We start from the raw sequence: 57,671 nt of genomic DNA on the forward strand, positions 1-57,671 counted from the left end.
ATGTCTCCCGTGGTCATTCCTTTTGCATACATAGATATGATCTTTTCTTCCATGTCCTGAGTGACCGTATTCTGATATTTTGGTATCAGCTGCGGTTCATACTTCCCTTTGCGGTCCCTTGGGATTGCAATGTCCATATCCCCATAACTGGTACGCATTGTTTTCTTGGAATGTCCATTCCGGCTGTTATCGGTCTCTTTGTTGCGGTAATCATATTTGGAATACCCAAGTTCCTCATTAAGCTCTTCGTCAAGAGCCCCTTCCAATAAAACAGACATCATGTCCCGCATGATGGAATTAACATCGTTTCCGCTTTTGATACTGATATCATTCTCCTTGAGATATCCTTGCATCATTTCGCGCATTGCTGCTTTTTGTGGTGAATCACTTTTTCTTCTTGCCATAATAAAAACCTCCAAACTGAGTAATGTTATCTTACATCAGTTTGAAGGTTTACACAAACTTTGGGACACTCCCGTTACGAATTTGTGGGTCAAATGAAAAAGTAAATTCCATCCGTCTGATGCAAAATTGCTATGGTTTTAAATAGTGTGGTTATCTGTCTGCTCTTTTGTTTTAGGTTTGTTGGCTCTTACAGTAAGCCATCTGGAGCAGATAAATTTACGAATAACAGTTAGCCTTCTACTCGATTCATTTACAATACTTTCATGCTTCAAAACGAATAACGTAATTTCAACTTGACAGACAGAATATGTGTTTTAATATAGACTATATATAGTCAATAGTATTTTTTTGCTGTATGATGCTCGAGGAGAAAAATTGAAATGGAGGTTTGAAGGTATGAAAAAGAAGCGATTATTATGTATGTTGATGGCACCGGTTATGGTTGTCGCTTCTCTTCCGTTATCGTATGTGGCGGCAGATAGCTGCAGCGGCAGGTGCATATATCTTAAATTTTGTATATGATGATAAAGAGAGTGCGTATCATTCCATGCCGGTTACCTGGCAGAAAACATACGGGTATAACAAATTATTTGACAAGGTGTTTCGGGTGGGGTCGAATATGTCGGTGGAGGATATTCCGTACTCTTATAATAATAAAAAGTATGTTTTATGGATGTGGAAGGGTGATTATTGGAATCTTGGCACAGGTTCAGAGATTGGCTTATATCAGCAGTCAGCAGAGAGCAGAACTCATTATGATGCTGTGGATTTTCTATGTTCTATGCAGTTGAGTACATACAAATATTCAGATGGACAGGTTTATGGAAGTTATTACAATTGGAATCCGGTTCATAACAAGCAGTGGTGGATCACTGCGTTTGACTGGAGACATCCGAAGCCGGATCCGAAAAAACTGGTCACGCTTGGAAAGGTTGATTTTGGTGATAAAACCGGTATGGCACAAACAATCAAGGATAAAATTAAGGATAAATCTAAGGACAAAAAAATCTTTCAAGATACCATATTAAGTGAAAATAGTAATACCATCTGGATTATGTGGGGAGGTAATGAATAATGATAAAATATGCTAAAAGATTTCTATGTCTCCTGCTTGTGGCGGGTCTGTTGTGCGGGTGCGGCAGATCCCATATAAAAAGCTCATATATAAAGGAAGGGATTGAACTTCTGGCAGGTCTGGGCGAAGGCTTAGTGGAAGGTCTCGTGAATGCATGGACAAGTGATGAGGAAGACGACGATTATATCGATGTGAATTTCAGTCGTGCCGACAATGAATTAACGGAACAGGCAAATCAAGTGTACGAGGCGTTAAAAGAAAAGGACATTGAAAGCATAAAAAAAGTGTTTGCTCCATGCACAGCAAAGAAATATGATCTGGACAAAGAAATTAAAAAGTTATTTAAAAAAATAGAAGGAAATGTGATCAGTATCGGAGAAGCCAGCGGGTGGACAACGGGATATGCACATGATGCGGAAAAAGGTTATCTTTATGTAGATTCAGAGGAAAAATTGAAAAATATTACAACGGACGAAGGAAAATCATACTGTATGACATTATTCGGATATTATTCGAATTCTCAGTCAAAAGATAAGGTGGGAATTAGTTTTTTATATGTTTCGGAGGGAAAGACAGAAAATGTTAATCATGAAGTTTATGAAATAGGTGGTAGTGAGCAATGAGACATTACCTATGGTGTGAAAAGGAGTCATTAATAAGTAATACCATCCCGACCATTGATGACATGGATGCGCAGGTGATTGATATGTTGACATTACAGGAAACAATAAGACCATCGGCTGATTTGCGAAATCATTATTCCGAAATATCAAAGCTGTGTAAGGAAAACAAAGAAGCAGTGATTATTACAGTAAATGGCAGAGTTGCTCCGATAACGGAAACATTTGACGATTTGAGGAAAATAAGCAAGTGATTGTATATGCTGTCATAGATCAACGTCAGGATTATTTGAATATTATTCGTGGTTTGTAGAAAAGTTCATCATTAAAAAAGAGTCATACCATTGTGGCTCTTATCTGTGAAGCCTGTAAAATTAAGGCTTCACAATTTTTTTAAAAATTTTAGCACTCGACCCTTGACGTGGCTAACAAAAGGTGCTATATTGTAGTCAATCTGAGAGAGATGGTCTGATGGGATAGGATCCGAAGTATCTGGAAAACCTAAGGATCAGGGGCTTTCAGAGGGAGAAAAGAGTAGAGATAGAGTGAGTAGAACCTGCGGCGAAATCCGCAGGTTTTTGAGAAAGGCAAGGTGATTTCAATGAACATCAGTAAATTTACGACGAAGTCACAGGAAGTAGTACAGGAATGTGAGAAGGTTGCCATGGATTATGGTCATCAGGAGATGGGCGAGGATCATCTCCTGGCGGCAATGCTTAGGGTAGAGGGAAGCCTGATCCCGAAGCTCATCGAAAAGATGGGAATAGATGCGGATGTATTCCAGGCACAGGTAGATGGTGTGCTGGCAAAACGACCTAAGGTAAGCGGTGGGGATCTGCGGATCGACCGTTATCTGAACGAGGCATTGATCTATGCTGAGGACGAGGCGAAGCGGATGGGAGATGAATATGTATCCGTGGAGCATCTGTTTTTAAGTATGCTGGAGCATCCAAGCCGCGAGATCAAGGCATTGATGAAACAGAGCCAGATCACCAGAGAGCGTTTTTTGCAGGCGTTATCCCAGGTTAGGGGCAACCAGCGTGTGACCAGTGATAATCCGGAGGCTACTTATGATGCTCTGGAAAAGTACGGCTATGATCTGGTAGAGAGAGCCAGAGAGGGCAAGATTGATCCGGTCATTGGCAGAGACAATGAGATCCGTCACATTATCCGGATCCTTTCCAGAAAGTCAAAGAATAATCCGGTGCTGATCGGTGAGCCGGGTGTTGGTAAGACGGCAGCAGTAGAGGGACTGGCACAGCGTATTGTGAAGGGTGATGTGCCGGAGGGCTTAAAGGACAAAAAGATCTTTGCGCTGGACATGGGTTCTCTGGTTGCCGGTGCGAAGTACCGTGGTGAGTTCGAGGAGCGTCTGAAGGCATTGCTGGAGGAGGTCAAGAAGAGTGAAGGACAGATCATTCTTTTCATTGATGAGCTGCACACTATTGTAGGAGCAGGCAAAACAGAGGGTTCCATGGATGCGGGCAACATGCTCAAGCCAATGCTTGCCAGAGGCGAGCTTCATTGTATTGGAGCAACCACACTGGATGAGTACCGGCAGTATATTGAGAAGGATGCGGCACTGGAACGTCGTTTCCAGCCGGTTATGGTGTCAGAGCCAACGGTGGAGGATACCATTTCTATTCTCCGTGGTATCAAGGAGCGTTATGAGGTGTTCCATGGCGTGAAGATCACAGACAGCTCCCTGGTAGCGGCGGCAACACTTTCCAACCGTTATATTTCCGACCGTTTCCTGCCGGACAAGGCAATCGATCTGGTGGATGAGGCATGCGCCATGATCAAGACAGAGCTTGACAGTATGCCGGCAGAGTTAGATGAACTGAACCGTCAGATCATGCAGCTTCGTATTGAGGAGCAGGCATTGAAGAAAGAGACAGATCACCTTTCCCAGGAGCGTCTGGAGGCACTGCAGAAGGAGCTGGCAGAGCTTCAGGAGAAGTTTGAGCACCAGAAGGCACAGTGGGAGAGTGAAAAGGCTGAGGTGGATAAGGTAAGCAAGATCAAGGAGGAGAGAGATTCTCTTCGCAATGAGATGGAGCAGGCGCAGGCAAGGGGCGATTACACCAAGGCGGCGGAGATTCAGTATGGCAGGCTGCCGGAGCTGGAAAGACAGCTTGAGGAGGCAGAAGAGAAGGCGAAACAGCGCGGAGATTCCATGGTGCAGGAGGCTGTGACCGAGGAAGAAATTGCCAAGATCATTTCCCGCTGGACCGGTATTCCGATTGCAAAGCTGACCGAGGGCGAGCGTGAGAAGACACTTCATCTGGCCGATGAGCTTCACAAGAGAGTCGTTGGACAGGATGAGGGTGTAGAACTGGTATCCGAGGCAATCCTTCGTTCCAAGGCAGGGATCAAGGATCCAACGAAGCCGATCGGTTCCTTCCTGTTCTTAGGTCCTACCGGAGTCGGTAAGACGGAGCTGGCCAAGACGCTGGCGCAGGCATTGTTTGATGATGAAAATGCAATGGTCCGTATTGATATGAGTGAATATATGGAGAAGTATTCTGTGGCCCGTCTGATCGGAGCGCCTCCGGGATATGTCGGTTATGAGGAGGGCGGCCAGCTGACCGAGGCAGTCCGCAGAAAACCATATTCTGTGGTACTTTTCGATGAGATCGAGAAGGCACATCCGGATGTATTCAATGTGCTGCTGCAGGTACTGGATGATGGACGTATCACGGATTCCCAGGGCAGAACCGTTGATTTCAAAAACACGATCCTGATCCTGACTTCTAATATTGGCTCCACTTATCTGTTGGAGGGCATTGAGGAAGACGGAACCATCAGTGAGGAGGCAAGAAACCAGACGATGGCAGATCTGAGGGCTTCTTTCCGTCCGGAATTTTTGAATCGTCTGGATGAGATTATTCTCTTTAAGCCGCTGACGAAGGACAATATCCACGGTATTATAGACATTCTGATGGATGAGTTAAATGGCAGACTTCGTGAGAAGGAGCTTACTGTGGAGCTGACTCCGGCAGCCATGGATCTGATCGTGGAACAGGCATATGAGCCGGCGTTTGGTGCGCGTCCGTTGAAGCGTTATCTGCAAAAGCATGTGGAAACTCTGCTGGCACGTCGGATTCTGGAGGATACGGTTCACGCCGGGGATACCATTGTGATCGACAGTCAGGATGGGGTACTTGTCACCAGATAACATTTTATAAAAACAGGCAATCCTGTTAACATTTCAGAAATTGTCCTGCAAGAATAAAAAAGGGCAAAACCAGCGTTTTGCCCTCCAAGAATTGCTTCGCAATTCTCGTTGGCTTCCCTCTACGCTACGAGCATTTTCCTATACACTAAAAGAAGAGCCATGAATATTCATAGCAATTATGTTTCGATTTCTATGAAATTCATGGCTCTTTTAGTTTATAGGAAATTTTCTCCTTTTTATTTGTCAGATCTATTGCTGTGAAATTATTTCCGATGTTTTACTGTGGTGTTACTATACGGTTTATTTTGCATTAGCGGCATCAAATTCTTTAACGATATCTTCTTCCGGAGCCTTAGTGAGAAGGCTTACGATCACGATGACTACGCAGGATACCAGAAATGCCGGAAGCAGCTCGTAGATATCAAAGGCACCACCCAGTGGACGTACACAGTATTTCCAGATAAAGACTACGACACCGCCGGCAATCATACCGGACAGAGCACCTGCCAGATTACAGCGTTTCCAGAACAGGGCAAAGAGCATTACGGCACCGAAGGCACCGCCAAAGCCCGCCCAGGCAAAGGATACGATACCAAATACGCTGGAGTTTGGATCTCTTGCCATCAGTACACCAACAATGGCAATGGCAATGATGGTGATCCTTGCAAGGAGAAGTTCTTTTTTTTCGGAAATCTTGATGCCGAGGAAATCCTTTACCACGTTCTGGGAAATACCGGAGGCTGCGGCCAGAAGCTGGCTGTCAGAGGTAGACATGGTTGCGGCAAGCACACCGGCAAGGATCACACCGGCGAGAAGTGCCGGGAGAATACCATGTTTACTCAGAAGGTCGGTGATCGCCATGATAATGGTTTCCGGATCGTCCAGAGCTTTGATGGAACCGTACTTTGTCATACCGAGACCGACAACACCGATAAATACACCGACTGTCATGGCAATGACCACCCAGATCGTGGCAATACGGCGGGAAAGTACAAGCTTCTTTTCGTCCTCGATAGACATAAAACGTACTAAGATATGAGGCATACCAAAATAACCGATACCCCAGGCAAGGGTAGAGATGATCGGAATGATTCCGCCGTAGGAAACGGCATTTCCAGTGGTGGCATCATAAAGCTCTGTCAGGGAAAAATATCCCGGCAGAGAGTGGGCATTGTCCATAACGGCACCAAGTCCACCGGCTTTGCTGATACCAAATACCATAACGGTGACGAGTGCAATACTCATAACAATACTCTGAACGAGGTCTGTAGTACATACGGCGCTGAAACCGCCCATTAATGTGTAGCATACAATAACAAGAGCGGAGAGGATCATGGCTGTCATATAATCAGCTCCGAAAAGACTGTGGAACAGCTTACCGCATGCGGCAAAGCCGGATGCCGTATATGGAATGAAAAAGATCACAATGACCAGAGCGGCAACGGCAGTAATAATATTTTTCTTATCATGAAAACGCTTTGCAAGGAAATCCGGAACGGTGATCGCCTTGATATTGCTGGAATAACGGCGGAGACGTCTGGCAACAAAGAACCAGTTCAGCCACGTACCGATTGCAAGACCGGCTGCAGTCCAGAATGCGCTGCAGACACCGGAGAGATAAGCAACACCGGGCAGTCCCATCAGCAGCCAGCTTGACATATCACTGGCTTCTGCACTCATGGCGACAACGAGAGGTCCCATTTTACGTCCTCCCAGATAGAAGTCCTCCGAAGTTTTGTTCTGGTTACTAAACCGGATACCGATACAGATCATTCCTATCAGATATGCGGCAATTGCGATGATAATACACACATCAGTCATTCTGAATTTCCTCCTTTAGTGTTTGTGTTACTGACAAAAAAATGATGTCCCATGATATCCATAGGACATTCAACTCTTTCAACTATACAATAAAGAAGGGGATAGTGTCAAATTTTGACATATTTTCGTTAAAATTTCTTTATTTTATATGCGTATGCTGCGGAATTGTCACAGATAGCATCGGATGCATTTTCGCAGTTCCTGTTCGATGGAGATCAGACGTTGACAGAGATCCTTTGCGGTATGATCGGCATCGTCATATTGATTTAAATACTTATAGAGAGATTTAATTCCCATATTACAGCCGTCTGTCATGAGATCTGCGGCTGTTTCATCACTTTCGTTAATGCCCATCTGCATATTCGTTTTTAACCATGCCATACTTTTTGCCATAGGATTTGGATCCTTTTCCTGACTGTGATGTTTTAGGAGCTCTTCGTGAATCTCATTTCCAAGTATTGCGTGATGCTCCTTTGTTTCCTTTAAAAGAGCTTTAAAATCGGGACAATGAACCTTATCCATAATTTCATCAATAGCTGAAACAGCCATTTTGCTGCCGGAATCACATTCCTGTAATAAGTTGATCGTATCCTGCTCGCTCATTTCGATACCTCCATTTTTTATTGTTGTTTTTATTGTGGACGGATTGCAGTATTCTATACATTTTATGAAAGAATGCCTGTAGCAAAAAGCCCCAAAGGATAGAAAATGATAAAACTTGTAAAATTGCGTAGAAAATGCTAATTTATTATTTGTAATCAGTATTATAATGGCAACAGGCTTTCGAAAGTGAATTGTTGGTGAGCGTAGGGATCATATTTATTTGTTGATTGCTGTTACGCTTTGTTTTTTGGAAAGGAGGAAATCACAATGAGAACTATTATACTAAATCGTGTTTTAAAGCTAAGAGGAAATTTACAGGGTTACTGCGGAGTCTGACTGGAATGTAGTTTTTATGGTTGTAAGTATAATAACCATATATTTAGAAAATTAATTTATCTTTATTAATCAGGCTATGATCAGGATAGCTGTTATTAGAGTTCAGGATTATTCTAAAACTGTATTACATGTAAGACTCTGCCGGGAAGAGATATTTCATGGCATATTAGGGAGTTTTACAGAGATAATAGAGTTTCTTTTTGTCTTGTGGCATATATTTAGACAGGATGAATCGCATCGTTTACATATCTTCAAACAGAACAAATGTTTGCATAAAATGCTAAGAAATACTATTCCCTTTTTGATACAATAAAATATATAAAAGATTTTATAGATAGAGGAATGAGTGAGGGAGAGATGAAAATAGAAGAGAAGACTCCTCAGAAAATGGGAGTATGGAATAGCATGTGTTATACTGTGCGGACGATTTGGAGGGCAGATAAAGGCTGTATTTTGCTGTCTTTTTATAAAAACTGCACCGAAGAAGTATATATGTCTTTTTTCTTTATTTTAATGCTGCAGATGATTTATTCCTATATTGAAAATGGAAAGTCATTTATGGGACTGCTCCGTTTTGTGACGTTATTTTGTATGGGACATATCTGTATTCATCTGGTGTCGGCCTGGCATGCGTACTATATCCGCAAGAAAACACCGAAGGTATATGCGTATATATTTAACCGCGTTATTGACAAGGCTGTGCGTATTGAGCTGACCAAGTATGAGCAGCCGGATTTTTATGATAAGTTTGCCAGAGCATTGGATGAATGCCTGACAAAGGCGATGGATGGATTATTTTCACTGGCATGGGCGACAGGATGCGCTTTATCCGCTGTTGCCGCTGTTTTTCTGATTGCCCGTGTGGACCCGGCGATGCTTGTTTTTTCGCTGCCATCGATTGTGGCATCGTTTCTGTTCAGTTCCCGGATCAATAAGCTGCAGTATGAGCTTCGGCTGGAGGAGACCAGGGATAAGCGTACTGCAGAGTATGTGAAGCGTGTCTTCTATGAGAAAAAATATGCGGGAGAGATACGATTATACAATATCCGCAAGGTGCTGCTTCGTGAGTATAAGGAGAGTTTTGACAGCAGACAGGAGCTTTATGCCCGGATGTACCGTCAGATCAATTTTTATAAGCAGGTGCAGGATCTGGTGATCTTTGGACTGCCAATCCTGTTGACATATATTTATGTGAGTGTTGTTCTTAAGACTACAGGAGAGGCAAAGATCGGCCTGTACGTGGCGACATTGGGAAGTGTGGATTATTTTGCATGGAGAGTAAAGACCGCCATCAAAAATTATATGGAGGCCGGCAAGAACTGTATGTATATGAATAATCTGCAGGAGTTTCTGGAGATGGATGAGGAGACTATGGAGAATGGCAGCAGAGCGGTACAGGGAGAGCTGGGAGACATAGAACTGGATCATGTGAGTTTTCGGTATACAGGCAGTGAAAAACCGGTGATCAGGGATTTGTCACTGCATATCCGAAAGGGCGAGAGGATCGCTCTGGTGGGAGAAAACGGTGCCGGCAAGACTACTTTGGTGAAATTGTTAATGGGATTATATCCGGTTCAGCAGGGAAAGATATCTGTAGGAGGTGTAGACATCCGGGAGTATAACAAAAGAGATTATCAGAAGCATTTTGGAACCGTGTTTCAGGACCTGCAGATATTTTCGCTGCCTCTTTCCCACAATGTATTGATGAAAGAGCCTGAAACGGAGGAGGAGAGGGATTTGGTGACAGAGTCTCTGCGCAAAGCGCAGTTTGGAGATGTATTAGACAAATTACCCGATGGCATAGACAGTATGGTTACAAAAGAGTTTGAAGATAGCGGATTTATCTGTTCCGGCGGCCAGGCACAGAAGATTGCCATTGCCAGAGTTTTTGCCAAGAATCCGGATATTGTCATATTGGATGAGCCATCCAGTGCTCTGGATCCTATTGCTGAGTTTAATATGTACAACAATATGCTGGAGGCATCGGAGGGGCGGACTGTATTTTTTATTTCCCACCGCCTTTCTTCGGCACGGATCGCAGACAGGATCTGTTTTCTGGAGCAGGGAAGCATTGTGGAGAGTGGCACCCATGATGAATTGATGGAGCGGAACGGAAAGTATGCCCGGATGTTCCGGCTTCAGGCAAAGAATTACAAGGAACGAGAGGAGGCGTGTGTCTATGAATAAAGAGAGAGACAAAATATCCATCCGCAGGCTGATCTCTAATGTAGGCTATATTATGAAATTTGCCATGGAAGTGGATAGGAGAGCGGTGATCACGATATTTGCAGGATATCTGATCTGTTCTGTGACATATGCGGTATATAGTACCTTGTTTTTGAAGTATTTCATTCAGATGATGCAGGATCGTCGGGTGGATCTGGTACAGGCTGTTTTATTTGTGTTTGCCGGTATTGTGATTTTAACGGTCAGCGATGCCACGGAGATTGCTTTGGAAAACTGGGTTGAGGTACGTTTTTTGAAGGTGGCGGGCACAGTACAGAGACGTTTTATCCGAAAGGCGGCAGATATTGATCTGATCTGTTATGACAATAAAGATTATTTTGATGATTTTGTGATCGCAGCCTCCCAGTCTGAGGAGATGTTAATGACGGGAGTGATGTCTACCGGTTATATTATAGGACACGTTGCCGGGATTTTTACGCTGGGAGCATTGGTTCTTTCTGTAAATCCTGTGATCGCGGTGTTCCCGATAGCCGGATTTGTGATCAATATTGTGACTCGTTTTAAGATTACAGAGTATGAGTATAACTACGAGATGGAATATAAGAGGATTATGCGTAAGGCTGATTATTCCAAGCGGGTATTTTATCAGCCGGAATATGCCAAGGAGATCAAACTTTCCGATATCCGGGTGCCACTGCAGCTTCAATTCAATGAAGCCGTAGATGAGGTTATGGATCAGGCGCATGCGATTGGGATCAGGATTGCGATACTTTCCCTGATTAATTGGATCGGTACCTTTACGGTGATGTCGGATTTTGCGATTCCGGTGTATCTTGGATATCTTGCATTAGTAAAGAAAAGCATCCGCCTGGGAGATGTGGCAGCCATGAACAATGCAGAGGAGGGCATTCGCAATAATCTGGATGGTTTAAATTATGCCTTCGTGCGTTTTCAAAAGGTTGGGCAGTTCGCAGAACGTTTCCGGCGCTTTGTGGATTATGAGATACAGATTGAAAACAGGGAAGGAATACGCAGGATGCCGGAGGAAAGACAGACATTGGAGATTAAAGATATGTCTTTTCGGTATGCTGGGGCGGATCAGGATACCCTTCATCATATTTCCATGACGATCCATCCGGGAGAAAAAGTGGCGTTTGTCGGAGAAAATGGTGCAGGTAAGACGACCTTTGTTAAGTTGTTGATGCATCTTTATGATGTGTCAGAGGGGAGCATCTGTTATGGCGGTCACGACATCAGAGAATATGGGACAAAGGAATACCGGGATCGCATTGGCGCAGTCTTTCAGGACTATCAGATTTATGGTGCTACACTTGTAGAAAATGTTCTGATGGATGAAGAAAAGGAAGGAGACAGGGAGAGGGTGCTTCAGGCACTTAGATTGGCAGATTTTGAGAAAAAGCTGGAGAGGCTGCCGGATGGTCTTGATTCCAATATGACAAGGGAATTCAGGGAAGACGGGACCATGCTGTCCGGTGGAGAGTCTCAAAAGGTTGCGATTGCCAGAATGTTTGCCAGAACAGGCAGATTGTCACTGGCGATTCTGGATGAACCATCCAGTGCCCTGGATCCTTTGGCGGAGTACAGATTAAATACCAATATGATGAAAAATGCAGGGAATGCCACGGTGATCTTCATATCTCATCGATTATCTACTACAAGAGATGCTGATCGGATCTATATGTTTGAGAACGGTCAGATCATAGAGGAAGGAAATCACCGGGAGTTGATGGAGTTGGGAGGTAAATATGCAGCAATGTTTGAAAAACAGGCATATTACTATCAGGATGAGGTGGACCTGGAAGCAGTATAAAAGCCGATGTGCAATGACCAACATGGAGGGGAGGCAGTACATGAGTAAGGAAGATGATGTTTTTAACAGTGTATTTACATATATAGAAGATAATCTGACGGAGAAATTAACCGTAGAAGAAATAGCGAAGCATGTTTATCTTTCTCCAACATATTTGCAGTCAGTATTTAAGGAACATTTTGGAATACCTCTGGCGGAATATGTCAGGAGTCAGAAGTTGAAAAGAGCCATGGACTTATTATACAATACGGAAAGAAGAATTAGTGACATCGCATATGACAGTGGATTTGAGCACGAATCCTCCTTTATCCGCTCCTTTAAGAGAGAGTTTGGTATGACTCCTGGAGAAGCCAGAAGGAAAAAGTGTCATGATAGTGGAAAAGTCAGTTAAAGTGTTGTCCTATGTACATAAGTGTTGTTCTACGTACATAACAGAAGTCGAGGAATCAGAGTGAAGGAGAAAAAATATGCAGACAAGACAGCAGGCGGGGATTGTGTGTTGTTCTGACGGTTTAACAGAGAACCAGGGCGAGGTAGTACAGAAGCTGCGGGAAACATTATATCAGATGAATGTATCGGTTATTATGAGTCCGTATCTTTATCAGGAAGCCGGAACGGCAAAACAGAAAGCACAGGCTTTAATGGCGTTATATGAGAACGATGAAATTCATGATATTTTTGATATATCAGGAGGAGATCTGGCCAATGAACTGTTGCCGTATCTGGATTATCAGAGGATTGCGGACTCAGGCAAAATTTTCTGGGGATATAGTGATCTGACGTCGATACTCAATGGGATCTATAGCAAAACAGGGAATCCCGGGGTATTGTATCAGCTTCGAAATCTCATAGGAGTTTGCGGGCAGGAACAGCGGAGAGCATTTTATCAGATGCTGGAGCAGGATGGAGACGATCTGTTTCGATTCCCTTACCGTTTTATCCAGGGAACGGAGATGGAAGGGATTGTGATAGGAGGAAATATACGCTGCCTGCTGAAGCTGGCAGGGACGGATTATTTTCCTGACTGCCATGACAGGATCCTTTTATTGGAAAGCTTAAGCGGGGGCATGTCACGGATCACAGCATATTTCAGTCAGCTGCAGCAGATGGGGGTGTTTGAACGATGTGCAGGTATCCTGTTGGGGACATTTACACAGTTAGAGAAGGAGAATGGCATAGATGCAGCTCCGATCTTGTTGCAGCGTTTTGTGAGAAGTGACCTTCCGATTGCGAAAACACAGCAGATTGGTCATGGGGTAGACTCCAAGGCCATAATGATCGGGAGGAGCAAGTGTTTATCTGTTCAAAAATGATATAAATTCGGATGTTGTTATGAAAGAAAAAGCCAGCGGGATAATATCCGCTGGCTTTATAAATTCCTAATAATGTTTTTGTTATTTTTCAACTTCTGTAAAACCGTCTACATAAACGGTAAAACCGGAAGCAATGGTTTTGCTCCATTTTCCAAAGGAAGAAGTTCCATTGGAACGCTTGCTGACAATGGCGTTGTCGATCAATAATCCTTTTGAGGTAGCATGAATACGCCATTTGTTTCCACATCCATTATATTTACGAATGATAGGTTTGCCTTTTTTATTGACGTAACGATCACTGCATTTTCTTAATTCGCCTTTTTTGTAGACGCCAAGTTCTACCAGACGGGAAGCAACCTCTGACATATTGTTGAATTCTCCAAAATAAAGAGCAACATGTCCACCGCCGCGTCCGTATGTCAGGACATCACCAAGAGAAAGGTTTTTCAGGCTTGTCCCTTTGTTGTGACGTTTGATCGTTGTTGTTGTCTTGGAATTGTTCCATTCATATGTATTGGTCTCCTCGTTGAGAATACCGGATGTATAGGAGATCTTCACACGGTATGCAGACCAATCATAGGAGGTAGGAGCATTTTTCTTTCCTTTATGAACACGGATATTTTTGCTGATATTTTTGATTCCTGCAATGGAGTTTTCCTTTGCGGATATTGTTTCCAAAGATTCCAGAGCCTTTTCTACATATGTATTACAAACATACTGGTTCTTTCCAAGACCATAGGATTTCCCCAAAAATCCCTTTGCAATAGAACGCTGATAGCGATCGATAGAAATCTGTTGTTTAAAAGTTGTATTTGATGCGTCTACAGATGTAGAACATATCTGAGATGCGATGATTCCAAATGATAATGCAAATGCTGCACAAGTTTTTAATATGTTATGTTTCATTGTTAAACCCCAAATATTACAGAAAAATTACACTAATTGTTAACTACAGTTCATAATTATACTGTAATTTACAGAAAATTACAAGGAAAAATTACAAAAATGTTAAGAATTTTACAAGATATTTATGATGATATATGAGATTCTGCAAAATAGTGGATTTTTCAAGGGATTTCAAGATGCCTTGAAAAAAGTAGATTCAATAAAATTAGAGGGTTGACTTTTAGAAAATGATATGATAGCATACTAAGTGTATTAAATGAGTTAATACAGAGCAAACACGATTGTGAACAGGGGGTGAGATCGTGATACAACTCAATTACCGTGATTCCAGACCGATTTATGAGCAGGTAAAGGATGGATTTCGTCATTTGATCATTCAGAAAGTGATGACAAAGGATGAAAAGCTTCCCTCTGTGAGGGAGCTTGCAACATCACTGACCATCAATCCCAATACGATACAGCGTGCTTACAGGGAACTGGAGCAGGAGGGATATGTTTATACGATTCCGGGCAAGGGGAGCTTTGCAGCCGGTGTGCCGGAGACGGATGGAAGGAGAAAGAAGGAGCTTTTAGAGTCCTTTGACAAAACAGTAAAGGAACTTAAGTTTCTGGGGATGAGTCCGGAGGAGTTAATGGAGCGGATCAGGAATGTTTCAAAATGAAAGAATGGAGGGGAATTAATTTGATTCAGGGAAAAGATATATGTAAAAGGTTCGGAGATTTTCAGGCCCTTGATCATGCGAGCTTTCATGTACCCAAGGGAGCGGTTTATGGTCTGGTGGGACCGAACGGAGCAGGAAAGTCTACGCTGCTTCGTCATGTGACGGGCATATTCCGACAGGACAGCGGCGAGCTTTTGGTGGATGGACAAAAGGTGTTTGAAAACCCTGCCGCAAAGGCAAAACTCACGTTTATACCAGATGATATTTTTTATTTCCGTCAGGCAAATCTGAAAGAAATGAAAAAGTATTATGAAGGGATCTATCCTACTTTTGATACGGAGCTTTTTGATAAGCTGATGGATTGTTTTCCGGCGGTAGACCGGAAGAGAAATATCCGCCGGATGTCGAAAGGAATGCAGAAGCAGGCAGCCTTTTTGCTGGCAATCAGCTGTAAGCCGCAGCTTCTGGTATTGGATGAGCCGGTGGACGGACTGGATCCGGTGATGCGCCGTCAGATCTGGAATATTCTTCTGAATGCAGTGAGTGAGGAGCAGATGACGGTGCTGGTGTCCTCTCACAATCTGAGAGAGCTGGAGGATGTCTGTGATCATGTGGGGATCATGCATAAGGGACAGGTGATCCTGGAGCGTTCCCTGAGTGAGCTTCAGGGAAGCGTGACAAAGCTGCAGATGGCATTTGAGGGGGATGAGGTGCCGGATATCACAGGACGTTTTGAGGTGATGAACCATACGCAGCTTGGTCGGGTGCATACCCTGATCGTAAAGGGAGATCAGAGAGAACTGGGGGATTATCTCGCGACCTTCCATCCGCTTGTTATGGATATGCTGCCGCTGACACTGGAAGAAATCTTTATTTATGAACTGGGAGGTGAGGATTATGAAGTCAAAGACATCATTCTTTAATAAGATGATATTCCGGAAGGACATTACAAGATTCTGGCCGTTGTGGACGTTACAGCTCGTGATCGGATTTTTTGGAGTGATCATTCCGGCCTTGTCGCAGATGTCATATATTAACAATCTTCAAACACATTCCGCGAAGACGCAGTATAAGATAGATGATCTGATCGGATATATACAAAACAGTTGTCTGTCTCCTTATATCATGGTAATTTGCATTGTGATTGCAGCCAGTGTGTTCCTGTATCTGACCAGAGAGCGGGAGACATATACGATGCATTCTTTTCCGATGAAAAGAGTACATATTTTTACAAGCCACTATCTGGCGGGGATGGTAATGCTGATCGTTCCGGCGTTGATCATTCAGGTTTGCCTGATGCTGATCGGTGTGACCAATGGCGTTGGGGTCATTCTTCCATATGCAGGGATTTATATGCTGGAATGGATCCTTCAGGTGTTTTTTTATTACAATCTGGCTTGTGCTGTTGTGATGGTCACCGGCAATGCATTTATGAGCTTTGTGATCTATGGTGTGCTCAATTGTCTTGTGGCAGGGGTGGCAATGCTTTACTCTATGCTGGCAGAGATATTTGTCTATGGTAATCAGGGATTTGATCTGTATGATATCGTGGAAAATCCTTTGATCAGAAGATTGACTCCGGTGGTGTTTTTTATGATACATACCCTGCGGGGAGAGGCCCGGGGGGCATGGGCATATACGATGGGCGATGGCAACCATGTGGTCATGAATTATGATCAGGTGCTGCCGGAAATAGGAAAGACCGCCTTTTATCTGATCCCGGCTGCTCTTTTGCTGGCAATTGCCATTGGACTATATCGGATCCGTCAATTAGAGTCAGCAGGGGACATCATTGCATTTTCCTGGGGCAGACCGGTATTCCGCATTGTGTTTGTGTTTTGTTCCAGTCTTTTGTTTGCAGCAGGAGTTTATGCGATTGGTTTTGGAAATATCATAAATGATAATGCATATGGCACAAAATTTAATATTGTTCTGGGGCTTGTTATAGCAGGGACGATCCTGTTCTATTTCATAGCCAATATGATATTGGATAAATCGTTCTTTATCTGGAAAAAAACATCCTACTGGCGGATGGGGCTTTTTGTAGTGTTTATGATCTTTGGTATGATCGGTGTCCGGAATGGTCAGCTGGGATCTGGACTTCCTGCTTTTGACAAAGTACAGCAGGTGGGTGTGTCATTGGAATATAACGGGGAAAACAGTTATGAAACGCCGACATTTTATATGACAAATCCTCAGGCGTTCCATCAGGCATATGAGTTGAATCAGGATATTTTGAAATACGGAAGAAATATCCGGGAAAGCAGTGATGGAAATCAGAATGCCATCCGGATCCGGTACACTCTGGCAGGGGGAAAAGAGAGAACACTATATTATCAGGTGGAAGCTTCCGGTGAGGGCAAAAAGATGATGAATCGAATGAAGCAGTTTATCAGGAAGCAGCCGGATATGTGCGAGCTGCTTTATGGGAAGGGCTATGAGACAAAACTCCAAAAGGCCATGTATGTGAGCGGTATGTCTGTTGAATGGGTAAAAGATGGAGACGAGATGGTTTCCAAGTGGCTCAGTGAAGAAGAAGGTTATCCGTTATTGGAGGATAATACCGATGATCAGGAGCTTAGAAACGAATTATACCAGGCTGTGATCCGTGATATTCAGGATGGAAACTGTGATCTTTTTTATCAGGAACAGGCAAACAGTTTTATTGTCAGCCTGACAGATGATGGAGGGGAAACACGGTACCAGGAAGTGCAGATTACAGAAAAATGTACGAATACCCTGAAAGTGATCGAGAAGCTTGGACTGGTAAAGCAGTCCGGAAGAAAATGGGAGACCCTTCACGGAATATTAGGAGAGACTTCTTCCGGTGTTCCATCCGGACAGTAAGGGGAAATAAATTCAAGAGAAAACGTAGTCATGGACGGGGAACTGTGTTACAATAGGACACAGTTCCCTGTCTTTTGTTTGTGACCGGTACAGGATAGAAAAACTTCGGACAGGGGGAAAGGTTAGGTGACAGAATGGCTACATTTCAGGTAGAGCTAAAACGGGTCGTAGATGACAGTTATCCCATTGAGATCGGATTTGATCTGATGGATTATCTGGTAGAGGATATGAAAAACGGACTGCTGGGAGGCAAACAGAAGCTGGCAGTCATTACAGACAGTGAAGTAGAAAAGCGGTATGCGGAGCCGATCGCACAGAAGCTGGAAGAGGCGGGATTTGCGGTAAATATTTTCCCTTTTCCGGCAGGAGAAAAGAGCAAGACACGCCGGACAAAGGAAATGGTTGAGGATGCTATGCTGGCAAAGGGATACCGCAGGGACTGTGGTATCATCGCTGTAGGAGGTGGTGTAGTCACAGATCTGGCAGGCTTTGTTGCCGGAACATACGGAAGGGGAGTTCCCTTTGTAAATTATGCCACGACACTTCTGGCGGCAGCTGATGCATCCGTAGGAGGAAAGACTGCAGTAGATACCCCTCTTGCAACAAATCTGATCGGTCTGTTTAATCAGCCTCAGAAGGTTTATTTAGATATTGCCACATGGAAGACTTTACCACAGAGACAGCTTTCCAGCGGTATGGCAGAGACGATCAAGCATGCGTGTCTTGCCACGAAGGGAGAGTTTTTTGATTTTCTGGAGCAGCATATGGAGGAGCTTCTGGCACTTGATCCGGCACTTTGTGAGCATATGGCAGAGGAAAACTGCAGCATTAAATATCACGTTGTCATGAAGGATGAACGGGAGAGTGGTTTGAGAGAAGTCCTGAATCTGGGACATACGGTCGGTCGGGCCATAGAAACCGTCAGTGATTACCGGCTGCTTCATGGAGAGGCAGTTTCTATTGGTATGGTAGCACAGCTTCATCTGTCATGTCAGATGGGGCATGTAACGAAGGAACAGGTGGAACGGGTCGTGAAGCTTTTGAAGCGGGCCGGTCTTCCGACAGAGATTCCGGAGTATATTGACAGAGAAGCACTTGTCAAAAAGCTGTATACGGATAAGAAGGTAAAAAACGGACAGCTTCGTTTCGTCCTGCAGAAGGGCATTGGAGATGTCGTGGAGTTTCCGGACGGCAGCTTTGCGGCTCCGGTGAGTGAAGAAACTGCCAGAGAGATCATTATGAAAATGGATTGATCAATTATAAATAAACAAACAAGAGGCATTGAAAAAGGAATAATTTTCAATGCCTCTTGTTTTTGCAAAGCATAAATTTTGCTGACGAAATAATCTTTCGTGTTTCCCCTGTATAAAGCTTGTAATAGATTTATTCCTGTACCTGATTCTGCATGATCTTATGAAATGCAGGAACGATCTGGGCAACAACAACGGCCTTTACCAGATCAAGGATAATAAAGGAGAAAAATCCTGCAAACCATGCGGTTTTCCAAGGCATATGGTTCATCAGCTTCAGCCAGACCATACCAAATAAATCTACAAATATAACAGATGCCACGGATACGACCGTGAAACGGATACGGTTATATTTTGCTCCACGAAGCAGTGGTAACAGGAGAGCTACGAGGATAAAGGCAATTGTGTATCCGCCGAGAGGTCCCATAAGGTATCCAATGCCGGCGTTTCCGCCAATGAATACCGGTACTCCTACAGCACCCAGGAGAAGCCATACAATAGAGATCAGCAGAGATTGCTCCAGTGGAAATACGAGAGCGATCAATGTGATAATGAAATTCAGGAATGTTACATGATATCCTGTAAATGGAAGCGGTACGCTGATGTATGCAGAAACGCAGAGAATTGCTGCAAACATTGCCATCAGAGCCAGCCGCTGTGTGGTAAATCTTTTACCGGTAACAGTTGTTGAGTCGTTCATAAGATACCTCTTTTCTTTCGTTTTCTCATATTCTGAGTATGAAATAAATTTGATCAGGGAAAATCCCTAACCTTCGCAACAAAGTATAACGGAGAAAGAAAGTTCTGTCAACCATAAAATAAAATAGGTTGACAGAAAATAGAAAGGGTTACCAAAGTGATTGATAAATTATATGAAATTAGGGGATGATTTTATTAACAAATCAGATTGACAATATACCCTATGGGGGTATATAATTCTTTGCGAAAGGCAGGGATGATATATGGATCCAGAGAAAAAATGCTGTTGCTGTGAGCGCAAAAAACAGCGTCAGGAAAAGGAATATAAGGACATGATCAACCGTCTGAGCCGGATCGAAGGACAGGTACGGGGGATTAAACGGATGGTGGAGGAGGATGCCTATTGCACCGACATTCTGGTTCAGGTATCTGCAGTCAATGCTGCCTTAAACAGTTTTAATAAGGTGCTTTTAGCCAATCATATCAAGACTTGCGTGCGTCAGGATATTCTGGACGGCAAGGAGGAGACCGTGGATGATCTTGTGGTGACGCTGCAGAAATTAATGAAGTGATGCAAAAGGAAAGGAGCTGAAAATGCAATGGAACAATATATTGTAACCGGGATGAGTTGTGCGGCCTGCAGTGCCAGAGTGGAAAAGGCGGTTTCCGGCGTGGAGGGTGTTACCTCCTGCTCGGTGAGCCTGCTGACCAATTCTATGGGTGTAGAAGGAACCGCATCCCAGGCTGCAGTCATTCAGGCGGTGGAGGAGGCCGGCTATGGAGCAAGTCCCAAAGGGGGGCAGGAGCAGTCAAAGGAGGGAGGTCTTGATTCCCTGCAGGATTCTCTTAAAGACCGGGAGACACCGGTTCTTCGCCGGAGACTTCTCTCGTCGGTCATTTTCCTGCTGCTTCTGATGTATCTGTCCATGGGACATATGATGTGGGGCTGGCCGCTTCCTTCATTTTTTGAAGGAAATCATGTGGCAATGGGATTGGCACAGCTTCTGCTGACCGTGATCATTATGGTGCTGAATCAGAAGTTTTTTATCAGCGGCTTTAAGAGCCTCTGGCATCGTGCTCCCAATATGGACACGCTGGTTGCATTAGGTTCTTCTGCTGCATTTGTGTATAGCACCTATGCACTTTTTGCCATGACGGATGCCCAGGTAAAGGGTGATGCAGATGCGGTGATGGGGTATATGCATGAGTTCTATTTTGAGTCGGCTGCAATGATCCTGACGCTGATCACTGTGGGAAAGATGCTGGAAGCATATTCCAAGGGAAAAACCACAGATGCCCTAAAAGGTCTGATGAATCTGGCACCCAAAACAGCTGTGCTGGTGCGTGACGGTGCCGAGATCGAGGTGCCGGTGGAGCAGGTAAAAAAGGGAGATATCTATGTGGTGCGCCCCGGTGGAAATATTCCGGTGGATGGTATCGTGCTGGAAGGAAACAGTGCTGTTAATGAGTCAGCGCTGACCGGTGAGAGCATTCCTGTGGATAAGGCGCAGGGAGACAGTGTATCGGCGGCTACCATCAATCAGTCCGGTGTACTTCGCTGTGAGGCAACCAGAGTAGGAGAAGATACCACTCTGTCAAAGATCATACAGATGGTCAGTGACGCGGCGGCAACAAAGGCACCGATCGCCAAGATTGCCGATCAGGTTTCCGGTGTTTTTGTTCCGGCGGTTGTTACGATCGCTGTGATCACGATCCTTGCCTGGCTTCTGCTTGGAAAAGATATTGGATTTGCCCTGGCAAGAGGAATTTCCGTTTTGGTGATCAGCTGCCCTTGTGCTCTGGGGCTTGCCACACCGGTGGCGATCATGGTAGCCAATGGTGTGGGAGCCAGAAACGGCATTCTGTTTAAAACGGCAGTTTCTATGGAAGAAACCGGCAAGACAGCAATCGTGGCATTGGATAAGACAGGAACGATCACTCAGGGCGAACCGAAGGTTACGGATCTTTTGCCGGCAGAGGACGTGACAGAAGGGCAGCTTTTGGCGGATGCATTCCATCTGGAGCAGATGAGTGAGCATCCGTTGGCGAGAGCTGTTCTTGACTATGGAACCCAAAAAGGTGTAAGCTCTAAGAAAGTCAGTGCATTTCAGGCACTTCCGGGAAACGGTCTGTCGGCTGTCTGCGAGGGGGTACATCTTACCGGTGGAAGTGTTGCATATATCAGCAGCCGCACGGCACTTTCAGATAAAGTAAAGCAGCAGGCACAGGAGCTTGCAGACCAGGGGAAAACCCCACTCTGCTTCCTGCGGGATGACCGTTATATCGGTATGATTGCGGTGGCAGACGTCATCAAGGAGGACAGCCCGCGGGCGGTCCGGGAGCTCCGGAATATGGGCATTCATGTAGTAATGCTTACAGGAGACAATCGTAGAACGGCAGAAGCCATTGGCGCACAGGCAGGCGTGGATGAGGTGGTAGCGGATGTGCTGCCGGATGGCAAGGAAAATGTGATCCGGGAGCTGCAAAAGTTTGGCAAGGTAGCTATGGTGGGAGACGGCATCAACGATGCACCGGCACTTACCAGGGCAGATATGGGTATTGCCATTGGTGCAGGTACGGATGTTGCTATAGATGCTGCAGATGTGGTCCTGATGAAGAGCCGTCTCAGTGATGTGCCTGCGGCAATCCGGTTAAGCCGGGCAGCTTTGAGAAATATTCATGAAAATCTTTTCTGGGCATTTATTTATAATGTGATCGGAATTCCATTGGCAGCAGGAGTCTGGATCCCACTCTTTGGCTGGAAGCTGAATCCGATGTTTGGAGCGGCAGCTATGAGTCTGTCAAGCTTCTGCGTTGTAACCAACGCTCTGCGGCTGAATCTTTTTAAGCTTCACAATGCCGGCAGGGATCACAAAAGAAAAGATGCGATTGCAGTTGATATTATTTCAGATAATTCTAATAATAAGAAAGAGGAGGATAATAAAATGACAAAAACAATTCATATTGAAGGAATGATGTGTGGACATTGTGAGGCACATGTAAAGAAGGCACTGGAGGCCATTGACGGTGTGGCAGAAGCTCAGGCAAGCCATGAGAAAGGTACGGCAGTTGTAACCCTTACAGCGGATGTGGCAGACGATGTGCTGACAAAAGCAGTAGAGGAGCAGGACTACAAGGTTATTTCCGTAGAGTAAGCTTTGCGAAAGAATGAAAAGCAATCGAAATGGATCAGAAAGGATGAAAGGTATGCCGGCAGTTTTATTTGAGGGAGGAACATTCCGCCCGGTGTTTAGTTGTGGTGTGATGGATGCTTTGCTGGATGAAAATATTATGTTTCCTTATTGTATCGGGGTGTCCGCAGGAAGTGCCGATGCGGCATCATATATTTCCAGACAGAGAGGACGTAATATAGAAGTTTTGGAAAAGTACCGTAATGATAAACGGTATATGAGCAAGAGAAATCTTCTGAAGGAAAGAAGTATGTTTGGAGTACAGTTTGCGTTTCGTGATATTCCAAACATCCATGTTCCGTTTGATATGGAGACCTTCCGGCAGTATGACGGTCAGTTTATTGCCGTGACCACGGATGCACAGACAGGTCATGTACAGTATTTTACCCAGAAGGATATTGACAGAGATTTTGAAGTGTTTCATGGCACATGTGCATTGCCGGGAATCATTCCTCCGGCAGTGATTCAGGGCAGAGAATATTTTGACGGCGGACTTGCAAACCCGGTTCCGATCGATAAGGTATTATCGGACGGCAATGACAAAGTACTGGTGGTGCTTACAAGACCGAAGGGATATATCAAAGCATGCCGCCGTTCGGATATTTTGATCGCCCGCAGTATTGAAAAGAAATATCCTGCCATTGCCCGTGCGCTGGTTAACCGTTACAAAAAGTACAACCGTTCCATAAAGCTCTGTGAGGAGCTGGAAAAACAGGGGCGTGCAGTGTTGCTGCGCCCGGAGACTCCGCTCAAAAGTCTGGAAAAAGATGTGAAGGTTCTGCGGCAGTCATGGCAGGCAGGATATGATCAGGCGATGGAGCATCTGGACGAGATAAAAGCTTTATTTCATTAAGATTTTATAGAATTGCTATTTTCTTTTTGCAAAAAATGGTATATAATAGCAACGAATTGAGGTTTTTGTAGTGAATTATACAAATGGAGGATTAGGATTATGTTAGTATCAGCAAAAGAAATGCTTACAAAAGCAAAAGCAGGTCACTATGCAGTAGGTCAGTTTAATATCAACAATCTGGAGTGGACAAAGTCTATTCTTCAGACAGCACAGGAGCTTGAGTCACCGGTTATCCTTGGTGTATCTGAGGGTGCTGGAAAGTATATGTGCGGTTACAAGACCATCGTTGGTATGGTAAAAGGAATGATGGAGGAGCTTAACATCACAGTTCCTGTAGCACTTCATCTGGATCACGGTTCATTCGAAGGTGCAAAGGCTTGTATCAATGCAGGTTTCTCTTCCATCATGTTTGATGGTTCCAGCCTTCCGATCGATGAGAACGTACAGAAGACTACAGAGCTTGTAAATGCTTGTAACATCCTTGGCCTTTCTCTTGAGGCAGAGGTTGGTTCTATCGGTGGCGAGGAAGACGGTGTCATCGGTGCCGGTGAGTGTGCAGATCCTGATGAGTGTAAGAAGGTTGCAGATCTTGGTGTAACAATGCTTGCAGCAGGTATCGGTAACATCCATGGCAAATATCCTGAGAACTGGGCTGGTCTTAGTTTCGAGACACTGGATGCGATCCAGGCTAAGACAGGTGATATGCCTCTCGTGCTTCACGGTGGTACAGGCATTCCTGCAGATATGATCAAGAAAGCAATCTCTCTCGGTGTTGCAAAGATCAATGTAAATACAGAGTGTCAGCTTGCATTCCAGGAAGCTACACGTAAGTACATTGAGGAGGGTAAGGACCTTCAAGGTAAGGGCTTTGATCCTCGTAAGCTTCTTGCTCCGGGTGCAGAGGCTATTAAGGCTACTGTTAAGGAGAAAATGGAGCTTTTCGGATCTGTTGGAAAGGCATTCAACTAAACCTACAAAGGAATATATGGAGACGGCAGTGGGGAAACGGCATCTGCCGTACACAGATATAACAGCTTTGCAGCCTGTATTTATGCAGGCTGCAAAGTTGTTTCTATAATGGAGGATAGAGCATGACCAGAAGAGAGTTTCTGTCAGAGCTGCGCATGGCATTAGAGGGCAATATTCCGGTACAGGATATTGAGGACAATATCCGCTATTATGATAATTATTTTGCGGAAAGCAGTAAGTCTGAGAGAGAGGTATGTGAGGAGCTGGGAGATCCCCGGCTGATCGCAAGAACACTGATTGATTCTTTTACGGCTTCAAAAGGGCCTATGGCAGATTTTTATAAGGAACAGGCGAGAGATGATTACAGCAGGGAAACCCGGACAGACGGTGTTTATCCGAATGGAGGCTCCGGTGAAAAATGGTATGACAAGATATTCCGTTATACGATGATAATTTCTATTGCGATCATTGTGATCGCCGTGCTGATCTTTGTATTGAAGCTTGCTGTAACGGTTGTCATTCCTGTCGTAGTGATCGTTCTAATTATTAAATTCTTATTAGATTTATTCCGTAGATATTGACATAAAGGGCGTTCCGGTGCTATTATCGCGGATAGACATATTGGAGGAAATAAAAGGAATGTATAAGGTATTGTGTAAGGATGGAAGGGCGAAACGTGCCAGACTGGAGACAGTTCACGGGACAGTGGAGACTCCGGTGTTTATGAATGTTGGTACGATCGGTGCCATTAAAGGAGCGGTTTCTACCAGAGATCTGGAGGAGATAGAGACACAGATTATGCTGTGCAATACCTATCATCTTCATGTAAGACCGGGAGATGATGTGGTTTATGATATGGGAGGAATTCGCAAGTTTGCTGTCTGGGATCGTCCGGTGCTGACAGATTCCGGAGGATTTCAGGTTTTCTCTCTGGCGGGGCTTCGCAAGATCAAAGAGGAAGGTGTATATTTTAACTCTCATATTGACGGTCATCGTATTTTTATGGGACCGGAGGAGAGTATGCAGATACAGTCACATCTTGCTTCCACGATAGCGATGGCATTTGATGAGTGTCCCCCACATCCTGCTACCAGAAAGTATATGCAGGATTCCGTGGACCGTACTACCAGATGGCTGGAGCGTTGTCAGAAGGAGATGAAACGTCTGAATGGTCTGGAGGAGACGCTGAATCCTCATCAGCTGTTATTTGGGATCAATCAGGGAGGTACTTTTCAGGATATCAGGATCGAGCATGCAAAAAGGATTTCTGAGATGAATCTGGATGGTTATGCGCTGGGTGGTCTTGCAGTGGGTGAAACTCATGCGGAGATGTATGACGTGATCGAGAAGACAATAGATTACCTGCCGGAGGACAAGCCGACTTATCTGATGGGAGTCGGAACACCGCAGAATATTCTGGAGTCTGTAGAACGAGGTGTGGATTTCTTTGATTGTGTATATCCTGCCCGCAATGGAAGACATGGTCATGCTTATACCAACCATGGAAAATTGAATCTCTTTAATGCAAAGTATGAGAGAGATGACCGGCCGTTGGATGAGGATTGTGGATGTCCGGTATGCCGCCGGTATAGCCGTGCCTATATCCGTCATCTGCTGAAGGCAAAGGAAATGCTGGGACTTCGTTGCATGGTGACACATAATCTGTGGTTCTATAACCATTTGATGGAAGAAATTCGGGAGGCAATCGAACAGGGATGCTTCCAGGAATATAAAAAGAAAAAATTAGAAAGTATGGAGGAACTAAAATGAATGCAATAAGTGTATTGGCATCAGCAAACGGACAGGCTTCTACAACACAGGGAATTCTCAGTATGGTAGTGATCTATGCGGCTATCATTGGTATTTTCTGGTTTTTTGCAATCCGTCCACAGAAGAAGCAGCAGAAGGAGCATGACACACTTCTTACTACATTGGAGGTGGGAGACAGTGTTCTTACTACCAGCGGATTTTTTGGTGTTGTGATCGATATCATGGATGAGGTTGTTATCGTAGAGTTTGGTAATAACAAGAATTGCCGTATTCCGATGAAAAAGGAAAACATCGTAGAGATTGATAAGCAGGGCAATGAAAATAAATAATGGAATTTAATTGCTGATATGATCATAAAACGTCTGAAGAAGTTTTCTTCAGACGTTTTTATTTTCAGAAAATATTTTTTTATTTGTTTCAGAGCATTATTTGTTAGGAAAAAGTGTGCGCGTATGTCAGGATAAATGGTAGTCCACGGCTGCAGCGAGATTTTCCAGATATTCGTAAGGAACGGCCAGCGTTCCGCGACCGGTACCGATATCGATCGCCGGTTTATTGGCTCCGTGAAAGTCTGAGCCGCCGCTTGGCAGCAGGTCAAAACGGGAAGCAAGCTGGCTGGCGTAGTATTCATCCTGCACGGTATGGTTTGAATATTTCACCTCGATTCCCATAAGTCCGGCATCTTTAAGCCGGGCGATCAATGTCTCCAGTTCTTTTTGAGGTAATTTGTAATGAAGGGGGTGTGCCAGGATCGGAACACCACCGGCTTTTCGGATGATCTCGATACCGTCCTCCGGCTGTATATATTCCCGTGGGATAAAGTAGGGACATCCGGGATCGAGATATTTTTTGAAGGCTTCATTTGGAATCTTTACGATCTGATGCTCCACAAGATATCTGGCAAAGTGCGCTCTGGTGATCACAGCATTCGGATTTCCCAGGGTAAGCTCCTCGTAGGTGACGGGGATGCCGTTGGCGTTGAAGCGGCGTATCATTTCTTCGTTGCGTTCCAGACGGCGCCGGATCAGAAGCTGTGTCATATCCTGAAAGGATTTGTTGCGGTGATCAACAAAAAGTCCCACGATATGGATATCTTGTTTTTTGTATGCAACGGAAAGTTCTGTGCCGGGAATCACCTGGATCGGCAGGGAGAATGCGGAGGCGGTGTTCATGGCTTCCTCCACGCCGGATACGGTGTCGTGGTCAGTTAATGCCATAGCACGAAGTCCTTTCTGTGCGGCAAGCCGGACGACTTCAGTGGGGGTGCAGGTGCCATCGGAAGCATTTGAATGTGTATGCAGATCAATATAATTCGTCATAGAAATCCCTCCTGATATTTGTTCTGCTGAATAGTTTACCACAAATGAACATACAATAGATAATAAAATGTGATTTTCAGGAGAAGAAGAATGAAAAGTAAAAATGTAATCGGTTTTTTTTCAGTATTAATGGGAATGCTGGTGATCTCTGCGTTGATTCTGGCAGTTGTTTCAGCATTTATGCTGAATGGACATATGAATTTCGGGTTTGTCGGCGGAGGAGTGATCGCAGCATATGTAATTTCCTCCATGGTGGGAGGCTTTTGCATTGGACAGATCAAAGGAAAACAGAAATTCCTCTGGGGTGCATTGATGGGGGCGGGGTATTTCCTGGTGCTTTTACTGGTGGGGAATGTTGTTTATCATCAGGGACCCGCAATGAATTTTCAGACAGTCAGCAGCGGGATCATCTGTGTGGTTTCGGGGATGATCGGTGGAATGCTTGCCCCGGCAGATCAGGAAAAAAGCTAAAAGTTATCAGATAGTTAACAGTTATTTAATACAAAAGTAAACATTGTGTGATGATAAAAATAATAGTTGTGTTATGATAGTCCGTGTGCAAAAAAGAGGGGATAAAGATGCTCGTGAAATGCACAAGTGAATGAAGGAAGAAAAGGTGAGTAGAAGATGAGCAGAGGAAATAAGGGGAAAGACAGAAAAGAACAGGGGGATTCCCGTTCAATATGGATCATGATTAGTGCGGCTGTGGTACTTGGTATTGTTATCATAGCAATGGCAGTACAGCTTGTGCGGCTGAACCGTCAGGGGGAGCAGAATAAATCACAGATAAAAACAGAGGCCTCTGTGGATCAGAAAAAGAAAAATACAAAAGAGGCAGAGAAACCTGCCGGTACAAAAGAACCGGAAGAAGAAAAGGTCCGGGTAGAGCATATCCGCAAAGATCTGGATCCGGAGAAACCGATGGTTGCCCTGACTTTTGATGACGGTCCTTATGACCGTGTGACTAACCGCATTGTAAAGGTTTTGGCAAAGCATGATTCCAGAGCTACGTTTTTTGTAGTTGGAAATCGTGTAGAACGGTATGCGGATACGATGAAAAATGCTTATAATAAGGGCAATCAGATTGCGACACATACCTTTGATCACGGAGATCTCAGCAAAATGAAAAAGAAACAGATACGCCGTGAATTAAAAAGAGCATTCCGTGTTATGAAAAAGATCAACGGGGAGAATCCAACGATGTTGCGCCCGCCATATGGCAATGTCAATGATAAGATGCGTCAGACGATCCGGATTCCGATGATCTACTGGAATGTGGATACTGAAGACTGGGCCAGCAGAAATAAAGACAAAATATTGAGCCGCTGTAAGAGCATCAAGGATGGGGATATTGTTCTGATGCATGACCTGTATCCAAGTACGGCTGCGGCAGTGGAGAAGCTAGTGCCGAAGCTGCGCAAAAAAGGCTTTCAGCTTGTGACAGTCGAGGAATTATTCTACTATAAAGGCATTGATGCCAAGGGCGGAAAGGTTTATTTCAACGGCCGGTGAAATAACTCCCGAAAAGGCTTGAGGAAATAGGGGTTGAGGAAATGCTTGAGGAAATATAAGGAATCGCTTGCCAATCTTTCATTGACTATGCTATAATAATCTTTAACGTGGTTTTTTATGCGTGTACGGAACGAAAAGCATAAGAATATCTGCGAAAAAGAGTTATTTAAAGGAGATATGTAGCAATGAAGAACAAAAGGAAAGGATTGCTTACTATAATCGTGATTATAGCAGCAATTGCATTTTGTGGTTACACGACTCTGGTTGGACTGGGGGCTGCCCATAAGGGAAGTGCGCAGAACATCAGATTAGGACTGGACCTGGCCGGTGGTGTCAGTATCACGTATGAGGCAGTCAAGGATAATCCTACAGACACAGAGATGAAGGATACGATCCAGAAGATGCAGCAGCGTGCCGAGGTATACAGTACGGAGTCCTCTGTTGTACAGCAGGGAGACAAGCGTATTGAGGTAGATATTCCGGGTGTCGCTGATGCGGAGGAAGTGTTGAAGAGTCTTGGTAAAGAGGGTTCTCTTGATTTCGTAGCGGAGGATGATGTAACGGTTAAGAAGGACGGTACCGTTACATATGACAAGAGCAAGGTCATTTGTTCCGGTTCTGAGGTAAAGAATGCTGAAGCTAATACGATTCAGAATGAGACGACAAAAAATAAAGAGAATGTCGTTGATATTACCTTCAACAAAAAGGGAACGAAGAAATTTGGCGCAGCCACTCAGGCAGCAGCCCCATCAAAGAAGAGAATTTATATTATCTATGATGGCAAGGAGCTTTCTTCTCCGGCAGTTCAGAGTGAGATTCTCAATGGTAAGGCACAGATTTCCGGAAGCTTTAAGACATTTGCTGATGCAGAGGAGCTGGCAGCAGGTATCCGTATCGGTGCACTTCCTTTGGAGCTGAAGGAGGCACAGTCTCAGGTTGTTGGTGCCCAGCTTGGTCTGGATGCGATTAAGACAAGTCTTATGGCAGGTGCGATCGGATTTGGTCTGGTGGTACTTTTCATGGTAGTATTTTACAGACTTCCCGGTCTGGCAGCATCTATCGCACTGTTATTCTATTTGGTGCTGATGCTTGTTGTATTAAATGGCTTAAATGTTACCCTGACACTTCCTGGTGTTGCCGGTATCATTTTGAATATTGGTATGGCGGTGGATGCGAATGTTATCATATTCACCCGTATCAAGGAGGAGCTTGCAAAGGGCAAATCTGTACAGACGAGTATTAAGCTCGGTTTTGACAAGGCATTGTCTGCTATCGTAGATGGTAACATAACAACCCTGATCGCAGCATTTGTGCTTTATCTGAAGGGCTCCGGTACGATCAAAGGATTTGCTACGACATTGGCGATCGGTATTATCTTGTCTATGTTTACGGCTCTTGTTATTACAAAGCTTCTTCTTCAGGCAATGTATGTTCTTGGTATTGATGATGTGAAATACTTTGGTGTTGAGGGTGCAAGAAAGCGTATCCCATTTGTTGCCAACAGAATGAAATTCTTTGTAATTTCCGGCGTGCTGATCCTGGCATGTGTCGTTATGCTTGTTGTCAACAAGACAGGAAGAATCGGTTATATCCTGAATTATGGTCTTGATTTCCTGGGTGGTACCACTTACAATGTTACTTTTGACAGTGGAGAGAAGATTGATGATGATCTGAAGAAGCAGGTAGAGAGTATCTTCAGTAAGACGAGTGGATCAAATGATGTTATTATTTCTGATGTAGCAGGAAGCAACACTCTGTCCGTTAAGACGGTAGAGCTTTCAGATGATCAGAGAGCAGAGCTGACCAATCAGTTAGTAGATAAGTTTAAGGTACAGGAAAAGAATATCCAGTACGATAGCATCAGTGCAGCGGTATCGGATGAGATGAAAACGAATGCGATTGTATCCGTGATCATTGCAGCAATCTGTATGCTGATTTATATCTGGTTCCGGTTCAAGGATGTAATCTTTGCAAGCAGTGCCGTGTTAGCATTGCTTCACGACTGTGCGATCGTGCTGCTGGTATATGCAGCTTCCAAGATTTCCGTTGGTAATACATTCATCGCATGTATGCTTACTATTGTAGGTTACTCTATCAACGCAACTATCGTTATCTTTGACCGTATCCGTGAGAACCTGAACGGACGTAAGGATTCCTCTGTTCTGGATCAGATCGTAGATGACAGTATCACACAGACATTGACCAGAAGTATCAATACTTCGATCACCACGTTCATCATGGTATTTATGCTGGCGATTCTCGGCGTAGATTCCGTAAAGGATTTTGCAATCCCTCTGATGGCAGGTATCATTTGTGGTGCATACTCTTCTGTATGTATTACAGGTACTCTGTGGTATACAATGAAAAGAAAGCTTGGCAAAAAGAACGCCTAAAGGTGTTTATCCAATGCCAAAGAATATCGGATAGAAATTAAAAGGTGTCACATAATTGTGACACCTTTTAAGCTTTATGGTTTTGCTACAAAGGAGATCCATTCTCCCAGTGTGTTTTCCTCAATGATCGTGAAATGATTATCCGTCAGTGCTTTACGGACATCATCGCCGCGGCTGGTGAGAATGCCGGAGGAGATAAATACACCGTCCGGCTTGAGGAATGGACGGATCATACCGGCAAGAGGGATGATCACATCGGCAAGGATATTTGCCACAACAACATCAAAAGGTTCCGGACAAGCTGCCTTGATCGAGGCGCTGTCCTCCAGAATGTTGCCGTGAATGGCACGGATGCGGTCGCCTGCAATATGATTCCGCTCTGCGTTTTCCAGTGTGCCGGTAACGGCAGAAGGATCAATGTCCAGACAAAATGCACTTTTCGCACCGTAGAGGAGTGCTGCAATCGCCAGAATGCCGCTGCCGCAGCCGGCGTCCAGTATGGTTGTTTCCGGGGAAATGTATTTCTTCAGAGAAGTCATACAGAGCCGCGTGGTTTCATGGGTGCCGGTTCCGAAGGCAGAGCCCGGTTCGATCAGAAGGAGAGTATCCTTTGCAGTGGCAATATCCGGATGCGCTTCCCAGACGGGAGTGACGATCAGATCATCGGATACCCGGAACGGATGAAAGCTGTCTTTCCATTTATCCTTCCAAAGGGAATCATCCTGAACAGAATAGGATATCTTTGGATCGGCAAAGGGAAAAAATTGCTGCATTTCCATGATACGCTGGCGGAGAGTCTGAATCAGCTCCTCGGGACTGCGCACCTCCGGTGCCGGAGTAAAATCTGCATCCCGCAGAGAAGAGCCGGTGCTGTAAAATTCCCGTTCCTGTGGCTTATTTTCTCCTTCGGTGTAGAAGGTCAGGACAGATTTACCGTCATCCGGTCCCAGGTCTGCCGGGATATCCGTGTACATTTGTTTTTCTTCCTCCGGAGTCAGGGGAACATGGTCGGAAATTTCAAATCCCTGTATGCCTAATTCGCAAAGAAGTTCACCGATGATCTCTGCAGCATCTGTGGTTGTATATACTTTATATTGAATCCATTTCATTTATATTTCCATTCCTTTCTCACGTTATTTTCCGCTGTCATCACGAATTTGTACGCTGTCTTTACAGCAATAGTTAATTGTGATAAATTCATTATAACAAAGTGAAGGATGTTATACAAATGAAACAGTGGATGATGAAAAAAAATCCCGCAGATCTGAAAAAGATTGCGGAAAGATATCATATATCAGAGATTTTAGCAGAGGTTCTGGTAAAGAGAGGGCTTTATGACTGGAACGCCATAGATGATTATCTGTATCCTTCTATGGATAATCTGCATACCGCCCATGACATTTATGATCTGGATCTGTCTCTGGATATTATAAAAGAGAAGATAAAGCGGCACCAAAAGATACAGGTGATCGGGGATTACGATGTGGATGGTGTGATGTCTACTGCGATTCTGGTGCTGGGACTTAGAAGGCTGGGGGCGGATGTGAGCTGGCGTGTGCCCCATCGGCAGAGAGACGGTTATGGTCTGCGCAGTTATATGGTGGAGCAGGCTCGCGAAAAGGGAATAGATACCATTATCACCTGCGATAATGGCATTTCGGCATGGGACGCTGTTGTCCGCGCCAAAGAGCTTGGAATGACTATGATCGTCACAGATCATCATGATGTTCCTTTGGATAATGATACGGGGGAGGAGAGAATTCCTCCGGCAGATGCCGTAGTAGATCCTAAAAGAAAAGAGAGCAGATATCCATGGAGAGAAATGTGTGGTGCAGGATTGGTATATCGTCTGATCGCAGAGCTTTACGCCGGCAGGGAAGACGAGGAGTTTTTAAACGAACTTTTATCTATGGCTGCGGTAGCAACTGTCTGTGATGTAGTGCCGCTTCAGAGGGAAAACAGAACGATCGTCAGCTGCGGACTGGAGTTTTTGCAGCATAGTACCAACAAGGGACTGGCTTCATTGATCCGTCAGCTGGATCTGAACAGGGCGGTGGATTCCGGCTGCATTGGATTCCGGATCGGACCATGTATTAATGCAGCGGGTCGGCTGGAGGATGCTTCTACCGGTGTAGAATTGATGCTTGAGGCAGATCAGGAGAAGGCGGATAAACTGGCGGGAGAACTGATCAGGTTGAATGAGAGCAGAAAAGATATTACGGCAAGGTCTACGGAACTGGCAGAAAAACAGATTGAGGAGGAAGGATATCTGAGCCGGAATGTTCTGGTGGTTTTTGTGGAGCAGTGTCCAGAGAGTGTTGCCGGGATCGTGGCGGGCCGGATCAAAGAAAAATATTACCGGCCAACCATGATACTTACAAGATCGGGAGATCATTTGAAGGGATCAGGACGTTCCATACCGGGATATCATATGCAGCAGGAGCTTAACGCCTGTGGAGATCTTTTGCTGGAATATGGAGGGCACGCAATGGCTGCGGGATTTTCATTGGAGGAAAATAATCTTGACATTCTGAGAGATACTCTGAACCAAAGATGTACCCTGACCCGGAAGGAGCTGATGGAAAAGGTGATGATTGACCGGGAGGTTTCGCTGGCGGAGATTGATGGAAATCTGGTGCGGGAATTAAATTACCTGCAGCCGGTGGGAGAAAAAAACGAAGGAGCACTTTTTGCCAGACGGGGGCTGGAGATTTTGTCCGTAAAAATTCGCGGAAAAGAAGGACAGGTGGGAAGTTTTATGGCTGTGGATCAGGGGAGATGCTATAATCTGGTGGACTTCCGGATAGATCAGTGTATGAAACGGGAAATCTGTGAAAAATATTCGGAACAGATGTGGCTGGATCTGATAGACGGTCGTGCCAGAGATTGTTTTATGGATATAATTTATATACCAAAGATTAACGAGAGATATCAGGAGCTGCAGTATACTATAGTTGACTGCAGGTAAAGAAAATGATATGATACAAAAATCAGAAGGTTTTGCAACGGAAAGGAGTTAATTATGTCAGATATTTCAGCTGTTTCTTCATTGTCGGATTTGTCAAGAGATCTGTATTATCAGTATCTGATCAATCATAATTCTATGAGCACTATGTTTGATGCGCTTTCCGGTAATAGCGATGACTCTTCTGATTCATCAGGACTTACGAGTGCTATCGGTTCCGGGCTGGGATATGGCTTATCTTCTTTGAACAGCATTGAGGGACTGGATTCCCTGTATGGATTGTCCGGTGTTTCCAGAAGTGATGACAGTCTGTTGGGATTATCTCAGGGGATATCAGGATTTGCCGGTATATTGCAGTCTTATCTGAGTGCACAGACAACGCAGGCATCTGAAATGGCAGATTCCATGGCAGCTGTTCTGGAGGAGGCAGCACAGACGGAGGATACGTCCAGTCTGACTTACCGGACGGTGCAGGAGGTTTATCAGTATTTTCAGGAGCAGAGCAAGAAGCCGGCTTCGCTGCTTTAAAATTAGAATATAAGTGATATGATACAGCATCATACATAAATAGATCATTGTATTGAATGAACAATAAAAGCCGTTCCGGATCAGGGACGGCTTTTTTTCTATAAAACAGTTTGCCAGGAGAAACTTATTCGTGCAGAGTTTTTTTGATGGAATAACGGTAGCAGAAGGAAAGAAGCGTCTGGGATACATAATAAAAGACCAGCAGGATCAGGGGAACCTTTCCGAGAGGAAGATCATACCAGTATTCGTCCGGCTGGATCCATTGCCAGACTGCCAGAAGAACCAGTCCGAGAATAAAGCAGAAACGCTCGGAACGGTATCCGGTAAAGCTGAAATGATACTGCGCTATAATCTGTGGCATGGAAGACTGCTTTTGGGCAGCTTCATTGTCCTGGGGGCGGGAAGTTTCCAGAATAAGATTCAGGAACGGAGGGAGAACCAGAAGAGCAGCCAGAGGATAAAGGGCAGCCGGGTAATGGATAAAATACAGAGGGAAAAGCAGGATACAGAGCATGTACCGGGAAACGCGGAGCGCGCAAAAACGGCTGATAATACGTTCTTCGTGGCGGATCTGGACAGTGGATGATTTCATAATATTCCTCCCAAAATAATTCAATATGAATTAAGTGTAATATACATATTGACGGGAATCAATGAAGAATTATAACTTTTTTATGAAAAATTGGCAGAAAATGAAAATAGTCTTTGAATTATCTGAAAAATGGTATATAATAGCATAGAATACGTTTATTTTTGTTACAAAACGGAAAAAATAGAGAAATAGGATGTAAGGAAAGGAGAAAACAAATGGTTGGTAGTGATATCGGAATTGATCTTGGTACAGCGAATGTACTTGTATATATAAAGGGAAAGGGTGTTGTTTTAAGGGAGCCGTCAGTAGTTGCGTTTGATCGTGACACCAATAAGATCAAGGCGATCGGAGAGGATGCCCGTCTGATGCTGGGACGTACTCCTGGAAATATCGTGGCAGTCAGACCACTGCGCCAGGGTGTTATTTCTGATTATACCGTAACAGAAAAGATGCTCCGTTACTTCATTCAGAAGGCATGTGGAAAGACGCGTTTCAGAAAACCGCGTATCAGTGTCTGTGTACCGAGTGGGGTTACGGAAGTGGAGAAGAAGGCAGTAGAGGATGCTACTTATGAGGCAGGTGCCCGTGAGGTGGCGATTATTGAGGAACCCATTGCAGCTGCGATTGGTGCAGGAATTGATATTTCCAGACCATGTGGTAATATGATCGTGGATATCGGCGGAGGTACAGCGGATATTGCCGTAATTTCTCTGGGAGGTACAGTTGTCAGCACATCCATTAAGGTTGCCGGCGATGACTTCGATGAGGCAATTGTTCGTTATATGCGTAAAACACACAATCTTCTGATTGGTGAACGTACAGCGGAGGACATTAAGATCCAGATCGGGTCTGCCTATAAGCGTCCGGAGGTTGTTTCCATGGATGTGCGTGGACGTAACCTTGTGACAGGACTGCCGAAGACCATTACAGTTACTTCAGATGAGACTATGGATGCGTTGAAGGAGATTACATCTCAGATCGTAGAGGCTGTTCACAGTGTTCTGGAGAAAACACCACCGGAGCTTGCAGCAGATGTTTCTGATCGTGGTATTGTTCTGACTGGTGGCGGAAGTCTTCTTTATGGTTTAGAAGAGCTGATCGAGGAGAAGACAGGCATTACTACTATGACTGCAGAGGATCCGATGACTGCAGTAGCAATCGGTACCGGTCAGTTTGTAGAGTTTTTGAGTGGTAAGCATGACGAGGATTAAAATGATCCGGTGATCAGCCGATATATATTAAGAGAGACTGGCTGGATTTTGATCCGGTCAGTTAAAGTTTTCCGTAAAGCTTGTAAGAAGGAGGGGCCTATGACAAGAGGTTTATATACTGCATATACGGGGATGTATAATGAGCAGAAAAGGCTGGATATTATTTCAAATAATCTTGCCAATTCCGCTACGATTGGTTATAAGGAGGAGCAGGTGACCAGTCAGGCATTCAAAGAAATGCTGACATATAAGATCAGAGACCGTTCCAATGGTTTTGTAGATGAGCCTGTTGGAAATATGAGTCTGGGTGTCAAGATTGGTGAGACATATACCAATTGGGACCAGGGATCCTTACGGCAGACGGAGAATACATACGACATTGCAATTCAGGGGAAGGGTTTTTTTACAGTCCGCACGACCAATGCCAAAGGTGAGGATAAGACCTGTTATACGAGAAATGGATGTTTTACCGCTACGAAGGATGGTTTTATTGTGGACAGTGACGGTAACCATCTTCAGGGAGAGGGAGGAGATCTTCAGGTTCCTACCGATGCAGCGAGAATCGTGATCGATCAGGATGGTGCGGTGTATGCGGATAATGTTTATGTGGATACCGTTAAGATTACTGATTTTGAGGATTACAATTATCTCAAGCAGTACGGAGATAATTTTTGGGAGACAGTTGACGGTGCAACTGCTGTAGAGGGAAACTCTTCTCTGCAACAGGGCTATACGGAACAGTCTAATGTCAATGTGATCGATCAGATGGTAGATATGATCACGATCACCCGTGCCTATGAGGCGGGACAGAAAATGGTCCAGACACAGGACAGCTTATTAAATCGTTCTGTCAATGACGTAGGTAAAGTAGGATAGGAAGGTGTGAATAAATTATGATGAGAGCTCTTTGGACGGCTGCTTCCGGTATGAAAGCCCAGCAGACCAGCATGGATACATTGTCCAATAACCTGTCAAATATCAATACTACAGGTTATAAAAAGGAAACGGCACGTTTCCAGACACTTTTATATCAGAATATCCAGAAAAAAACGATGGATTCAGAGGGAAATCAGAAACCGATCGGTGCTCAGGTTGGACTTGGTGTTAAGGTTGGTTCGATTGCAACCCAGTTTACACAGGGTTCCTTTACGACGACCAATGCAGCGTTCGACTTTGCAGTTGAGGGTGAGGGATTGTTTATGATCCAGAAGCCTGACGGTACACAGTGTTATACCAGAAATGGTCATTTTAATTTATCCAAGAACACTTCAGGAGGCTGGTCGCTGACTACACAGGAGGGATATGCTGTTCTTGATTCTACCGGCAAGGAGATCAGCTTTGACGCGGATGTGGACACATCCAAGCTTCGATTTGATAATTATGGCGGCATCGGTTATGTTGGTGATGATGGCAATGCGCTTCCGCTTGGCATCAACATTGGAATGGCGCAGTTTAACAATACAAACGGTCTGGAAAAGGTTGGCGACAGTTATTATGTGGCAACCGATGCTTCCGGGGATGCCCGTATAGAGGGTGACGATGCTGCTTTAAAGAGAAGCATTGTGAAAAACGGATATTTGGAGGCGTCCAATGTACAGGCTGTGGATGAGATGGTTGATATGATCGTCACACAGCGGGCCTATGAGATGAATTCCAAGGCCATCACTGCATCGGACGAGATGCTTCAGCAGGCCAATAATCTCCGTTCATAATTCATTTTTGGCGGGCGATAAGGGATAAGGAAGGAGAGACTTCTATGAGTTCAGTTTTAGATGTGTCATCCCTGTATGACAGCTATTCCTCACAGCTTAGCAATGTAGCTGCAGGTTCTGCGTCAGATAAGATCAGTGGCGTCAGCAAAGATTCTTCCGATGAGGAGTTAATGGAAGCCTGCAAGAGCTTTGAGACATATTTCGTACAGAAAATGATTGAGGAAGCAAAGAAAACCACGGAAAATGAGGATGAGCAAGGCGAATATACCAAGATGTTTGCCGATATGCGCAATGAACAGCTTGCATCCTCTATTACAGAAAGCGGCCAGATTGGTCTGGCACAGCAATTATATGATAATTTAAAACAACAGTACAATTTATAATATTAAATACAAAACGGGCCGCTGTTTTTTTGCAGTGGCTTTTTTTGCTTTTTTTAAATGGGGGATGAAATGGAAGAATTAGAAGGATACGTGGAAAACATCGTGTTTCGAAATGAAGAAAATGGATATACTGTGTTGCATTTGTCGCATCCGGAATGGGATGATGAGATATGCTGTGTGGGATGCTTTTCCTATGTGGCGGAGGGACAGTATCTGGTGGTGCGGGGTGAGAGAGTTTTTCACAAAGAATATGGAGAACAGATCAAGATGGTTTCTTATGAGGAAAAACAGCCGGAAGATTCCATGGCAATTGAAAAATATCTGGGATCCGGTGCAATTAAGGGAATCGGACCGGCTTTGGCGGCACGCATTGTCAGGAAATTTAAAGAAGATACCTTTCGGATCTTTGAGGAGGAACCGGAACGGCTGGCTGAGGTCAAGGGAATCAGCATAAAGCTGGCAATTCAGGCGGCCAATCAATTTAACGAGAAGCGGGAGATGCGTCAGGCAATGATCTTTCTGCAGGATTATGGGATCAGTATGAATCTTGCCGTAAAGATTTACCGCCAGTATGGTCAGGAGATGTATGAGGTGCTTCGCACCAACCCTTATAAACTGGCAGAGGACATTTCCGGAGTTGGTTTTAAGATTGCCGATGAGATTGCAAGACAGGCAGGATTTTATCAGGATTCTGATTTCCGGATTCAGGCAGGAATTATATATTGTCTGCAGCAGTCTACCGCTCAGGGACATTGTTATCTGCCCCAGAGAGAGCTGGTTGATGTGACAGCACAGCTTTTGGGGCTTGATCCGGCTCTGGTGGATTGCCATGTGGACGAGCTGTGTATGAATAAACAAATAATCTGTCGTGAGATTGGCGACCAGAGGTGTCTGTACTATGGCAGGCTTTATTACATGGAAATGAATTGTGCCAGAATGCTTTTGGATCTGAATCTTGATTTTCCCGTAAAAGAAAAGGAACTGGAAAAGAAAGTGAAAAGCATAGAGCGTGAAGAAAAAATTGAATTGGATGAAATGCAGAAAACAGCAGTTTTTCAGGCGGTTCAGAATGGCGTTATGGTTATTATGGGAGGACCGGGAACCGGTAAAACTACGACGATCAATACCATCGTGCGCATTTTTGAGGAGGAGGGGATGGATATTCTTCTGGCAGCACCTACCGGCAGAGCGGCCAAGAGAATGTCGGAAACAACGGGATATGAGGCGCAGACCATTCATCGCCTGCTGGAAATGAACGGTGCGGCAGATGGAGACGACAGAAGTGGAATGCATTTTGAGAGAAATGAACTGCAGCCTCTGGAAGCTGATGTTGTGATCATTGACGAGATGTCCATGGTGGATATTTATCTGATGCATGCATTGTTAAAAGCATTGGTTCCGGGCACAAGACTTATTATGGTAGGAGATGCCAATCAGCTTCCGTCAGTGGGACCCGGCAATGTACTAAAGGATATTATCCAGTCCGGTTTTTGCGATGTTGTCCGGCTGGAAAAGGTCTTTCGTCAGGCGGCGGAAAGCGATATTATTTTGAATGCCCATCGGATCAACCGGGGAGAGCCTGTAGAGTTTCGAAAGGAAAGCAGAGACTTTTTCTGTCTGGAGAGAAGTCAGCCACAGGATATCATTAATGTTGTGATCCAGCTTATTGTCCAGAAGCTTCCGCCATATGTTAATGCATCACCGTATGACATTCAGGTGCTGGCACCCATGCGAAAAGGGGAGCTTGGAGTATTAAAATTAAATGAGCTGTTGCAGATGTATCTGAATCCTTCGATGCCGGATAAAATCGAGAAAGAATTTCATGGTGTGCTGTTCCGGGAGAAGGATAAGGTCATGCAGATCAAAAATAATTATCAGATGAAATGGCAAAAAATCAATGCCTTTGGTGACACCTATGAGGAGGGAGAAGGGGTTTTTAACGGAGACAGTGGCGTAATACGCACCATATCCACATTGACGGAAACGGTTACCGTAGAGTTTGAAGAAGGAAAAATGGCGGAGTATGACTTTAGTGATATGGAAGAACTGGAACTGGCTTATGCTATTACGATACATAAATCCCAGGGAAGTGAGTATCCGGCAGTGATCCTTCCTCTGTTAAGTGGACCGAAAATGCTCTTTAACCGGAATCTTTTATATACGGCAGTTACCCGTGCCAAAAAGTGTGTAACTATTGTGGGAAGCCGGCAGATGGTGGATCAGATGATCCGGAATATCAATGAAAAAAAGAGATATTCCAGCCTTTGTCAGCGGATACAGGAATTGGAGGCTTCAGATGCGGAGATGCTTTCGTGACCGGTTGCTGGACTATTTTTATCCTGCCAGATGCCCGGTGTGTGACAAGGCACTTGTTGTTGGCAGAGATGGAATCTGTGAAACATGTACTGCGCATATCGAATATATCCGGGAGCCGAAATGTTGCCGGTGCGGCAAACCATTGACAGAGGAAGATGAGTTTTGCAATGACTGTAAGAGAAGAAAATATTCTTTCCGGCAGGGAAATGCACTGCTGCTTTATGATGGGATGATGCAGGAGTCTGTTGCCAGATTTAAATATGGCGGCCGCAGGGAATATGGGCGTGTATATGCACAGGAGCTTTACCGGCATTACGGCAGGTGGGTCCGGCAGATCGGAGCCGGAATGCTGATCCCGGTACCGGTACACCGCTCGCGCCTCCAGACAAGGGGATATAATCAGGCAGAGATCATTGCAAAACATCTGGCTGATTATTGTGGCATAGAAATGAGAAATGATATGCTGATACGGATCAAAGCGACACAGCCTCAAAAGGAGCTGTCTGCGGCAGAGCGCCTGAAAAATCTGGAGGGAGCTTTTCGACCCGGAAGAGGAACGGAAGTGTTGAATCGATTACCGGAGTGTGTTATAATTATAGATGATATTTACACTACGGGAAGCACACTAGAGGCTTGTTCCAAAGTGCTCCGTGAGATCGGAATTGATCAGATTTACTTTTTATGTGTATGTATCGGAAAAGGAAGTTAAGGAGAATTGTGTATGGATGTCAGAAATTGTAAAATGTGCGGCAATCTGTTTAATTATACAGGAAGTCCTCTCTGTCCGGCATGTAATAACAAAATGGAAAAGAAGTTTTCAGAGGTAAAGGATTATATCAGGGAAAATCCAACCAGTTCCATTTCTGTTGTGTCGGAGGAGATGGAAGTGCCGATACAGCAGCTGAAGCGGTGGATCAGAGAGGAACGTCTGAGTTTTTCTAAGGAATCGGGTGTAGTGATCCAGTGTGAAAAGTGTGGGGCGCCTATTTTGACCGGTCGTTTTTGTAAAGAGTGCAAACGTACTATGACCAAATCCTTAGAGAGTTTATATAGTGTGAATGCAGCAGGATCGGACAGGAAAAAGGGTTCAGAGAGCGCCAGAATGCGTTTTATTGATAAGTAGACATAATACGGAGGAGGTGGACCGATTATGGAAGATATTCGGGACATACTTCGCATTCCTAACCGGGAAGTGGTCTCAGTGACAAAGGTACTGACCGGGGTGGATCTGAAAAAAACAGATTCTAATCAATGTGCAAAAGAAAAGGTTTTGACCGTAATGATACATACCAGAGGTTTTTTTCTGGCAAATATTAAGTGCGAGATGGATCGGGATATGTTTGAACAGATCATATCGGGAATGTATGGTGGGGGGATGCCGCCGGATGAAGAGCAGTCTTTATATATGAATGAATATATGAATATTGTCTGTGGTCGGATCGTCTCAAAGATAAATACACTGACAGGTAGTGTTTCCAAGCTTTCCATACCGGAGTATTTTGGGGAGCACGATCCTGATTTTGGGAGAGATGAGCAGGCGTATCATATTATGCTTGCGTATCGCTATGGACGTGGCTTTTTACGTTTTATTATTCAGTTTGAATTTCAACAGAATGGAGGAGAAGATATATGAGTACAACAATTATGGTGGTTGATGATTCCCCCTTCGCATCAAAGCAGATCAAAGACATCGTAGAAGATAATGGCTATGAGGTGACTGCATATGCGAAGGACGGAGAAGAGGCAATTGAGCTCTATAAAGAGCTGAAACCGGATATTGTTATTCTGGACATCATAATGCCGGGGCTCAATGGCTTGGAAACAGCAGAAATACTGAAAAAGCAGGATCCTGATGTGAAAATACTGATGTTGAGTTCTCTTTGTGATTCCGGAACTATGGAAGAAGTAAAAAGTATCGGAGTGAAGCATTTGATTCCAAAGCCTTTAGAGGCAGATGTTTTACTGGCTTCTCTGGAAATGGTATCAAAATTTGCTTAAATTCGTTTGCAAAGAAGTGTTGACGTATGGATGTATTGTGTCATATACTTGTAATGTGAAAATGAAAAAGAATAGGAGCATAAAATGGTTACATCAAGAATAGCAGCCACAGGTGCCGGTATTCCGGATCAGATCATTACAAATGATGATCTGGCAAAGATTATGGATACCAGCGATGAGTGGATCAGACAAAGAACAGGGATTGGAGAAAGACATATTTCGGGGGGCGAAGATTTATCGTATTATACTTCCAAAGCTGCGAAACAGATTATAGAAAGAGCAGGTATTGCCCCGGCTGATATTGAGCTGATCGTTGTTGCAACAGTGACGGCGGATTATTGTACCCCAAGTGCCGCCTGTATGGTACAGAAGGAGATTGGTGCAGTTAATGCAGTTGCTTTTGATGTGACAGCCGCATGTTCCGGTTTTCTGTATGGAGTCAGCGTAGCGGACAAGTTTATCCGCTGTAGCATATACAAAAATGCTTTAGTTATTGGCGGTGAGATTCTGTCTAAAATTGTGGACTGGAAGGATCGTTCCACTTGTGTTTTATTTGGAGATGGAGCAGCGGGTGTTCTATTGGAGCGTTCCGAGTCAGCGGGTGGTATTCTCGTGGAAGAGCTTGGCTCTAAAGGGGAGGATTATGAGGTGCTGACAGCCCGCAGATTGGCACCGGCCAATGTATTTAACAAACTGGAACCTCAGAAAGAATGTGGACATGTCACAATGGATGGAAGGGCTGTATTTAAATTCGCAACCAAAAAGATCGTATCCGGTGTGGAACACGTACTGGAAACGGCGGGCCTTTCGGCTGAGGACATTACATATTTTGTTCCACATCAGGCCAATGCAAGGATTGTGGAAGTGGCAGCAAAAAAGCTGAAGATTCCGCAGGAACGCTTTTATGTAAATATTGAGCATTATGGAAATACATCGGCAGCAAGTATACCGATCGCATTGAATGAGATGAATGAAAAGGGACTTCTTCATAAGGGGGACAAGCTGATCCTCTGTGGATTCGGAGGGGGTCTCACATGGGGAACACTGCTGGTACAGTGGTAAATTATCAGGTGTATTACTGTGACATCACAGTTAATATAATAAACAAAATTAACTAATTTCTTTAGGAGGAACTGAAAATGGTATTTGAGAAGATCAGAGAAATCATTGCTTCACAGCTTGGAAAGGATGAGGATGAGATCACACTTGAGACAAATGTAAAGGATGATCTTGACGCTGATTCTTTGGATGTATTCCAGATTATCAATGATATTGAGGATGAGTTTGAGGTATCAATTGAGGATCCGGAGTCTATTGTTACCGTAAAAGATATCGTAGACTTTGTTGAGAACAACAAATAAATCGATTATCGCCAGTAAACAGATGAAACGGACAGTGAAGACCGAAAAGTTGAGAACCTCGTCCATCGGGGTTCTCATCATTTTGTTATCGGATCCACTGTCTTTTAAAGCGTGGAGGAAAGTTTATGAAGACTGTATTTATGTTTAGCGGACAGGGTGCACAGTATGCCGGTATGGGAAAGGAATTGTACCGGAATTATGCTGTTGCCAAGGATATTTTTGATCGGGCGGATGCCGTATTAGGATATTCTATTAAGGATATCTGTTTTCAGGATGAAAAGAAATTAGGAGAGACAGAATATGCACAGCCTGCAATATTGACGATGAGTATTGCAGCGATGAAAGTGCTTGAAGAACAGGGAGTCCGGGCCAATATGACGGCGGGACTCAGTTTAGGAGAATATTCTGCATATGTTGCCAGTGGGGCGATGGACTTTGAGGAAGCTGTTGCTCTGGTACAGAAGAGAGGACGCTTTATGACAGAAGCAGTACCTTCCGGAGAAGGAGCAATGTATGCGATCATTGGACTGGATCAGGATCTGGTGGAAGAAGCATGTGATGAGGCAACTGCTTTGGGAATGGGTCTGGCAGTCCCGGCAAATTATAATGCACCGGGACAGATCGTTATCGCCGGTAAGACGGAGGCAGTAGCCAAGGCAGCAGAGCTTGCAAAGGAGAAAGGCGCAAAGCTTGCAGTGAAGCTAAAGGTAAGCGGACCATTTCATACATCATTGCTGCAGCCTGCTTCTGATAAACTGAAGCCGGAACTGGAAAAGCTGCACATATCTGATATGAAGGTGCCGGTATATACAAATGTAAATGCACAGATAGTTGCAGATAAGGATGATATTATTCCGATTCTTACAAAGCAGATCTGTTGTCCGGTAAGATGGGCAGATATTATCCGCAATATGAATGAACAGGGAGCGGATACTTTTATAGAATTAGGACCAGGAAAGGCATTAACCGGTTTTGTGAAGAGAACATTAAAGGGTGTTAATATTTTGAATGTGGAGGACTTGTCCTCTCTTGACAAAACCATGAATAAACTTCATGAGATTGTATGATCCCAGGGAGGATGAGGAGGATTTATGTTAAAAGGAAAAAACGTAATTGTAACAGGAGCAGCGAAGGGCATTGGAAAAGCCATTGCACTGGCATTTGCTAAAGAGGGATGCAATATTGTCCTGAACTATCACAGCCATCTGGACGAGGAAACCGTGAAGGAAATTGAAGATTACGGAGTGATCTGTAAGCCGGTGCAGGGAGACGTCAGCGATTTTGCATTTGCAGCAGATATGATCAAGGAGGTCAAAAAAGAACTGGGAAGTATTGATGTTCTGGTAAATAACGCAGGTATTACAAAGGATATGCTTCTGATGCGGATGACGGAGGAGCAGTTTGATGATGTGATCAATACAAATCTCAAGGGAACCTTCAATATGATCCGTCACGTCAGCAATGTAATGCTGAAGCAGAGAAGCGGTGCCATTATCAATATGGCCTCTGTAGTTGGAATTAATGGAAATATCGGTCAGGCGAATTATGCGGCATCCAAGGCCGGTATTATTGGATTGACGAAGTCCACAGCAAAGGAGCTGGCATCCAGAGGAATTACATGTAATGCCATTGCACCGGGTTATGTGGAGACTGATATGACGGCTGTATTAAAGGAAGATGTACAGAATGCGATCCTCAGTGCGATCCCGCTGAAACGCGGCGGTAAGGTTGAGGATATCGCAAGAGCCGTTGTATTTCTGGCAGAAAATGATTATATTACAGGACAGGTTCTGAATGTAGACGGCGGAATGGTAATGTAGATGCGAGAGGATATGGCAGCATCGGAAAGCAGAAATGAGGGTAAGAAGATGGCAAGAAGAGTAGTTGTAACTGGTATGGGAGCAGTGACGCCCCTTGGCAGCACGGTGGATACTTTCTGGGACAATATCCGGAAGGGGCAGTGCGGAATTAAGATGATCACGAAATTTGATACCGAAGAATTTAAAGTCAAGGTTGCCGGTGAGGTGGAAGGCTTTGATCCGGAGCTTTATATGACGAAGAAGGATGTCAAAAGAAATGATCTGTTTGCGGTATACGCCCTTGGAGCCGCCGTACAGGCATTTGAGGACAGTGGCCTTGATATGGAAAAAGAGGATGCCGACCGGGTTGGTGTGATCGTGGGATCCGGTGTCGGTGGTTTGATGACCATGGAGGAGCAGGTGACGAAGATGAATGACAGAGGACCTGCCAGAGTATCGCCACTGTTTATTACTATGACTATTGGTAATATGGCAGCCGGTAATATTGCGATCCGTTATGGTGCAAAAGGAATCTGCGAGAATGTTGTGACGGCATGTGCGACAGGAACCAATGCTATTGGTGATGCGTTCCGTCAGATAAAGGATGGACGTCAGGATGTGATGTTTGCAGGTGGTGCAGAGGCTGCAATCTGCCGTATTGGTATTGCAGGATTTACAAATCTTACTGCATTATCAAAAAATCCGGATCCGAAGGACGCTTGTAAGCCGTTTGATAAAAATAGAGATGGATTCGTTATGTCAGAAGGTGCCGGTGTGCTGATCCTGGAGGAGTTAGAGCATGCAAAGGCACGAGGTGCAAAGATTTACGGAGAGATCGTTGGATATGGCTCCAATGGGGATGCATATCATATTACTTCTCCGCTGCCGGATGGTTCCGGTGCGGCAAAGGCAATGAAGCTTGCTATGGAAGAGGCCGGGATTACACCGGAGCAGGTATCTTATATCAATGCCCATGGAACAAGCACCCATGCCAATGAGATTGGTGAGACAGCAGCGATTAGGCTTGCACTGGGAGAGGAGACGGCATATAAGGTGCCTGTCAGCTCTACCAAGTCAATGACAGGTCATTTATTAGGTGCTGCCGGAGCGGTCGAGGCGATTATCTGTGTGAAAGCGATGCAGGATAATTTCCTGCCGGCAACGATCAATTATAAAACGCCGGATCCGGAATGTGATCTGGATGTAATCCCAAATGAGGGAAGACAAGTTGACAATGTAGAATATGTATTATCGAATTCGCTTGGCTTTGGCGGTCATAATGCCGTGCTGTGCTTCAAAAAGTGGCAGGGCTAAAGAATTCTTAAGAGATATATCTGCCGGATAAGGGCGGATGGGAAAGGAAGGAAGCATGCGTTACGAAGAAATTAAGCAGTTGATCGATCTGTTTGAAGAGACAGATCTGGCAGAAATGGAGCTTACCAGAGAGAATGATGGACTTCGTCTGGTGCGGGGCAATGCAGGAAGGACTGTAAGCCAGCCGGCAGCAGTGGCACAGCCGGAAATACCGGAAGCACCGTCACTTTCTGATTTACAGAATATTGTGGCATCGGTACAGAACGGAGCCAGAGAAGCTATGGCAGGTGATTCTGCAGCAGAGGTTGCTACAGAGGCTCAGCCGGAGGGAGAGGTTGTTACGGCACCGATCGTTGGAACCTTTTATGCGAAGCCGGCACAGGACAAGGATCCCTTTGTAAAGGTTGGAGATATTGTGGCAGAGGGAGATACCCTTTGCATTATTGAGGCTATGAAATTTATGAATGAAGTTCCAAGTACGGTAAGTGGTACGATCAAGGAAGTTCTGGTTCAGGATGGAGATTTCGTTGAGTTTGGCCAGCCTTTGTTCCGGATCGGATAAAATGGAGGATAATGAAAATGGAATGTGTAATGGATATTAAGCAGATTATGGAGATCATTCCCCATCGTCAGCCATTTCTGCTGGTGGATCGTATCGTGGATATGGTGCCGGGAGAGAGTGTGACGGCGATCAAGAACGTCTCAATGAACGAGCCGTTTTTTGCCGGACATTTTCCGAATGAACCGGTTATGCCGGGGGTCCTGATCGTGGAAGCGATGGCGCAGGCCGGAGCAGTTGCGATTCTTTCCCAGGAGCAGTTTAAAGGGAAAACAGCATATTTTGGCGGGATTAATAAGGCAAAATTTAAGAAAAAGGTAGTGCCTGGAGATACACTGCGTATGGAAGTTTCTATTGTGAAGCTGAAAAAGAATGCCGGTATTGGTCAGGGAACAGCCTATGTAGATGATAAAGTGGCTGCACAGGCAGAATTTATCTTTATGATTGGATAATTGTGAGGATGGGATGGAGGAGCGCATGTTTGATAAAATATTAATTGCGAACCGTGGAGAGATAGCTGTTCGTATAATCCGGGCCTGCCGGGAGATGGGTGTGAGAACCGTAGCTGTTTTTTCGGAGGCAGACAGAGATGCTTTACATACACAGATGGCTGATGAGGCTGTCTGCATTGGTGGAGCAAAGGTTGCAGAAAGCTATCTGAATATGCAGAATATTATCAGTGTAGCAGTAGAAAAAAAGATCCAGGCGATACATCCGGGCTTTGGATTTTTGTCTGAAAACAGTACATTTGCCTCTATGTGCGAGGTGTGTAATATTAAATTTATAGGACCAAATCCGTCTGTAATTGATGCCATGGGCAATAAGGCCAATGCAAGGGAAATGATGATCAAGGCAGGAGTACCTGTGATTCCCGGCAGCGATGGAGTTATCGAGAGTATTGATAAGGCCTATGAGGTGGCGGATAGTCTCGGATATCCTGTTATGGTCAAGGCCTCTGCCGGAGGTGGTGGAAAAGGTATCCGTATTGTGCGGAGCCGTGAGGAAATGGAGAATGCCTATGAATCCGCAAAGGGGGAAGCCATGGCGGGCTTCGGTGATGATGCGGTTTATATGGAGAAGCTGATTGAAAATGCCAGACATATTGAGGTACAGGTACTGGGGGATCAGTTTGGAAATGTGGTACATCTCGGAGAAAGAGATTGTTCTCTTCAGAGAAAGAATCAGAAGGTGCTGGAAGAATCTCCGTCACCGGCTCTCAGTCAGGAGAAGCGGGAGGAAATGTGTGCGGCTGCAGTACGTGCGGCGAAAGCGGCGGGATATCAGAGCGCCGGAACCATTGAATTTTTGTATGACAAATCGGGCAATTTCTATTTTATGGAAATGAATACAAGAGTGCAGGTAGAACATCCGGTTACGGAAATGGTCACAGGCATTGATATTATTAAGGAGCAGATCCGTATTGCGGCAGGAGAGCCGCTTTCTGTAACGCAGGATGATATTCAGATCAGAGGCCATGCTATTGAATGTCGTATCAATGCAGAAAATCCGGATAAAAATTTTGCGCCTTGTCCGGGAAAGATCCAGTCTCTGTTATTGCCGGCAGGTGGGCTGGGACTTCGTGTGGATGCTGCGGTATTTCAGGATTATGTGATTCCGCCATATTATGATTCTATGATCGCAAAGGTGATTGTTCATGGGAAGGATCGTCAGGAGGCTATTGCAAAAATGCGCCGGGCGCTTTATGAATTTGTGATCGATGGAATTGATACCAATATAGATTTTCAGGGAATGATATTAAGTCATCCGGATTATATATCCGGTGAGTTTGATACATCCTTTATTGAGGAGAAGATTTTGAAATAATTTTCGTAGGATTTTAGCCGAACAGGTGTATGGCAGAGGAAGAAGCAAAGTGATCTGCCGATCGCATGTCTGTACCATAATATGGACAGACAGAAAGGAAGGATCTTGTGAATTTATTTAGTAAAAGAAAGAATTATTTTTCTTTGGATACTCCATCCGAGAAGAAAAAGACGGATCGAAGAAAAAAAGAGCAGGGACCATCGATTCCCAATGGAATGTGGATCAAATGTAATACATGCAAAATGATCATATACAAAAAGGAAATCACAGAATATAAGCTATGCCCGAGCTGCGGTGCACATTTTCGTATGACACCTGCGGAACGGATTGCCATTACCTGTGATGAGGGATCATTTCAGGAGTTTGATGCAGATATGGTTCCTGAGAATCCAATGGAATATCCGGATTATGATCAAATAATTGAAAAAGCACAGGGCAAAACAAAGCTCCGGGAGGCAGTTGTTACAGGACGTTGCCGAATCGAGGGGAATGACGCAGTTATTGCTATTATGGACAGTCATTTTATGATGGGAAGTATGGGATCAGTAGTCGGTGAAAAAATTACCCGTGCGGTAGAAAAAGCCACCGAGGAAAGACTTCCAATCATCATATTTACTACATCCGGTGGTGCCCGGATGCAGGAGGGCATTATTTCATTGATGCAGATGGCGAAGGTATCGGAGGCGTTGGGGCGTCATGATGCAGCGGGACTGCTCTATATTACGGTTCTGACAGATCCTACCACTGGAGGAGTTACAGCCAGCTTTGCAATGCTGGGTGATATTATTTTGTCGGAGCCGAAAGCGTTGATCGGTTTTGCGGGACAGCGAGTGATACAGGGAACCATTCATCAGAAATTGCCGGAGGGATTTCAGAGGGCGGAGTTCCAGTTAGATCACGGATTTGTGGATCGTATTGTTCAACGTGAGGAATTGCGTGGAGAACTGGGGAAAATTCTGAAGCTTCATCAGACAGGAAAGCGAGGAAACGGAAATGAATGAAAGTATGAGATCTGTGACCATTGCCCGAAAGATTGATCGTCCCAGTGCAAAGCAGTTTATTAATGAGATGTTTGATGATTTTCTGGAATTTCATGGGGATCGCCTGTTTGGGGATGATGGTGCGATCGTTGGTGGAATTGCCCGTTTAAATGAGATGCCGGTGACGGTAATCGGAATTCAGAAAGGACATACCTTAGAGGAAAATGTCAACTGCAACTTTGGACAGCCGAATCCGGAGGGGTATCGTAAGGCGCTGCGGTTAATGAAGCAGGCAGAGAAATTTCACCGCCCGGTGATCACTTTGATCAATACGGCGGGGGCATTTCCGGGTGTCGGCGCTGAGGAACGGGGACAGGGAGAAGCTATTGCCAGAAATTTGATGGAGATGTCCCGGTTAAAAACGCCGATCATCAGTATTTTTATTGGAGAGGGCGGTAGCGGAGGTGCTCTTGCTCTTGCTGTGGGAGACCAGGTATGGATGCTGGAGCATGCGGTTTATTCAATCTTGTCTCCGGAGGGATTTTCCAGTATTTTATGGAAGGATCCTACCAGAGTGGCCGAGGCTGCGGAGAAAATGAAAATGACAGCGGGAGATCTTCTGAAAAATCATGTAGCTGACAGGATGTTTGCTGAGCCGGAGGATGGTCTGGAGTTTCATCTGCCGGAGGTGGCCAAGGAGTTGAAGCAGGCATTGACAGAGGTGCTGCCGGAGCTTCTTGAAACGGAAATGGAAGAGCTTTTGCAGAAACGATATGAACGTTTCCGCCAGTTTGGAAGCTTTGTAGAATAGAAAGAAATACCAATATTGTCAGAGTATTTAAATGTTGAAATAAAATAAAGGCTCAGGATTGCCATAGTTTATAATAAATGACAATTCTGAGCTTTTATATAGTGTATAGGAAAATGCTCGTAGCGTAGAGGAAAGCCAACGAGAATTGCGAAGCAATTCTTGGAGGGCAAAACGCTGGTTTTGCCCTTTTTTATATTATAGAAAAGTCTTTTATTTAAGTCGGATGCCATCCTTCCCGATGGTGATAAAGCCCTCTTTCATCAGACGGCCGATGGCACGTTTAAAGGCATTTTTACTCATGTGGAAGAGGGACTTGATCTCCTCAGGTGCACTTTTATCATGATATGGTAGAAAGCCATCGGCATCTTCCAGACGGTGAAGAATGAACTGGGCATCCTCCTCCATCTGTTCCGGAATTTTCTTTTTGACACTTAAAGATAGTCGTCCGTCCTCAAGCACCTGGGATACTCTTGCATAAACCGGCTGATTGATCCGATACTTTTCGAAAACCTCCTTCTTAGGGATAAGTGCAGAGTATTTATCATCTACTGCCACAAAGACGCCAAAATTTTCACTGATTTCATAGACACGGCCAAAAACTTCATCATCCTTCTGGTAATCGGAATCATTCTGCAGGCGGTCATAGACATGCATGGAGGCGCAGAGTCGTTCGCTTTTATCAAGATACATGGTTACCAGAACAGCATCTCCCGGCTCTACCTTGTAAAGCTGCTGCTTAAATGGGAGCAGCAGATCCTTGGAAAGTCCCATTTCCAAAAAAGCCCCGATTTTTGTTACTTCCTTTACCTTTAAGCGGGCGACCCCGCCAAGCTCCAGCTCCGGCTCCCAGGTGGTGGCGATGGGGCGGTCTTCCGAATCGCGGTAAACGAATACGGTCAAAGCATCCTTAAGCTGTGTCCCTTTTGGAACCTGTGCTTTTGGCAGCAGGATCTTGTCTGCGTCATCTCCTCCCGGTGTATTCAGATAGACACCAAAGTCTGTTGTTTTTACTACGATCAGTTCCTGTGTTTTGCCAAGTTGTATTTTTTCAGACATAATATTCCTCTTTTCCTTGTGATTCAAATATATCGCTTGTAACCGGTACAACTGAAAATTCATAAACAATCTTGTTTATCATACCACAAGTGGGGAAAATGGGAAAGAGGAAGTAGATTTTTTCGGCGGTTGAACCCCTTGTGGAAACGTGATATACTTTGAATCGAAAGTTGTCTGCCGCCAGAAGCGGATATGACAGGATCCGATACAGAAGGATGGATCAGAAAATGAGCCCTTGCCGTGATAAAAAGTGGCGGAAGGGAGAATGGAGGATATTATGAAGAACGTAATCAGTACAGATAAGGCACCGGCAGCAATCGGACCATATTCACAGGCAATCGAGGTAAATGGTCTTGTGTATACGTCCGGAGTGATCCCGGTAAATCCGGCAACGGGAGAGATTGTTGGAAGCACAGCAGCTGAACAGGCAGAGCAGGCGATCGGCAATCTGAAAAATCTTGTGGAAGCATCAGGAAGCTCCATGGATAAAGTCATCAAGACGGTAGTATTCATTAAAAATATGGATGACTTTGGAAAGATCAATGAGGTTTATGGAAAGTATTTTCCGGAGCCGTATCCGGCACGTTCCTGTGTTGAGGTGGCTCGTCTTCCAAAGGATGTACTGATCGAGATTGAGGCAATTGCAGCAAAATAAAAAGATCAGAGGAATAAAATAAGTAAATGGACCTTACAGGGATGCTGAAAAGTGCGTTATCACTTTTGGGCATCCCTGTTTCATTGTATGGAAAGAATGATAGGATTTTATTCGTAGTAATTGTTTATGATAGGAAAAGGTTGAATTGTCTGACAATTTGCAGATAAAAAAGACAATTCTTTTTTTTGAAAATTGATTGACAATGAAATGATTGTGTATATTGCACAAACAAAACAATTTATATTAGTAGAAATGTCAAAAGTAATAGATAAATGTGAATAGTTATCCACATTTTGTGGATTTAAAAATGATGGAAAAATGGAGTTATTCACGAAGTTATCCACATTATCCACATTTTTTACCTGTTTTTTACACAAAAACAAACTTGTCAACAAGAAAATTTGTTTTGTGAAAAAAGATAAAAATCGAAAAAGTGAAGAAAAATCTTGACAGACAAATTGTGTGACAATTAACGAATGACACCCTCCCCATATTCAAATTTTTCTCTCAATTAAGTATAAGTAAACCGATAACATTTCTTTTGCTCTATAGCACAGAAAATGATTTTTGCCTTTAAATATCGAAAAATCCGTGAGCTGATGACAAAAAAATTCAAATATGTTTTTGTGCAATTTGTTCATTTTTACTTGCAAAATGGAGCGGGTTGTAGTATAATATAACCATTCTAAACAGTAAAGGAGTTGGGGACTTATGCAGTATATCATCAGTGGTAAGAACATCGACGTAACAGAAGGATTGAAGGCTGCCGTCCAGGACAAGCTGGGCAAGCTGGAGAGATATTTTACACCGGAGACAGAAGTTCATGTAACCCTGAGTGTAGAGAAGGAGAGACAGAAAATAGAGATTACCATCCCAATGAAAGGAAATATTGTCAGAGCTGAGCAGGTCAGTGATGATATGTATGTTTCTATTGATCTTGTAGAGGAAATTATTGAGCGTCAGCTTCGTAAATATAAAAACAAGATTGTCGATCAGCAGCAGTCAGCAGTAAGCTTGAGCAAGGCATTTGTTGAGGAGGATATCGAGGATGATGATGAGATCAAGATCATCCGTTCCAAGAGATTTGCGATGAAGCCGATGGAGGCGGAGGAAGCCTGCCTGCAGATGGAGCTTTTAGGACACAGCTTTTATGTATTCCGCAATGCAACGACAGATGAGGTCAATGTTGTATATAAGAGAAAAGGAAATACATATGGTCTGATCGAGCCGGAGTTCTAAAGCGTTGAGGATGAGGAGAAGAAGGAATAAGCACTGGAAGGTATTATGTACACAGTGGGGTGTATAAAATAAAGGGATTATTAGAACAGGTGTCTGAAAAGGCACCTGTTTTTTTGCATAATGGAGAAGATATCAGGCTTTTCCTGCTTTGCAGAAAATAAAAGTTGCTTATAAATTGGAAAAATGCTATACTTGAGTGTAATTTCGGAATTAGATGAAATTATATTTACCTGCAGTCAGGAGCAGGTAATTGGAAAGGTAAGGTTAGAGTATGAGTTTATTTACAAAAATTTTTGGCACTCATAGTCAGCATGAGCTGAAGAGAATCACTCCGATCGTCGATAAGATCGAAGCATTGGCTCCTGAGTATGAGGCACTGAGCGATGAGGAATTGCAGGCGAAGACTCCGGAGTTTAAGGAGAGACTTGCAAATGGTGAGACGCTGGATGATATTCTGGTGGAGGCATTTGCGACAGTCAGGGAGGCTGCAACCCGCGTTTTGAATATGAGACATTATCGTGTACAGCTGATCGGTGGTGTGATCTTGCATCAGGGACGTATCACAGAGATGCGTACCGGTGAAGGTAAAACATTGGTATCTACACTTCCTGCATATTTAAATGCACTGGAAGGCAAGGGTGTTCACATTGTCACGGTCAATGACTATCTGGCAAAGCGTGATGCCGAGTGGATGGGAAAGGTACATGAGTTTCTTGGCTTGAAGGTTGGTGTGATCCTGAATTCCATGGATAATGATGAGAGACGGGAGGCATATAACTGCGATATCACATATGCTACCAACAATGAGCTTGGTTTTGACTATCTTCGTGATAACATGGTTGTTTATAAGAAAGATCTGGTACAGAGAGACCTTCACTATGCGATCATCGATGAGGTGGATTCTGTATTGATCGACGAGGCGCGTACTCCGTTGATCATTTCCGGACAGAGCGGCAAGTCTACAAAGCTTTACGAGGCTTGTGATATTTTTGTGAAACAGCTCACCAGAGGTACCCGCAAAGAGCTTTCCAAGATGGATATCCTGATGGCGGAGGATGAGCAGGAGACTGGCGACTATGTTGTCGATGAGAAGGACAAAAATGTAAACCTGACTGAGGAAGGTGTCCGCAAGGCAGAGCGCTTCTTTGGCGTGGATAACCTCGCAGATCCGGATAATCTGGAGTTACAGCACAATATTAACCTTGCTCTTCGTGCCCACTCTCTGATGGCAAGAGACAAGGACTATGTGGTAAAGGATGATGAGGTACTGATCGTTGATGAGTTTACCGGACGTATTATGCCGGGACGTCGTTTCTCAGATGGTCTTCATCAGGCAATTGAGGCGAAGGAGCATGTGAAGGTCAAGAGAGAGAGCAAGACCCTGGCTACCATTACGTTCCAGAACTTCTTTAATAAATATGAGAAGAAATCCGGTATGACAGGTACGGCTCTGACTGAGGAGAAGGAGTTCCGTGATATCTATGGTATGGATGTTATTGAAGTTCCGACTAATCTGCCGATCGCACGTATTGATTATGATGATGCCGTATACAAGACAAAGAAAGACAAGTTTAATGCAGTTGTTGCAGATATCGTGGAGGCACATGAGAAGGGACAGCCGGTTCTGGTTGGTACCATTACCATTGAGACTTCCGAGATGCTGAGTCAGATGCTTCAGAAGAAGGGAATCCCTCATAAGGTGTTGAATGCAAAATTCCACGAATTAGAGGCAGAGATCATTGCGGATGCAGGTCAGATGGGAGCTGTAACCATTGCAACTAATATGGCCGGCCGTGGTACTGATATTAAACTGGGTGAGGGTGTTAAGGAGCTTGGTGGTCTGAAGATCATCGGTACAGAGCGTCACGAGTCCCGTCGTATTGACAATCAGCTTCGTGGTCGTGCAGGTCGTCAGGGAGATCCGGGTGAGTCCCGTTTCTATATTTCTCTGGAGGATGATCTGATGCGTCTGTTCGGTTCAGATCGTATCAAGGGACTGTTTGATGCGATGCCGGATGGAGAACAGGTAGAACATAAGATGCTTTCCAATGCCATTGAGAGTGCACAGAAGAAGATCGAGGGCAATAACTTCGGTATTCGTAAGAATCTGTTGGAGTTTGACCAGGTTAACAATGAGCAGAGAGAGGTTATCTATAAAGAGCGTCGTATGGTTCTGGACGGAGAGAACATGCGTGATACTCTGATGAGTATGCTCAAGGAGCAGGTAGAGAAGTGTGTTACCCGTGTGATCGGTGATGATCAGAGCGCAGAGGACTGGGATATTGCAGAGCTGAATAATGTTCTTCTGCCAATTGTTCCGCTGAAGCGTATTGAGCTGACCGAGGAGCAGAAAAAGCATGGTACAAAGGCAGAGCTTATCGAGCAGCTTCAGGACGAGGCAGTAAAGGTTTATGAGGCGAAGGAAGCAGAGTTTCCGGAGCCGGAGCAGTTCCGTGAGGTAGAACGTGTGATTCTTCTGAAGGTGATCGACCGGAAGTGGATGGATCATATTGATGATATGGATCAGCTTCGTCAGGGTATCGGACTTCAGGCATATGGACAGAGAGATCCTGTTGTAGAGTATAAGTTTGCCGGTTTTGATATGTTTGATGCCATGATCGATTCTAT

At 44.5% G+C, this 57,671-nt stretch carries 53 protein-coding genes and 1 pseudogene (1 of these 54 running past the window's edge); 45 read left to right on the forward strand and 9 right to left on the reverse strand.

All coding sequences use genetic code 11. The features are described from left to right. Positions 1-404 (reverse strand): transposase (locus H8704_RS02070; RefSeq protein WP_249297106.1); only part of this gene is annotated, 404 nt, incomplete at its 3' end. Positions 405-847: 443 nt separating this feature from the next. Between H8704_RS02070 and H8704_RS02075 the strand changes: the two genes are divergently transcribed. The 4 genes from H8704_RS02075 to clpB all read left to right on the forward strand — a co-directional run bounded on the left by H8704_RS02075 (position 848) and on the right by clpB (position 5,278). Next, a complete protein-coding gene (locus H8704_RS02075) occupies positions 848-1,480 on the forward strand; it encodes a DUF4474 domain-containing protein (protein ID WP_249297108.1) in 633 nt (210 codons plus the stop codon). Continuing rightward, on the forward strand, positions 1,480-2,103 hold the full coding sequence (locus H8704_RS02080) for a DUF5104 domain-containing protein (protein ID WP_118678705.1): 624 nt from the start codon (positions 1,480-1,482) through the stop codon (positions 2,101-2,103). The genes H8704_RS02075 and H8704_RS02080 overlap by 1 nt, the downstream gene beginning before the upstream one ends. Next, positions 2,100-2,354 carry a type II toxin-antitoxin system Phd/YefM family antitoxin gene (locus tag H8704_RS02085; protein WP_118678703.1) on the forward strand — a complete coding sequence of 85 codons (255 nt, stop codon included), beginning with the start codon at positions 2,100-2,102 and terminating at the stop codon, positions 2,352-2,354. Before H8704_RS02080 ends, H8704_RS02085 begins: the two co-directional genes overlap by 4 nt. A 347-nt stretch (positions 2,355-2,701) precedes the next feature. Then, positions 2,702-5,278 carry an ATP-dependent chaperone ClpB gene (clpB, locus tag H8704_RS02090; protein WP_118678701.1) on the forward strand — a complete coding sequence of 859 codons (2,577 nt, stop codon included), beginning with the start codon at positions 2,702-2,704 and terminating at the stop codon, positions 5,276-5,278. A gap of 300 nt (positions 5,279-5,578) precedes the next feature. Here clpB and H8704_RS02095 read toward each other — a convergent pair whose 3' ends face one another. Together H8704_RS02095 and H8704_RS02100 are read right to left on the reverse strand one after the other, a co-directional pair. Continuing rightward, positions 5,579-7,099, reverse strand: a complete 1,521-nt coding sequence (locus H8704_RS02095; protein WP_118678699.1) for a sodium/proline symporter — start codon at positions 7,097-7,099, stop codon at positions 5,579-5,581. A gap of 168 nt (positions 7,100-7,267) precedes the next feature. Then, the gene (locus H8704_RS02100) at positions 7,268-7,702 is read right to left on the reverse strand and encodes a hypothetical protein (RefSeq protein WP_249297110.1); all 435 of its coding nucleotides are present in this window, start codon (positions 7,700-7,702) and stop codon (positions 7,268-7,270) included. Positions 7,703-8,395: 693 nt separating this feature from the next. Between H8704_RS02100 and H8704_RS02105 the strand changes: the two genes are divergently transcribed. The 4 genes from H8704_RS02105 to H8704_RS02120 all read left to right on the forward strand — a co-directional run bounded on the left by H8704_RS02105 (position 8,396) and on the right by H8704_RS02120 (position 13,369). Beyond that, entirely contained in the window at positions 8,396-10,225 is a 1,830-nt protein-coding gene (locus tag H8704_RS02105; RefSeq protein ID WP_118678729.1) for an ABC transporter ATP-binding protein, read from the forward strand. Then, the gene (locus H8704_RS02110; protein WP_249297111.1) at positions 10,218-12,056 is read left to right on the forward strand and encodes an ABC transporter ATP-binding protein; all 1,839 of its coding nucleotides are present in this window, start codon (positions 10,218-10,220) and stop codon (positions 12,054-12,056) included. Before H8704_RS02105 ends, H8704_RS02110 begins: the two co-directional genes overlap by 8 nt. A gap of 40 nt (positions 12,057-12,096) precedes the next feature. Beyond that, a complete protein-coding gene (locus H8704_RS02115; RefSeq protein WP_182439832.1) occupies positions 12,097-12,447 on the forward strand; it encodes a helix-turn-helix domain-containing protein in 351 nt (116 codons plus the stop codon). A gap of 76 nt (positions 12,448-12,523) precedes the next feature. Beyond that, positions 12,524-13,369: an LD-carboxypeptidase gene (locus H8704_RS02120; RefSeq protein ID WP_118678687.1), complete on the forward strand. Its 846-nt coding sequence runs from the start codon at positions 12,524-12,526 to the stop codon at positions 13,367-13,369. An 81-nt stretch (positions 13,370-13,450) separates the two neighbouring features. Here H8704_RS02120 and H8704_RS02125 read toward each other — a convergent pair whose 3' ends face one another. Further along, the gene (locus H8704_RS02125) at positions 13,451-14,275 is read right to left on the reverse strand and encodes a hypothetical protein (RefSeq protein WP_118678685.1); all 825 of its coding nucleotides are present in this window, start codon (positions 14,273-14,275) and stop codon (positions 13,451-13,453) included. Between the two features lie 302 nt (positions 14,276-14,577). Here H8704_RS02125 and H8704_RS02130 point away from each other — a divergent pair, with 302 nt between their 5' ends. The 4 genes from H8704_RS02130 (at position 14,578) to aroB (ending at position 19,037) form a co-directional block, all read left to right on the forward strand. After that, positions 14,578-14,937: a GntR family transcriptional regulator gene (locus H8704_RS02130; RefSeq protein WP_118678683.1), complete on the forward strand. Its 360-nt coding sequence runs from the start codon at positions 14,578-14,580 to the stop codon at positions 14,935-14,937. A gap of 20 nt (positions 14,938-14,957) precedes the next feature. Continuing rightward, the gene (locus H8704_RS02135; protein WP_249297113.1) at positions 14,958-15,860 is read left to right on the forward strand and encodes an ABC transporter ATP-binding protein; all 903 of its coding nucleotides are present in this window, start codon (positions 14,958-14,960) and stop codon (positions 15,858-15,860) included. Further along, positions 15,835-17,784: a hypothetical protein gene (locus tag H8704_RS02140; protein ID WP_118678681.1), complete on the forward strand. Its 1,950-nt coding sequence runs from the start codon at positions 15,835-15,837 to the stop codon at positions 17,782-17,784. The genes H8704_RS02135 and H8704_RS02140 overlap by 26 nt, the downstream gene beginning before the upstream one ends. Positions 17,785-17,918: 134 nt before the next feature. After that, positions 17,919-19,037 carry a 3-dehydroquinate synthase gene (gene aroB / locus H8704_RS02145; protein ID WP_249297115.1) on the forward strand — a complete coding sequence of 373 codons (1,119 nt, stop codon included), beginning with the start codon at positions 17,919-17,921 and terminating at the stop codon, positions 19,035-19,037. Between the two features lie 130 nt (positions 19,038-19,167). Here aroB and H8704_RS02150 read toward each other — a convergent pair whose 3' ends face one another. Continuing rightward, positions 19,168-19,734, reverse strand: coding sequence for a biotin transporter BioY (locus tag H8704_RS02150; protein WP_243102030.1), 567 nt, complete (start codon positions 19,732-19,734; stop codon positions 19,168-19,170). A 262-nt stretch (positions 19,735-19,996) separates the two neighbouring features. Between H8704_RS02150 and H8704_RS02155 the strand changes: the two genes are divergently transcribed. The 7 genes from H8704_RS02155 to yajC all read left to right on the forward strand — a co-directional run bounded on the left by H8704_RS02155 (position 19,997) and on the right by yajC (position 26,845). Then, positions 19,997-20,305 carry a metal-sensing transcriptional repressor gene (locus tag H8704_RS02155; RefSeq protein ID WP_178659315.1) on the forward strand — a complete coding sequence of 103 codons (309 nt, stop codon included), beginning with the start codon at positions 19,997-19,999 and terminating at the stop codon, positions 20,303-20,305. Between the two features lie 27 nt (positions 20,306-20,332). Then, on the forward strand, positions 20,333-22,888 hold the full coding sequence (locus tag H8704_RS02160; protein WP_249297117.1) for a heavy metal translocating P-type ATPase: 2,556 nt from the start codon (positions 20,333-20,335) through the stop codon (positions 22,886-22,888). A 52-nt stretch (positions 22,889-22,940) separates the two neighbouring features. Beyond that, positions 22,941-23,777 carry a patatin-like phospholipase family protein gene (locus H8704_RS02165; protein WP_022465274.1) on the forward strand — a complete coding sequence of 279 codons (837 nt, stop codon included), beginning with the start codon at positions 22,941-22,943 and terminating at the stop codon, positions 23,775-23,777. Between the two features lie 99 nt (positions 23,778-23,876). Then, positions 23,877-24,746, forward strand: a complete 870-nt coding sequence (fba, locus tag H8704_RS02170) for a class II fructose-1,6-bisphosphate aldolase (RefSeq protein ID WP_022465273.1) — start codon at positions 23,877-23,879, stop codon at positions 24,744-24,746. 122 nt (positions 24,747-24,868) lie between these two features. Continuing rightward, positions 24,869-25,327 (forward strand): DUF1700 domain-containing protein, encoded by a 459-nt coding sequence (locus H8704_RS02175; RefSeq protein WP_022465272.1) that lies wholly within the window; start codon positions 24,869-24,871, stop codon positions 25,325-25,327. A 58-nt stretch (positions 25,328-25,385) separates the two neighbouring features. Then, positions 25,386-26,516: a tRNA guanosine(34) transglycosylase Tgt gene (tgt, locus tag H8704_RS02180; RefSeq protein WP_118678675.1), complete on the forward strand. Its 1,131-nt coding sequence runs from the start codon at positions 25,386-25,388 to the stop codon at positions 26,514-26,516. Then, on the forward strand, positions 26,513-26,845 hold the full coding sequence (gene yajC / locus H8704_RS02185) for a preprotein translocase subunit YajC (protein ID WP_022465270.1): 333 nt from the start codon (positions 26,513-26,515) through the stop codon (positions 26,843-26,845). Before tgt ends, yajC begins: the two co-directional genes overlap by 4 nt. A 126-nt stretch (positions 26,846-26,971) precedes the next feature. Here yajC and H8704_RS02190 read toward each other — a convergent pair whose 3' ends face one another. Beyond that, positions 26,972-27,835, reverse strand: a complete 864-nt coding sequence (locus H8704_RS02190) for a PHP domain-containing protein (protein ID WP_249297119.1) — start codon at positions 27,833-27,835, stop codon at positions 26,972-26,974. Positions 27,836-27,925: 90 nt separating this feature from the next. On the opposite strand from H8704_RS02190, the gene H8704_RS02195 reads away from it, so the two are divergent. From H8704_RS02195 to secD, 3 genes are all read left to right on the forward strand, one after another. Then, positions 27,926-28,306: a TIGR04086 family membrane protein gene (locus tag H8704_RS02195; RefSeq protein ID WP_249297120.1), complete on the forward strand. Its 381-nt coding sequence runs from the start codon at positions 27,926-27,928 to the stop codon at positions 28,304-28,306. A 156-nt stretch (positions 28,307-28,462) separates the two neighbouring features. After that, complete coding sequence (locus H8704_RS02200; protein WP_249297122.1) at positions 28,463-29,347, forward strand: polysaccharide deacetylase family protein; 885 nt, start codon at positions 28,463-28,465, stop codon at positions 29,345-29,347. A gap of 185 nt (positions 29,348-29,532) precedes the next feature. Further along, positions 29,533-31,740: a protein translocase subunit SecD gene (gene secD / locus H8704_RS02205; protein ID WP_249297124.1), complete on the forward strand. Its 2,208-nt coding sequence runs from the start codon at positions 29,533-29,535 to the stop codon at positions 31,738-31,740. A gap of 74 nt (positions 31,741-31,814) precedes the next feature. Here the strand turns inward: secD and prmA are convergent, their stop codons facing one another. Next, entirely contained in the window at positions 31,815-32,849 is a 1,035-nt protein-coding gene (gene prmA, locus H8704_RS02210; protein ID WP_249297125.1) for a 50S ribosomal protein L11 methyltransferase, read from the reverse strand. Positions 32,850-32,968: 119 nt separating this feature from the next. On the opposite strand from prmA, the gene recJ reads away from it, so the two are divergent. Then, entirely contained in the window at positions 32,969-34,708 is a 1,740-nt protein-coding gene (gene recJ / locus H8704_RS02215; RefSeq protein ID WP_249297127.1) for a single-stranded-DNA-specific exonuclease RecJ, read from the forward strand. A gap of 54 nt (positions 34,709-34,762) precedes the next feature. Next, a complete protein-coding gene (locus H8704_RS02220) occupies positions 34,763-35,233 on the forward strand; it encodes a hypothetical protein (RefSeq protein ID WP_249297129.1) in 471 nt (156 codons plus the stop codon). Positions 35,234-35,357: 124 nt separating this feature from the next. On the opposite strand, the gene H8704_RS02225 is transcribed toward H8704_RS02220, so the two are convergent. Continuing rightward, positions 35,358-35,825 (reverse strand): hypothetical protein, encoded by a 468-nt coding sequence (locus tag H8704_RS02225; RefSeq protein WP_249297131.1) that lies wholly within the window; start codon positions 35,823-35,825, stop codon positions 35,358-35,360. Positions 35,826-36,040: 215 nt separating this feature from the next. Between H8704_RS02225 and mreB the strand changes: the two genes are divergently transcribed. The 18 genes and pseudogenes from mreB (at position 36,041) to accD (ending at position 52,093) form a co-directional block, all read left to right on the forward strand. After that, the gene (mreB, locus tag H8704_RS02230; protein WP_022465261.1) at positions 36,041-37,036 is read left to right on the forward strand and encodes a rod shape-determining protein; all 996 of its coding nucleotides are present in this window, start codon (positions 36,041-36,043) and stop codon (positions 37,034-37,036) included. Positions 37,037-37,135: 99 nt separating this feature from the next. Beyond that, the gene (locus H8704_RS02235) at positions 37,136-37,912 is read left to right on the forward strand and encodes a flagellar hook-basal body protein (RefSeq protein WP_249297133.1); all 777 of its coding nucleotides are present in this window, start codon (positions 37,136-37,138) and stop codon (positions 37,910-37,912) included. 17 nt (positions 37,913-37,929) lie between these two features. Next, entirely contained in the window at positions 37,930-38,748 is an 819-nt protein-coding gene (locus H8704_RS02240) for a flagellar hook-basal body protein (protein WP_249297135.1), read from the forward strand. A gap of 44 nt (positions 38,749-38,792) precedes the next feature. Then, the gene (locus tag H8704_RS02245; RefSeq protein WP_118678659.1) at positions 38,793-39,131 is read left to right on the forward strand and encodes a rod-binding protein; all 339 of its coding nucleotides are present in this window, start codon (positions 38,793-38,795) and stop codon (positions 39,129-39,131) included. A 69-nt stretch (positions 39,132-39,200) separates the two neighbouring features. Beyond that, positions 39,201-41,447 (forward strand): SF1B family DNA helicase RecD2, encoded by a 2,247-nt coding sequence (gene recD2 / locus H8704_RS02250; protein WP_249297137.1) that lies wholly within the window; start codon positions 39,201-39,203, stop codon positions 41,445-41,447. Further along, positions 41,428-42,156 carry a ComF family protein gene (locus H8704_RS02255; RefSeq protein WP_249297139.1) on the forward strand — a complete coding sequence of 243 codons (729 nt, stop codon included), beginning with the start codon at positions 41,428-41,430 and terminating at the stop codon, positions 42,154-42,156. The genes recD2 and H8704_RS02255 overlap by 20 nt, the downstream gene beginning before the upstream one ends. Before the next feature lie 12 nt (positions 42,157-42,168). Then, entirely contained in the window at positions 42,169-42,570 is a 402-nt protein-coding gene (locus H8704_RS02260) for a flagellar protein (RefSeq protein WP_249297141.1), read from the forward strand. 27 nt (positions 42,571-42,597) lie between these two features. Next, complete coding sequence (locus H8704_RS02265) at positions 42,598-43,080, forward strand: hypothetical protein (RefSeq protein ID WP_022465254.1); 483 nt, start codon at positions 42,598-42,600, stop codon at positions 43,078-43,080. Further along, positions 43,077-43,445, forward strand: a complete 369-nt coding sequence (locus H8704_RS02270; RefSeq protein ID WP_022465253.1) for a response regulator transcription factor — start codon at positions 43,077-43,079, stop codon at positions 43,443-43,445. Before H8704_RS02265 ends, H8704_RS02270 begins: the two co-directional genes overlap by 4 nt. Before the next feature lie 84 nt (positions 43,446-43,529). Then, complete coding sequence (locus H8704_RS02275; protein WP_249297143.1) at positions 43,530-44,507, forward strand: beta-ketoacyl-ACP synthase III; 978 nt, start codon at positions 43,530-43,532, stop codon at positions 44,505-44,507. Positions 44,508-44,584: 77 nt separating this feature from the next. Beyond that, positions 44,585-44,806 (forward strand): acyl carrier protein, encoded by a 222-nt coding sequence (locus H8704_RS02280; RefSeq protein ID WP_022465251.1) that lies wholly within the window; start codon positions 44,585-44,587, stop codon positions 44,804-44,806. Positions 44,807-44,931: 125 nt separating this feature from the next. Further along, positions 44,932-45,873, forward strand: a complete 942-nt coding sequence (gene fabD, locus H8704_RS02285; RefSeq protein ID WP_249297145.1) for an ACP S-malonyltransferase — start codon at positions 44,932-44,934, stop codon at positions 45,871-45,873. Positions 45,874-45,897: 24 nt separating this feature from the next. Then, on the forward strand, positions 45,898-46,626 hold the full coding sequence (gene fabG / locus H8704_RS02290) for a 3-oxoacyl-[acyl-carrier-protein] reductase (protein ID WP_249297147.1): 729 nt from the start codon (positions 45,898-45,900) through the stop codon (positions 46,624-46,626). Between the two features lie 48 nt (positions 46,627-46,674). Beyond that, positions 46,675-47,919 carry a beta-ketoacyl-ACP synthase II gene (gene fabF / locus H8704_RS02295; RefSeq protein ID WP_249297348.1) on the forward strand — a complete coding sequence of 415 codons (1,245 nt, stop codon included), beginning with the start codon at positions 46,675-46,677 and terminating at the stop codon, positions 47,917-47,919. 55 nt (positions 47,920-47,974) lie between these two features. Beyond that, entirely contained in the window at positions 47,975-48,481 is a 507-nt protein-coding gene (gene accB, locus H8704_RS02300) for an acetyl-CoA carboxylase biotin carboxyl carrier protein (protein ID WP_249297149.1), read from the forward strand. Between the two features lie 17 nt (positions 48,482-48,498). Continuing rightward, the gene (gene fabZ / locus H8704_RS02305; RefSeq protein WP_243102013.1) at positions 48,499-48,930 is read left to right on the forward strand and encodes a 3-hydroxyacyl-ACP dehydratase FabZ; all 432 of its coding nucleotides are present in this window, start codon (positions 48,499-48,501) and stop codon (positions 48,928-48,930) included. A gap of 25 nt (positions 48,931-48,955) precedes the next feature. Then, a complete protein-coding gene (locus tag H8704_RS02310; protein ID WP_022465245.1) occupies positions 48,956-50,302 on the forward strand; it encodes an acetyl-CoA carboxylase biotin carboxylase subunit in 1,347 nt (448 codons plus the stop codon). A gap of 107 nt (positions 50,303-50,409) precedes the next feature. Next, a pseudogene (gene accD / locus H8704_RS14495) lies at positions 50,410-52,093 on the forward strand (acetyl-CoA carboxylase, carboxyltransferase subunit beta). A gap of 210 nt (positions 52,094-52,303) precedes the next feature. Here the strand turns inward: accD and H8704_RS02325 are convergent. Next, on the reverse strand, positions 52,304-53,149 hold the full coding sequence (locus H8704_RS02325; protein ID WP_022465242.1) for a CvfB family protein: 846 nt from the start codon (positions 53,147-53,149) through the stop codon (positions 52,304-52,306). A 277-nt stretch (positions 53,150-53,426) separates the two neighbouring features. On the opposite strand from H8704_RS02325, the gene H8704_RS02330 reads away from it, so the two are divergent. From H8704_RS02330 to secA, 3 genes are all read left to right on the forward strand, one after another. Continuing rightward, positions 53,427-53,804, forward strand: coding sequence for a RidA family protein (locus H8704_RS02330; protein ID WP_118678715.1), 378 nt, complete (start codon positions 53,427-53,429; stop codon positions 53,802-53,804). Positions 53,805-54,515: 711 nt separating this feature from the next. Then, positions 54,516-55,043, forward strand: coding sequence for a ribosome hibernation-promoting factor, HPF/YfiA family (hpf, locus tag H8704_RS02335; RefSeq protein WP_022465240.1), 528 nt, complete (start codon positions 54,516-54,518; stop codon positions 55,041-55,043). Between the two features lie 271 nt (positions 55,044-55,314). Then, positions 55,315-57,671: the 5' portion of a preprotein translocase subunit SecA gene (gene secA / locus H8704_RS02340; RefSeq protein ID WP_118689627.1), read on the forward strand. Its footprint extends 208 nt past the window's final position; the window shows 2,357 of its 2,565 coding nt (coding positions 1-2,357); it begins with the start codon at positions 55,315-55,317; its stop codon lies off the right edge, out of view.

Origin of the sequence: Jutongia huaianensis, assembly GCF_014384985.1 — a bacterium.
Taxonomy (GTDB): domain Bacteria; phylum Bacillota; class Clostridia; order Lachnospirales; family Lachnospiraceae; genus Jutongia; species Jutongia huaianensis.

Excerpts from the sequence above, each read along its gene's own strand:
- H8704_RS02270 (WP_022465253.1), top strand. The coding sequence starts at position 43,077 with ATGAGTACAACAATTATGGTGGTTGATGATTCCCCCTTCGCATCAAAG.
- H8704_RS02140 (WP_118678681.1), top strand. The coding sequence starts at position 15,835 with ATGAAGTCAAAGACATCATTCTTTAATAAGATGATATTCCGGAAGGAC.
- recD2 (WP_249297137.1), top strand. The coding sequence starts at position 39,201 with ATGGAAGAATTAGAAGGATACGTGGAAAACATCGTGTTTCGAAATGAA.
- H8704_RS02195 (WP_249297120.1), top strand. The coding sequence starts at position 27,926 with ATGAAAAGTAAAAATGTAATCGGTTTTTTTTCAGTATTAATGGGAATG.
- H8704_RS02200 (WP_249297122.1), top strand. The coding sequence starts at position 28,463 with ATGAGCAGAGGAAATAAGGGGAAAGACAGAAAAGAACAGGGGGATTCC.
- H8704_RS02150 (WP_243102030.1), bottom strand. The coding sequence starts at position 19,734 with ATGAACGACTCAACAACTGTTACCGGTAAAAGATTTACCACACAGCGG.
- H8704_RS02225 (WP_249297131.1), bottom strand. The coding sequence starts at position 35,825 with ATGAAATCATCCACTGTCCAGATCCGCCACGAAGAACGTATTATCAGC.
- H8704_RS02115 (WP_182439832.1), top strand. The coding sequence starts at position 12,097 with ATGAGTAAGGAAGATGATGTTTTTAACAGTGTATTTACATATATAGAA.
- H8704_RS02175 (WP_022465272.1), top strand. The coding sequence starts at position 24,869 with ATGACCAGAAGAGAGTTTCTGTCAGAGCTGCGCATGGCATTAGAGGGC.
- H8704_RS02160 (WP_249297117.1), top strand. The coding sequence starts at position 20,333 with ATGGAACAATATATTGTAACCGGGATGAGTTGTGCGGCCTGCAGTGCC.
- fabG (WP_249297147.1), top strand. The coding sequence starts at position 45,898 with ATGTTAAAAGGAAAAAACGTAATTGTAACAGGAGCAGCGAAGGGCATT.
- recJ (WP_249297127.1), top strand. The coding sequence starts at position 32,969 with ATGAAACAGTGGATGATGAAAAAAAATCCCGCAGATCTGAAAAAGATT.
- fabD (WP_249297145.1), top strand. The coding sequence starts at position 44,932 with ATGAAGACTGTATTTATGTTTAGCGGACAGGGTGCACAGTATGCCGGT.
- hpf (WP_022465240.1), top strand. The coding sequence starts at position 54,516 with ATGCAGTATATCATCAGTGGTAAGAACATCGACGTAACAGAAGGATTG.
- accB (WP_249297149.1), top strand. The coding sequence starts at position 47,975 with ATGCGTTACGAAGAAATTAAGCAGTTGATCGATCTGTTTGAAGAGACA.
- H8704_RS02220 (WP_249297129.1), top strand. The coding sequence starts at position 34,763 with ATGTCAGATATTTCAGCTGTTTCTTCATTGTCGGATTTGTCAAGAGAT.
- H8704_RS02085 (WP_118678703.1), top strand. The coding sequence starts at position 2,100 with ATGAGACATTACCTATGGTGTGAAAAGGAGTCATTAATAAGTAATACC.
- H8704_RS02275 (WP_249297143.1), top strand. The coding sequence starts at position 43,530 with ATGGTTACATCAAGAATAGCAGCCACAGGTGCCGGTATTCCGGATCAG.
- clpB (WP_118678701.1), top strand. The coding sequence starts at position 2,702 with ATGAACATCAGTAAATTTACGACGAAGTCACAGGAAGTAGTACAGGAA.
- H8704_RS02235 (WP_249297133.1), top strand. The coding sequence starts at position 37,136 with ATGACAAGAGGTTTATATACTGCATATACGGGGATGTATAATGAGCAG.
- fba (WP_022465273.1), top strand. The coding sequence starts at position 23,877 with ATGTTAGTATCAGCAAAAGAAATGCTTACAAAAGCAAAAGCAGGTCAC.
- H8704_RS02100 (WP_249297110.1), bottom strand. The coding sequence starts at position 7,702 with ATGAGCGAGCAGGATACGATCAACTTATTACAGGAATGTGATTCCGGC.
- H8704_RS02190 (WP_249297119.1), bottom strand. The coding sequence starts at position 27,835 with ATGACGAATTATATTGATCTGCATACACATTCAAATGCTTCCGATGGC.
- H8704_RS02110 (WP_249297111.1), top strand. The coding sequence starts at position 10,218 with ATGAATAAAGAGAGAGACAAAATATCCATCCGCAGGCTGATCTCTAAT.
- H8704_RS02125 (WP_118678685.1), bottom strand. The coding sequence starts at position 14,275 with ATGAAACATAACATATTAAAAACTTGTGCAGCATTTGCATTATCATTT.
- H8704_RS02260 (WP_249297141.1), top strand. The coding sequence starts at position 42,169 with ATGGATGTCAGAAATTGTAAAATGTGCGGCAATCTGTTTAATTATACA.
- H8704_RS02095 (WP_118678699.1), bottom strand. The coding sequence starts at position 7,099 with ATGACTGATGTGTGTATTATCATCGCAATTGCCGCATATCTGATAGGA.
- H8704_RS02165 (WP_022465274.1), top strand. The coding sequence starts at position 22,941 with ATGCCGGCAGTTTTATTTGAGGGAGGAACATTCCGCCCGGTGTTTAGT.
- secD (WP_249297124.1), top strand. The coding sequence starts at position 29,533 with ATGAAGAACAAAAGGAAAGGATTGCTTACTATAATCGTGATTATAGCA.
- H8704_RS02080 (WP_118678705.1), top strand. The coding sequence starts at position 1,480 with ATGATAAAATATGCTAAAAGATTTCTATGTCTCCTGCTTGTGGCGGGT.
- mreB (WP_022465261.1), top strand. The coding sequence starts at position 36,041 with ATGGTTGGTAGTGATATCGGAATTGATCTTGGTACAGCGAATGTACTT.
- prmA (WP_249297125.1), bottom strand. The coding sequence starts at position 32,849 with ATGAAATGGATTCAATATAAAGTATATACAACCACAGATGCTGCAGAG.
- H8704_RS02255 (WP_249297139.1), top strand. The coding sequence starts at position 41,428 with ATGCGGAGATGCTTTCGTGACCGGTTGCTGGACTATTTTTATCCTGCC.
- H8704_RS02245 (WP_118678659.1), top strand. The coding sequence starts at position 38,793 with ATGAGTTCAGTTTTAGATGTGTCATCCCTGTATGACAGCTATTCCTCA.
- H8704_RS02310 (WP_022465245.1), top strand. The coding sequence starts at position 48,956 with ATGTTTGATAAAATATTAATTGCGAACCGTGGAGAGATAGCTGTTCGT.
- H8704_RS02280 (WP_022465251.1), top strand. The coding sequence starts at position 44,585 with ATGGTATTTGAGAAGATCAGAGAAATCATTGCTTCACAGCTTGGAAAG.
- H8704_RS02120 (WP_118678687.1), top strand. The coding sequence starts at position 12,524 with ATGCAGACAAGACAGCAGGCGGGGATTGTGTGTTGTTCTGACGGTTTA.
- fabZ (WP_243102013.1), top strand. The coding sequence starts at position 48,499 with ATGGAATGTGTAATGGATATTAAGCAGATTATGGAGATCATTCCCCAT.
- H8704_RS02325 (WP_022465242.1), bottom strand. The coding sequence starts at position 53,149 with ATGTCTGAAAAAATACAACTTGGCAAAACACAGGAACTGATCGTAGTA.
- H8704_RS02105 (WP_118678729.1), top strand. The coding sequence starts at position 8,396 with ATGAAAATAGAAGAGAAGACTCCTCAGAAAATGGGAGTATGGAATAGC.
- H8704_RS02330 (WP_118678715.1), top strand. The coding sequence starts at position 53,427 with ATGAAGAACGTAATCAGTACAGATAAGGCACCGGCAGCAATCGGACCA.
- H8704_RS02240 (WP_249297135.1), top strand. The coding sequence starts at position 37,930 with ATGATGAGAGCTCTTTGGACGGCTGCTTCCGGTATGAAAGCCCAGCAG.
- aroB (WP_249297115.1), top strand. The coding sequence starts at position 17,919 with ATGGCTACATTTCAGGTAGAGCTAAAACGGGTCGTAGATGACAGTTAT.
- yajC (WP_022465270.1), top strand. The coding sequence starts at position 26,513 with ATGAATGCAATAAGTGTATTGGCATCAGCAAACGGACAGGCTTCTACA.
- tgt (WP_118678675.1), top strand. The coding sequence starts at position 25,386 with ATGTATAAGGTATTGTGTAAGGATGGAAGGGCGAAACGTGCCAGACTG.
- fabF (WP_249297348.1), top strand. The coding sequence starts at position 46,675 with ATGGCAAGAAGAGTAGTTGTAACTGGTATGGGAGCAGTGACGCCCCTT.
- H8704_RS02265 (WP_022465254.1), top strand. The coding sequence starts at position 42,598 with ATGGAAGATATTCGGGACATACTTCGCATTCCTAACCGGGAAGTGGTC.
- H8704_RS02155 (WP_178659315.1), top strand. The coding sequence starts at position 19,997 with ATGGATCCAGAGAAAAAATGCTGTTGCTGTGAGCGCAAAAAACAGCGT.